The following is a 56577-nucleotide window of genomic DNA, read 5'->3' as shown; positions in this document are numbered from 1 at the left end:
TACCAGGGTTACGTCGACATCTTCGACGCCGGCCCGGCGGTGGAGTGCGAAACCGGCAAGATCCGCGCGATTCGTGACAGCCAGGCGCTGGTGCTGGCCATCGGTACGCCGGGTGATGACGCCACGCCGTTCATCATTCATAACCGTAAGCGCGAGGACTGCCGCATCACGGCGGCACCGGCGCGCCTGGCTGCGGGCACCCTGGTGGTCGATCCGCTGACTGCCAAACGTCTTCAACTCAATGCCGGCGATCAGGTGCGTGCCGTCGCGTTGTCTGCTGCTCGGGAGTCGAAATAATGAATTCGCTGTACATCGCAGGGAGTTGGCTGGAAGGCCAAGGTGACGTTTTTGAGTCGTTGAACCCGGTGACCCAGCAGGTGCTGTGGTCGGGCAAGGGCGCCACGGCTGCGCAGGTGGAGTCGGCGGTGCAGGCCGCGCGCCAGGCGTTTCCGGGCTGGGCTCGGCGTACGCTGGATGAGCGCATCCAGGTACTGGAAGCCTTTGCCGCGAGCCTGAAAAGCCATGCTGACGAACTGGCCCAGTGCATCGGTGAAGAAACCGGAAAACCGTTGTGGGAAGCGGCGACCGAAGTCACCACCATGGTCAATAAAATTGCCATTTCGGTGCAGAGCTACCGCGAGCGGACCGGTGAGAAGAGCGGCCCCCTGGGCGACGCCACCGCCGTGCTGCGCCACAAGCCCCATGGCGTGGTGGCGGTGTTCGGCCCCTACAACTTCCCCGGTCACTTGCCCAATGGCCACATCGTGCCAGCGCTGCTGGCCGGTAACAGCGTGCTGTTCAAACCGAGCGAGCTGACGCCGAAAGTCGCCGAGCTGACGGTCAAGTGCTGGGTCGAGGCTGGTCTGCCGGCGGGCGTACTGAACCTGCTGCAAGGCGCGCGGGAAACCGGTATCGCCCTGGCGGCCAACTCGGGCATCGACGGGTTGTTCTTCACCGGCTCCAGCCGTACCGGCAATCTGTTGCACCAACAATTTTCCGGGCGTCCGGACAAGATCCTCGCGCTGGAAATGGGCGGCAACAACCCGCTGGTGGTGGATGAGGTGGCCGACGTCGATGCTGCGGTCTACACCATTATTCAGTCCGCTTTCATTTCCGCCGGGCAGCGCTGCACCTGTGCGCGCCGCCTGCTGGTGCCGGAAGGAGCCTGGGGCGATGCCTTGCTGGCGCGCCTGGTGGCGGTCAGCTCGACCCTCGAGGTCGGAGCCTTCGACCAGCAACCGGCGCCGTTCATGGGCTCGGTGATTTCCCTGGCCGCGGCGAAGGCGCTGATGGACGCGCAGAACCATTTGTTGGGCCTGGGCGCCGTGCCGCTGTTGGCCATGACCCAACCCCAGGCCCAGGCCGCATTGCTGACGCCGGGTATCCTCGACGTGACGGCGGTGGCCGAGCGTCCTGACGAGGAGCTGTTCGGGCCGTTGCTGCAGGTGATTCGCTACACGGATTTCCCAGCGGCGATCGCCGAGGCCAACAATACTCAATATGGCCTGGCCGCCGGTTTGCTGTCGGACTCCGAAGCGCGTTACCAGCAGTTCTGGCTGGAGAGCCGTGCCGGTATCGTCAACTGGAACAAGCAACTGACGGGGGCTGCCAGCAGCGCACCGTTCGGCGGTGTCGGCGCTTCGGGCAACCATCGCGCCAGTGCTTATTACGCGGCTGATTATTGCGCGTACCCGGTGGCTTCCCTGGAAACCCCGAGCCTCGTCATGCCGGCTGCCCTGACCCCCGGCGTGAGAATGGTGTGAACCCCGATCGCGAGCAAGCTCGCTCCCACAGGGGGTTGTGCAGTCCTTTGTGGGAGCGAGCTTGCTCGCGATAGCCGCGACGCGGTTGTAATTGATGCCTATAAAAACAGATTCTCGTGGAGCCTCGCTGATGAAATCCTATGAAGTCAACTTTGACGGTCTAGTGGGGCCGACCCATAACTACGGCGGGCTCTCGTACGGCAACGTCGCCTCCCAGAGCAATAGCCAGCAGTCCTCCAACCCCAAGGAAGCGGCGTTGCAGGGCCTGGCGAAAATGAAAGCGCTGATGGACATGGGTTTCCAGCAAGGTGTGCTGGCGCCGCAGGAGCGCCCGGACGTGGCGGCCCTGCGTCGGTTGGGTTTTGCCGGCAGCGATGCCCAGGTCATCCAGCAGGCGGCGAAAGAAGCGATGCCGCTGCTGGTCGCCAGTTGCTCGGCCTCCAGCATGTGGGTGGCCAACGCCGCCACCGTCAGCCCGAGTGCCGACACCGCTGATGGTCGCGTGCATTTCACCGCCGCCAACCTGAATTGCAAATACCACCGCAGCATCGAACATCCGACCACCAGTCGTGTGCTGGGGGCGATGTTCGCCAACCAGCAACACTTCGCCCACCACGCCGCGTTGCCAGCGGTGGCGCAATTCGGCGATGAAGGCGCGGCCAACCACACCCGTTTCTGCCGCGCCTACGGTGAGGCCGGTGTCGAGTTCTTTGTGTTCGGTCGCAGCGCTTTTGACACCCGCTATCCCGCGCCGCAGAAATACCCGGCGCGCCAGACCCTGGAAGCTTCCCAGGCTGTTGCCCGCCTGCACGGGCTGAGGGAGGAGGGCGTGGTGTACGCTCAACAGAACCCATCGGTGATCGACCAGGGTGTGTTCCACAACGACGTGATCGCGGTGGGCAATGGCGAAGTGCTGTTCTATCACGAGGACGCGTTTCTCGAGACCGACAAGATGTTGGCCGAGCTGAGCGCCAAACTCGCCAAAGTCGGTGGGAAATTTCAGTCGGTATGCGTGCCGCGTTCGGCGGTGACGGTGGATGATGCGGTGCGTTCCTACCTGTTCAATAGCCAGTTGCTGTCGCGTCCCGACGGCTCGATGCTGTTGATCGTGCCGGAAGAGTGCCGTGGCAACGAGCGCGTCTGGCAATACCTGCAAGGCCTGACGGGCGCAGGCGGGGTGATTCGCGAAGTGAAGGTCTTCGACCTCAAGCAAAGCATGCAGAACGGTGGTGGCCCGGCTTGCCTGAGGTTACGCGTGGCCCTCAACGAAACCGAGCTGGCGGCCGTCAACCCAGGGGTTATCATGACCGCGCCGCTGTACGATTCGCTGACCCAATGGGTCGAGCGGCACTACCGCGACCGCATGACCGAAAACGATCTGGCAGACCCTCAGTTGCTGCTCGAATGCCGTGGGGCACTGGATGAACTGACACAAATCCTTAAACTTGGCTCGGTTTATCCTTTCCAGATCAATTGAAAGCGCGCGCGACCTGACTACAGTCAAAGCAGGGCGCGTTGCCTTATCCCCAGACGAGAATGTAAAGACATGAGCGATACCTTGCAGCTGATCCTTGAAGACACCGACGGCACCCAACTGGAAACCTCCTGCACCCGCGTAGCGGTGATGTGGCAAGGCAAGGAGTTGTGGATCCAGCAGGATGGCCGTGGTCAGTTGCTGATCGGCGTCGATGTCGAGGAAGGGGACGAGGAATACGCCAACCTGTTGTTGCGTCCATTGGCGACCAACCTGGTCAGCCTGCAACTGGAAATGGAACCGGCGGACGTCGGCGACGATGACCATGTCCATGGCCCGGATTGCGGCCACGACCATTAAGGAAACCGCGCTATGCTCGCCCTCGGCAAACTGCTTGAACTGACCCTCGCCGGCCGTGAACCGGCGGAGAAGACTCAACTGACTGTCGAAGGCGTACGGATGCGCTGGTTGAGCGAGGGCGCGCTGGAGGTCAAGCCGCCCGAAGCCCGGGATAACGGTCTGGACCTGCTGCTGTCGGCCGGTATCCACGGCAACGAAACCGCGCCGATCGAGCTGCTCGACCGCTTGCTGCACGACATCGCCCGTGGCCATTTGAAGCCGCGGGCGCGCATTCTGTTCCTGTTCGGCAACCCCGAGGCCATACGGCGCGGTGAGCGTTTCGTCGAACAGGACGTCAACCGCCTGTTCAATGGCCGCCATGAGCTGAGCGGCGGTCCTGAGGCGCTACGGGCCTGCGAGCTGGAGCGCTTGGCCGCCAGTTTCTTCAGCCGGCCAGAACGCAGTCGCTTGCATTACGACCTGCACACCGCCATCCGCGGCTCGAAGATCGAGCAGTTCGCCCTCTACCCGTGGAAAGAAGGTCGCCAGCATTCACGCCGTGAACTGGCACGCCTGCGTGCCGGGGGCATGGAGGCGGTGTTGCTGCAGAACAAGCCGTCCATTGTGTTCAGCGCCTACACCTACGACCAGCTCGGTGCCGAGTCCTTCACCCTGGAACTGGGCAAGGCTCGGCCATTCGGACAGAACGACGGGGTCAACGTCAGTCTGCTGGAAACCCGCCTGCAACAGATCATCGAGGGCAACGAGCCGGAGCTGGATGAAGGGCTCGATGGCCTGCAGCTGTTCAGCGTGGCCCGGGAAATCATCAAGCACAGCGACAGTTTCCGCCTGAACCTGCCGGCGGACATCGAGAACTTCTCGGAATTGGGGAAAGGCTACGTGCTGGCCGAAGACATCGCCCAGACCCGCTGGGTGATCGAAGAAGAGGGCGCCCGGATCATCTTTCCCAACCCCAAGGTCAAGAATGGCTTGCGGGCTGGCATCCTGATTGTGCCGGCGACCGACGAAAACCTGATCTAAAACCCACACCGAACCATTGTGGGAGCGAGCTTGCTCGCGATAGCGGTGTTCCAGTCAATGTTGCAGGTGACTGGTACCCGGTCATCGCGAGCAAGCTCGCTCCCACAGGTTTTTAGCGGCCTTTAGACCGCTACCGCCCGCTGCTCACTACGGCGCAACGCCCGGGTCTTGTGCAACGTATCGGCGCAGGTCTTCGCCGCTTCCTGGCCCTTGTGCACGAAATGCTCGAAGAAGAACTTCTGATGTTCTTCCCCGGCATGGAAGTGATGCGGCGTGAGCACGACCGAGAACACCGGCACTTCGGTTTCCAGCTGGACCTGCATCAGGCCGCTGATCACCGATTGGGCGACGAATTCGTGACGGTAGATGCCACCGTCCACCACCAGGCCGGCGGCGACAATGCCGGCGTAGCGGCCTGACTTGGCCAGCAGCTTGGCGTGCAGCGGAATCTCGAAGGCGCCACCGACTTCGAAGAAGTCGATATCACTTTCCTGGTAACCCTGGATGATCATTTCGGCGACGAAGCCTTTACGGCTCTGGTCGACGATTTCCTTGTGCCAGCAGGCCTGGATGAACGCGATGCGCTCGCCCGGATGACTTTTGCTTTTGCTGTCGATTGCAGTGGGTTGCATGTTCTGGTTCCTGTTTGTGTGAAAAACAGGGCGTCATGAATCGAAGGGGATTCGAGGGTACGCCGCGCACGGACAGTCGCAGTCGGCCCTTGGATATCAATCCCGTTCTCTCTTCATCCGGACTATGACCGTCGGCCCCGGAATCACACCGGGTCTGCTGACCTTGTCGCTACACCCCAAAAAGCGGTGCACCACCAAGCGCTCGCGGGCTATGCACGTTGCGTGCAATTACCGCCGGTGGGGAATTACACCCCGCCCTGAGAACGTTTTTGCCGCCATGGTTTGGGGCGGCTGGGGATTTTTAACACATATTTCAGCGCAACGCATGACCTGGATGTCCCGAGAACACTGTGGCGAGGGAGCTTGCTCCCGCTGGGCTGCGAAGCGGCCCCAAGATTTTGCGGCTGCTTCGCACCCGAGCGGGAGCAAGCTCCCTCGCCACGGAATATTCCTCCAGTCGGTCTTGATTAATCGTCGCCATACCCGCAGTAATTACCCTTCGAAAGGGAATTCCCCCACCAGAACCCGAGGCCAGATTCATGAGTGTTATCGATCTTCGCAGCGACACGGTCACCCAACCCAGCGCCGGCATGCTGGATGCCATGGCCAGCGCGCCTACCGGTGACGATGTGTACGGGGAAGACCCGACCGTCAATCGCCTTGAGGCCGAACTGGCCGCGCGCCTGGGATTTGCCGCAGCGTTGTTCGTGCCCACGGGGACCATGAGTAACCTGTTGGGGTTGATGGCCCACTGCGAGCGCGGCGACGAATACATCGTCGGCCAGCAGGCCCACACCTACAAATACGAAGGTGGCGGGGCGGCGGTGCTGGGTTCGATCCAGCCTCAGCCCCTCGAGGTGCAAGCGGACGGTTCCCTGGACTTGGCGCAAGTGGCCGCGGCGATCAAGCCCGATGACTTCCACTTTGCCCGCACCCGCCTGCTGGCCCTGGAAAACACCATGCAGGGCAAGGTGCTGCCACTGGAATACCTGGCCCGGGCCCGGCGTTTCACCCAGGAACATGGCCTGGCCCTGCATTTGGACGGGGCGCGGCTGTACAACGCCGCGGTCAAGCTGAATGTCGACGCCCGGCAGATCACGCAGCATTTCGATTCGGTGTCGGTGTGCTTGTCCAAGGGCCTCGGCGCGCCGGTGGGCTCGGTCCTGTGCGGCAGCGTCGAGCTGATCGGCAAGGCCCGTCGGCTGCGCAAGATGGTCGGCGGCGGCATGCGCCAGGCCGGGATTCTCGCGGCGGCGGGGCTGTACGCCCTGGAACATCAGGTCCAGCGCCTGGCCGATGACCACGCCAATGCCCAGCGGCTCGCCGAGGGCTTGCGAGCGGCGGGTTACGAGGTCGAGCCGGTGCAGACCAACATGGTCTACGTGCAAATGGGCGAGCGGGCCGAGGCGATCAAGGCATTTGCCGATGAACGGGGCGTCAAGCTCAGCGCTGCGCCACGCCTGCGAATGGTGACGCACATGGACGTGAGCGCGGCGCAAATCGACCAGGTGGTCGCCACTTTCGTCGAATTTTCCCGCCACTGACCCGTCAACCGGGCCAATTGACAGTTTCTATCGCATAAACACGCTGTACCCCACGCGCAGGGCCGATATAATGCGGCCCTTTGCCGTTGCTTCGTCTGTTGACGTTTTGCACAGGCCTTTGGCCGCAGCCTCCGTGGAAGAACCTAATGAAAAGCGCAGAAATCCGTGAAGCCTTCCTTCGCTTCTTCGAAGAGCAAGGCCACACCCGAGTAGCCTCCAGCTCTTTGATTCCGGGCAACGACCCGACCCTGCTGTTCACCAACGCGGGGATGAACCAGTTCAAGGACTGCTTCCTGGGCCAGGAAAAACGTGCCTACACCCGTGCGGTGAGCAGCCAGAAGTGCGTGCGTGCCGGCGGCAAGCACAACGACCTGGAAAACGTCGGTTATACCGCTCGTCACCACACCTTCTTCGAAATGCTGGGTAACTTCAGCTTCGGTGACTATTTCAAGCGCGACGCCATCACCTTCGCCTGGACCTTCCTGACCTCCGACAAGTGGCTGAACCTGCCCAAGGAGAAGCTCTGGGTCACGGTCTACGCCACCGATGACGAAGCCTATGACATCTGGACCAAACAGGTCGGTGTCCCGGCCGAGCGCATGGTGCGTATCGGCGACAACAAAGGTGCGCCTTACGCCTCCGATAACTTCTGGACCATGGGCGACACCGGCCCGTGCGGTCCGTGCACCGAGATTTTCTACGATCACGGCGCCGACATCTGGGGCGGCCCACCCGGCTCGCCGGAAGAAGACGGCGACCGCTACATCGAGATCTGGAACAACGTGTTCATGCAGTTCAACCGCACCGCCGATGGCGTGTTGCATCCGCTGCCAGCGCCGTCGGTCGACACCGGCATGGGCCTGGAGCGGATCAGTGCGGTGCTGCAGCACGTTCACTCCAACTACGAAATCGACCTGTTCCAGAGCTTGCTGAGCGCGTCGGCCCAGGCTATCGGTTGCACCAATGACAACCAGGCCTCGCTCAAAGTGGTCGCCGACCACATCCGTTCCTGCGGCTTCCTGATTGCCGACGGTGTGCTGCCTTCCAACGAAGGTCGTGGCTATGTGCTGCGCCGGATCATCCGCCGCGCCTGCCGTCACGGCAACAAGCTGGGCGCCAAGGGCAGCTTCTTCTATCAGATCGTTGCGGCATTGGCGGCCGAGATGGGCGACGCTTTCCCGGAACTCAAGTCCCAGCAAGCGCATATCGAGCGCGTGCTCAAGGCTGAAGAAGAGCAATTCGCCAAGACCCTGGAGCAAGGCCTGAAGATCCTCGAGCAGGACCTGGCCGAGCTCAAGGGCAACGTGGTCCCGGGCGACGTGGTGTTCAAGCTGTACGACACCTATGGCTTCCCGATGGACCTGACCGGCGACATCGCCCGCGAACGCAACCTGACCCTCGACGAGGAAGGGTTCGAGCGCGAGATGGAAGCCCAGCGGGTGCGCGCGCGTTCCGCCAGCTCCTTTGGCATGGACTACAACAGCCTGGTCAAGGTAGACGTGGCCACCGAGTTCACCGGTTATGCGGGCACCACCGGCTCGGCCAAGATCGTCGCCATCTATAAGGATGGGCAATCGGTCGACATCCTGAGCGAAGGCCAGGAAGGCGTGATCGTGCTGGACAAGACTCCGTTCTACGCCGAATCCGGCGGCCAGATCGGCGACAGCGGTTACCTGCAGGCCGGCAGCTCGCGTTTCGACGTGCGTGACACCACCAAGACCGGCGGCGCCTTCCTGCACCACGGCGTGCTGGCGTCGGGCAGCCTGATGATCGCCGCCCCGGTGGCCGCCCATGTCGACGCCGACGTTCGGCATGCCACGTCGCTGAATCACTCCGCTACGCACTTGCTGCACGCGGCGTTGCGCCAGGTGCTGGGCGAGCATGTCCAGCAGAAGGGTTCGTTGGTGGACAGTCAGCGCCTGCGCTTTGACTTCAGCCATTTCGAGGCCATCAAGCCTGAGCAGCTCAAGGCGCTGGAAGAAATCGTCAACGCCGAGATTCGCAAGAACTCCCCGGTGGAAACCGAAGAAACCGACATCGAGACCGCCAAGCGCAAGGGCGCGATGGCGTTGTTCGGCGAGAAGTACGGCGACAGCGTGCGCGTACTGAGCATGGGCGATTTCTCCGTTGAACTGTGCGGCGGTATCCACGCCAACCGCACCGGCGACATCGGCCTGATGAAAATCATCAGCGAAGGTGGCGTGGCATCCGGTGTGCGCCGGATCGAAGCGGTCACCGGCGCCGCAGCCCTGGCGTACCTCAACGCGGCTGAAGAACAACTCAAGGAAGCGGCAACCCTGATCAAGGGCAGCCGCGACAACCTGATCGACAAGCTGTCGGCTGTGCTGGAGCGCAACCGCCTGCTGGAAAAGCAACTCGAGCAGTTGCAGGCCAAGGCCGCCAGCGCCGCGGGCGACGATCTGTCGGCCCAGGCCGTGGACGTCAAGGGCGTGAAGGTGCTGGCCGTGCGTCTGGACGGCCAGGATGGCAAGGCACTGCTGGCGCTGGTCGATCAACTGAAAAACAAACTCGGCCGCGCAGTGATCCTGCTCGGCAGTGTCCATGAGGAAAAGGTCGTTCTCGTCGCAGGCGTGACCAAAGACCTGACTGGCCAACTCAAAGCCGGTGATTTGATGAAGCAAGCCGCTGCAGCAGTGGGCGGCAAGGGCGGTGGTCGTCCGGACATGGCGCAAGGCGGTGGTACCGACGTCGGCGCCCTGGACGCGGCACTGGCCCAGACCGTTGCATTCGTAGAGCAGGGTATTTAAGGCAGCGTCGCGGGCTCGTGGTCTAGTGACGAGCCCGGCCGCTGTTTGAGTGATTTATTGGGCGCCCTTCATGGGCAGAGGCGGCTTTGAAATGGCTTTGATCGTACAGAAATTTGGAGGCACCTCGGTCGGCACTGTCGAGAGAATCGAACAAGTCGCCGACAAGGTTAAGAAATTCCGTGAAGCGGGCGATGACCTGGTGGTTGTGCTGTCGGCAATGAGCGGCGAGACCAACCGTCTGATCGATCTGGCCAAGCAAATCAGCGGCGACCAGCAACCGGTTCCCCGTGAGCTGGACGTGATCGTTTCCACTGGCGAGCAGGTGACCATCGCCTTGCTGGCCATGGCGCTGATCAAGCGTGGCGTGCCAGCGGTGTCCTACACCGGCAACCAGGTGCGTATCCTGACGGACAGCGCGCACAACAAAGCGCGTATCCTGCAGATCGACGACCAGAAGATTCGCGGCGACCTGAAGGCTGGCCGTGTCGTGGTCGTCGCTGGTTTCCAGGGCGTGGACGAGCAGGGCAATATCACCACCCTCGGCCGTGGCGGTTCCGACACCACCGGGGTTGCCCTGGCGGCGGCCCTCAAGGCTGACGAATGCCAGATCTACACCGATGTGGACGGTGTCTACACCACTGACCCACGGGTGGTGCCTGTGGCCCAGCGGCTGGACAAGATCACGTTCGAAGAAATGCTGGAAATGGCCAGTCTCGGTTCGAAGGTGTTGCAGATCCGGGCGGTCGAATTCGCCGGCAAGTACAACGTTCCGCTGCGCGTTCTGCACAGCTTCAAAGAGGGTCCGGGCACCCTCATTACTATTGATGAAGAGGAATCCATGGAACAGCCGATCATTTCCGGCATCGCTTTCAACCGCGATGAGGCCAAGCTGACCATCCGTGGCGTGCCAGACACCCCCGGCGTGGCGTTCAAGATTCTCGGCCCGATCAGTGCCGCGAACATCGAAGTCGACATGATCGTGCAGAACGTCTCGCACGATAACACCACTGACTTCACCTTCACCGTGCACCGCAACGACTACCAGTCTGCCGAAGCGATCCTGAAAAAGACCGCTGGCGAGATCGGTGCCCGGGAAGTGGTGGGTGATACCAAGATCGCCAAGGTCTCGATCGTCGGTGTCGGCATGCGTTCCCACGCAGGCGTGGCCAGCCGCATGTTCGAATCCCTGGCCAAGGAAAGCATCAACATCCAGATGATCTCTACCTCGGAAATCAAGGTTTCCGTGGTGATCGAAGAGAAGTACCTGGAACTGGCCGTGCGCGCCCTGCACACGGCTTTCGAACTCGACGCTGCTGCCCAGCCGGGCGAGTAAAAAGCGTTGTCTGGAGGGCGCGGCTGGACCGCGCCCTCTGTTTTTCTGAATGGCGCGTCCCAAAACTGTTCTTTTGCCCGCGCTGGTCAATACTAGGCCTGTAGGCTTCGACCGTTTCGGTTGTAGGTCCAATGCCTTTTTTTTGCAGACTGTTGTCCCTTAAGTGAATTGCGTGAGGAGAAAGGTATGCTGATTCTGACCCGTCGGTGTGCAGAAAGCCTGATTATTGGCGATGGCGAAATCACCGTGACCGTGCTCGGCGTCAAAGGAAACCAAGTGCGTATCGGCGTCAATGCCCCGAAAGAGGTTGCTGTACACCGCGAGGAAATTTACCTGCGTATCAAGAAAGAGAAGGACGACGAACCAAGCCATTAATTTTTATCGATTTTTATGTTTGCAAACGGGGATGAAGGTGGTTAATATACGCCCCGTGTTGCGGAGAGCTGGCCGAGTGGCCGAAGGCGCTCCCCTGCTAAGGGAGTACACCTCAAAAGGGTGTCGGGGGTTCGAATCCCCCGTTCTCCGCCATTATTCGTTTAGTGCGTCAAAACCTGGCTTGCTCAGTAAGTGATTGAAATTACTGAAAAAAGCGCTTTACAAAAGGAATTGACGACCTATAATGCGCGGCAACAAATGCACTCGTAGCTCAGCTGGATAGAGTACTCGGCTACGAACCGAGCGGTCACAGGTTCGAATCCTGTCGAGTGCACCAAACACCAAAAAGCCCGCGTTAAACGCGGGTTTTTTGCTGTCTACGATTTGCCTTTCACGCATCCCCTCTCATCGAACACGACCTCTGCGCTGCGGCCTTTCTTCGCCTTGTAGGTATAGCGCGTGCTCGAATTCCGAACTTTGATCGAGTCTGGCTTGCCCAGGGCGCTCTCTACGTCCCGCTGGCTCATGCCGGCGATGATGCGTCGGCCCAGGATGGCGTCGCGGCGTCGCCTGGCGTCGATGAGGTTCCCGCAGCGGTCCTGGAACTGGCCAATCACGGTCGGTTCCTTGCGCGTGGTTTTGTTGCTGGATGTTTGTCCGCGCTCCGCTTCAGGCAACATCGCCTCGGTCGTCGGTTTGATTGTCGGTTCGATCGAACCTGGGCGATACGGATGGATCTGTTGTAGTGACAGAGCTTCTCCCGGGCCGCAGCTCAGGGTGGTGAATGTCACGTGCCCTGCGATGTTTTCGCAGCGATGCACGGTCTGCCCGGCAGCCCATAAAGGCAAGCAGGCGAGCAGGAACAGGCAGTGGTTGAGGTGCATCCGGTCGTCCTCCTTGACGGTGCAGAAGAGAAGAGTAGTCGCCGCATTTCTGCCGCGGCGTGTGTTTTCTTTTCCGGATAAGTCGTCGTAAAGGAACAGGTTCAGCCTGTGTTCAGGTTTGTCTCGCAAGCGCTTGTTCTTGCCATGATTTTTTAGCGTTTTAAAGCGTCAAGCGGTGTATGATTGCGCCCGTCAGCCCCGCCGGGGCTTTGGAATATATCCATGGACTTACCCAGTAGTTACTCAATATTAAGTTTTGCCAATCATGAATTAACTGATTGATGCTTCCGGCGTGCTCCACTGCTGGGAGTGGAGTTCGCCTATGACCCAAGTAGAAGTAAAAAAAACGCAGGAAAGCCTTCAGGATCGTCTCGCTCAAGTCGTTGAGCTGCTGCAGCGCCAGCGGGTCGTCGAAGACCTGACGCATCGCCAGGAAGGCCCGCATCATGACCGGGTCGAGAACCTGGTCCACCGGCAGAATCTCGTCGAGCTGCAACGCAAGCTCGATGACCTGCACTCCGCCGACGTTGCCTACATTCTTGAAGCCTTGCCACTGGAAGAGCGTCTGACGGTCTGGCAGTTGGTCAAGGCTGATCGCGACGGTGACATCCTGCTCGAAGTGTCGGACTCGGTTCGGGAAACCCTGATCGCCGACATGGATGATCACGAGTTGCTGGCGGCGGCCAAGGAAATGGACGCCGACGAACTCGCCGACCTTGCGCCCGAACTGCCGCGGGACGTTGTCCACGAACTGATGGAAGCCCTCGACGGCCAGCAGCGCGAGCGTGTGCGCTCGGCGTTGTCCTATGACGAGGAGCAGGTCGGTGCGCTGATGGACTTCGAGATGGTGACGATCCGCGAGGATGTCAGCCTTGAAGTGGTCTTGCGCTACCTGCGTCGCCTCAAGGAACTGCCGGGGCATACTGACAAACTGTTTGTGGTCGACTACGACGGCGTGCTCAAGGGCGTGCTGCCCATCAAGCGTTTGCTCGTCAACGACCCGGAAAAGCAGGTGGCCGAGGTCATGGCCAGCGATCCGGTGAGTTTCCATCCGGACGAAGACGCCTACGATGCGGCCCAGGCGTTCGAACGTTATGACTTGATTTCTGCACCGGTGGTCGACAAGAACGGCAAGCTGATCGGCCGTCTGACCATCGATGAAATGGTCGACTTGATTCGTGAGGAAAGCGAAAGCGAAGTCCTCAACATGGCCGGTCTGCGCGAAGAAGAAGACATCTTCGCCTCGGTCTGGAAGTCCCTGCGTAACCGCTGGGCCTGGCTGGCGATCAACCTGATCACGGCGTTTGTCGCTTCCCGGGTCATCGGCCTGTTCGAAGGCTCCATCGAGAAGCTGGTGGCGCTCGCGGCGCTGATGCCTATTGTCGCCGGTATCGGTGGCAACTCCGGTAACCAGACCATCACCATGATCGTCCGTGCCATGGCACTGGACCAGGTCAGCACCGGCAATACCTCGCGATTGATGCGCAAGGAACTCGCGGTTTCCTTGATCAACGGCGTGATTTGGGGGGGAGTGATTGGTGTGGTGGCTTACCTGCTTTATGGCAGTTGGTCGCTGGGGGTGGTCATGACGGCCGCAATGACGCTCAACCTGCTGCTGGCGGCATTGATGGGGGTCTTGATCCCCATGACCCTGGCCCGCATGGGGCGCGATCCTGCCATGGGTGCCAGTGTCATGATTACCGCGGTGACCGACAGCGGCGGGTTCTTCATTTTCCTGGGGTTGGCGACGATTTTCCTGCTCTGAGTCGCTCATCGAAAAAACCGCCTGTTTGGCGTAATACTGTCCACATAGAAAAAACGGCGCTTCCTTCAGAAATGGGAGGCGCCGTTTTTTTTGCGTTTCTTTTGGTTTGCGGGGCGTCAAGAACCAAAGACACGAGCAGCAGGCAGGTCCAGCCCCTATGCAACTGCAGCACCGCTATCGCGAGCACATTGACACATCGCCTTCGCGAGTCTGTTTGGCGGTTTTTTCATCACGCAAAATCCCCTGCGCATCACTGCATCAACGCCAGTCGTGCAGCCAGTAGCACAAAGGCTGCCGAGAATAGCCGGCGTATCCACTGCAACACGGATGGACGCTCCAGAACATGGCGGCGCATCGATGCGCAGAGCACGCCATAGATGACGAAGACGACAAAGGTGATCGCCATGAAGATGAAGCTCAGTTGCAACATGCGCCACATGGCATCCGTTTCTCCTGGCGCGAGAAATTGCGGTAGAAAGGCCAGGAAAAAAATCGACAGTTTTGGATTCAGCAGATTGACCAAGATGCCCGAAAAAATCACCGCGCCGTTCGAACGTGGGGTCTTGTGCGGATCAATATGCAATGCCCCATGGCTCTGGAGCGTGCTCCATGCCATCCACAGCAGGTAAGCGACGCCAAGGTACTTGATGATCTCGAAGGCCAGTGGGCTTGTGTGCAGCAGTGCAGCGAGGCCCGTGATGGCTGCCAGCATGTGCGGCACGATCCCCAGGGTACAACTCAATGCCGCTATCACGCTTGCGCGCCAGCCCCGGGCCAGGCCGGCTGCCACTGTATAGACCACGCCAGTGCCAGGCGAGGCCGCCACGATCAGGGAAGTGATAAAAAATTCGAGGTTCATGCGACGCCGACCTTGGCAGTTGTGAAGTCTCCAGCCTGCCTGCTGTGAGGAGGGGCGTCTTGAACGAAATTGCAGGTTGCTACGGGTGTCCTTGGCGGGCGTACATGCCCGGTGAGAATCCAAAGCTGCGCACGAAGCATCGAGTCATATGGCTCTGATCGGCGAAACCGCTGGCCAGGGACGCATCGGCCAGCGGCATGCCTGCAGCGATCAGTTGTCGTGCTCGGTGGATGCGTCGTTGCAGCAGATAGGCGTGGGGTGTCAAACCGGTCAGGCGGGTGAAGGCGCGTACCAATTGAAAGCGGCTTAAATCGGCCTCCCTGGCGAGCAGGGCAAGCGACATGGACGACTGCGGATCGTCGTCGATCAAGGCTTTTGCACGGTTTGCCGCGACCTTCGGCAAACACGATATCGGCATGGAGCGATCCAGCAAATGTTCGAGCAAAAGCACGAGCGTTTCTTCGATCTTCAGGTGAGCGCCAAATTCCTCGGCTTGAGCGAGGGCTTGATACAACGTGCGGAACAACTCTGCCGCACGGGGGCTTTGCAGCACCGGATAAGCGAATTCCTGGGCACAGATGCCTCCATCGTTCTGCATATCCTTGAATGCCTGCGCAATCAGCAGCGGGTCGAAATACAGCATCTGCCAACGACGCGTTCCGTTTCCGATGGGCGCGCCGTCATGCACTTCGGCGGGGTTGACCGATATAAGGTCGCCAGCCGTCGCTTCTACCTGGCCTCGGCCGCTGGCTGAACGTTGCGCCCCGCGCACAAGCAAGCCAATGCCAAAATGTTCGTGCATGTGCCGGGCGAACGTTCGATCTGAATCGGCCTCGACGATTTCCACGCCCAGTCCTGGAATTCTTTGGATCTTGAATGCGTGACCTGTCATGCAGGCCTCCATGCCCGTACTTTTTAGAGGATCAATTTAGCATCACTGCCATGGATCAGCAGTGGCGTTGGTTCGATGGCTCTATGAGTGCTTGAAAAGCAGGCTGAGGCCAAACGCCAGGCAAAAAAAAGCCAGCACGAGGCTGGCTTGAGTATTTTTGGGCTATCAGGTCGCGTCTGCGGCCATTTCTGCGTCATGGGCAATCAGCGAAACGAGGGCGTTCTGCTGGCGATGGGAGAGTTGTCGGAAGCGTTGAAGCAGTTCGCGCTCATGCAATGATAGCTCTGGACTGTCCAGGCGCATGCTCAACTCTTCACCCAACGCGCCTTCCTGAATAAGGCTTTGCTCAAGACGCGCGATGATTTCAGAGTTCATGCTGCGGTGATGATTGCGAGCCACTTCGGCAATGCGTTCCCGCATTCCGTCTGGCAGACGTACGACGAACTTGTCAGCCGTACGGCTGGAATAAATTGCCTGTTTCAATGGGCGCATATATTTAACCGGTTAGTTCAGGGGAGCGGTTCTCGGGATTGGCCGCAGGATGTCGATAGGACAAGCTCCATTGCCAAATGTTCAACCTGAATTGTTAAGAGGCCCGCATCATGCCTCAAAATTGCCAGATCATTGGCGCCAATTCTGTGACAAATTCTGATCGGGGTAAAGGCGTTCTGCCAGTATCCTTCATCAAAAAATGCGGACTGGTTGGTAAAAAACAACAGGTTCGCATTTGTGACCGTCGAATTGTGTCTATGTGCCATACCGTCTGGCGGATAACGGAAATGGACAAAAACCTGTGCCATCCCTGTCTTGTACAGGATAGTGGCAAATGGCCGATTTACTAGGATGAGCGAGCCAGGACAGATGAATGGCGGCCCGCGCTCGGCGTCCAGAATCTGCCAGCCTTACAGGGGAGTACTATTTGCCTACACTTAAAAAGCCATGGGCGACATGACAAACGCAGGGCAGGTCGTTAACATGCACGCCGTCCTGCGCACCGCATCTCTTGTGGTCGACTCGTGTCTCAGTAGCTCAATTGGATAGAGCATCCCCCTCCTAAGGGGAAGGTTGGCAGTTCGAACCTGCCCTGGGACACCATATTAATCAAAGATTTAGCGAATTTTTTGCCCGGCTCTCGTTTTTTTTTCCTGGTCCCCACTTCTTAATGCATTCTTTGTGGCGAGGGAGCTTGCTCCCGCTCGGTTGCGCAGCAGCCGTCAAAAAACGGGTCCGCTGCGCGGCCCAGCGGGAGCAAGCTTTCTCGCCACGGTCTGATTTTCTGCACTCGGTTTTCCCTACAGCTTCCCCTTAACGGAACGCCATTTCCTGCCGATAACCCGATGAGCCCGGTTGTCTCCTGCGTTTTGGCTCGCAATGTGCGTCACGACACAGCCAGGCCAAGCGATTGCTGAAATCCCTTGAACGTTGCTGGCTGGTGGCTATCATCTGCGCGCCTCGGGCTTGTGACACGGCGTTTCGTTGTTATGCCATTGGGTTATTTTTTTACTTGCCTGGACATCCTCGATGCTGGCGTACCACCAAAAAAGTTTTCTGATCGTCGATGATTTCTCGGATTTCCGCAGTTCGATCCGGTCCATGCTGCGTGAGCTGGGCGTCAAGGACGTGGACACCGCCGACACCGGTGAAGTGGCGCTGCGCATGTGCTCGCAGAAGCGTTATGACTTCATCTTGCAGGACTATCACCTGGGCGACGGGCGCAAGAATGGCCAGCAGGTGCTGGAAGACCTGATGGTCGAGAAGCTGATCAGCCATGAAAGTGTGTTTCTCATGGTGACCGCCGAGACCAGCCAGGCGATGGTGCTCAGTGCCCTGGAGCATGAGCCCGATGCGTACCTGACCAAACCGTTCAACCGCTCCGGCCTGGCCCAGCGGCTGGAGCGGTTGGAGCAGCGCAAGACCCTGCTCAAGCCGATCCTGCAGGCCCTCGATCGTGGCAAGCCGATGGACGTGCTCAATGCCTGCATCGCCTTGTGCAAGCAGGACCCGCGCTACGGGCCGTTGTGCCTGCGTTATCGGGCCGATGCGTTGCGCGACCTGAATCAGAACGAGGCCCTGGAGCGTCTGTACAACTCCATCCTCGCGGATCGCCCGTTGCCGTGGGCTTACGCGGGGCTGGGCAAGTTGATGTTCAAGCGCGGCCAGGTGGGGCAGGCCAAGGCCGTTTATGAAAAGGCCCTGAAAGTCTTTCCAATGATGCCGGCGTTGTACGATGGCATGGCCGAAGTGTTGATGGCCGAAGGTGACACCAAGCAGGCGCAGCACGTGCTGGAAGAGGCGGTGCGCCTGTCGCCGCTGGCGGTGCGCCGTCAGTCGTTGCTGGGCAAGTTGGCGATGACCAACGAAGACTACGACACGGCTTCCCGGGCTTATCGCCAGGCGGTCGGGCAGGGCGCGCAGTCGCGCTTCAAGGATCCGGAAAGCAACCTCGGCCTGGCCCATGCGCTGATCAGCAAGGGCAGCGAAAAAGGCCTCGATACCCGCACCCGGCTGGAGATCAACACCACGCTCAGTGCCGTGGCGAAGGAGAACCTCAACGACCCGGGGTTGCAGGTCCGGGCGCGGCTGATGAAGGCCACCAGCCTGTTGCTCAACGATGCCGAAACCGCCGAGAAGCTCACCGAACAGGCTTTGCAGCGCCTCGATGGCATGGAGCAATTCATGAGCGCCGAGGCCGCGTTGCTGGTGGCCAAGCAGTTACAAATGCTTGGCCAGGCCAGCGCCGGCGAGTCGATGCTCAAGAACTGCGCGGAAATCTACGGTGATGACCCGACGGTGATGCAAGGCATCGCCAAGCTGACCGACGACCCGAACATTCTCAATCAAGGCAATGCCGCCGCCGAGCTGAACCGCGAAGGCGTGCGGGTCTACAAGACCGGCGCGTTGCCGGAGGCGCGGGAGCTGTTCCGCCGCGCCCTGAAGATGCAACCGAAGAACATCAGTATTGCCCTGAACATGGCGCAATCGCTGCTGCATGGCACCGACACCAGCGTGGAGTCGGAACTGCTGCAGGAGTGTCGCGCCTGCCTGAAACTGGTGGGCATGATGCCCGACACCGATGCGCGTTTTGCGCGCTATCAAAAACTGCGAAGCAAGGCATTTGGCGATGAATGACAGCGAACAGGTCCTCGATTTTTCCACGGTGATCGCATCGACCGTGCACGACATGAAGAACTCCCTGACCTTGCTCATGCAGACGCATACGCAATGGCTCGAGCGCTTGCCCGACGCCGAGCGCCAGACCTCGGAGCAAGGCGTCATCGAGTTCGAATTCGCCCATCTCAATGGTTTGCTGGTGCAACTGCTGGGGCTGTACAAGCTCGGTGTCAACCAGTTGCCGCTGCACCCGGCCTACCATGAGCTGGATGACTTCATCGAGGCGCAACTGGCCGGCCATCAGGACGTGTTCCGCAGTCGCGGGATCATGGTCACCTATGAAGTCGATCCGCTCAGCCCCTTGGGTTTTTTCGACCGTGAACTGATTGCTTCGGTGCTCGACAATTGCATCAATAATGCCATTCGCCATGCGCGCCAGGCGCTGCTGATCAGTGTGAGCGACGAGGCTGGGCAACTGGTGCTGACCCTCAATGACGACGGCGAAGGTTACCCGCCTGAGATGATCGAGCGTCAGGCCGAGTACGTGCAAGGCATCAACCACAGCAGCGGCAGCACCGGGCTGGGTCTGTACTTCGCCGCGCGGATCGCCAGGCTGCACCAGCGCGGCGGCGTGAGCGGGCGTACCGAGATTGCCAATGGCGGTGTGTTGGGTGGTGGGGTGTTCCGGCTTTACTTGCCTTGAACGTGCGCTCATAAATACGCAGCCCCCACAAATCCCCACACTGAATCTCACATTCCCGCGCTCGGTGTTTATTGTCTGTGGGTGCTTGATATTCCGAACAGCCGAAGCCTATTTTGTACGGGTTGCCGTTCGCGGCTCGCACATAACAAGGATTGCGTCATGACGACCGATGGCCAGCGTTCACTCGCGCAGCGACTGACGGGCATTGATGAGATTGAATGTGTCACGCCGGATTTGAATGGCGTGCCGCGGGGCAAGGTAATGACCGCTGAGGGTTTCCTCGAAGGCCGGCGGTTGCAGTTGGCGCGGGGCGTGCTGCTGCAATGCATCATGGGCGGTTATCCGCCGTCGCGTTTCTACGGCAGCGACGACGGCGACCTGGCGCTGGTGGCCGATCCGAAACAGATTCATCGCCTGCCTTGGAGCCAGCAGCCCCGTGCCCTGGCGATCTGCGATGCCGACGAGTTGACCGGTGAAAGCTCCCGGCTCTCGACGCGCGGCCAGCTCAAGGCCGTTGTCGCGCGCTATGCCGCCCTTGGCCTGGCGCCGGTGGTAGCGACCGAGCTGGAATTTTTCGTATTCGCCCCCAACCCGGACCCGACCCAGCCGTTCCAGCCGCCAATGGGCCTGGATGGGCGTCGCGAAGACGGCCATTCGGCGTTCAGCGTCAGCTCCAACAATGGCCTGCGCCCGTTCTTCAGTGAAGTCTATGCCTGCATGGCGGCGCTGGGCCTGCCTCGCGACACCTTCATGCATGAAATGGGCGTAAGCCAGTTCGAGATCAATCTGCTGCACGGCGATCCGCTGTTGCTGGCCGACCAGACGTTCCTGTTCAAGCACCTGCTCAAGGAAGTGGCCCTCAAGCACGGCCTGACGGTGGTCTGCATGGCCAAGCCCCTGGCCCACACACCGGGCAGTTCGATGCACATCCATCAGAGCGTCGTCGAGGCGGACAGCGGTCGCAACGTCTTCAGCGACGAAGCGGGCGAACCGACGGCGACTTTCCGGCATTTCATCGGTGGGCAACAGGCGTGCCTGGCGGATTTCACCGCGCTGTTCGCGCCGAACGTGAATTCCTACCAGCGCCTGTGCCACCCGTTCGCCTCGCCGAACAATGCCTGCTGGTCCCATGACAACCGTTCGGCCGGGTTGCGGATTCCTGCCAGCTCGCCGGTGGCCCGGCGGGTCGAGAACCGCTTGCCGGGCGCCGATGCCAACCCCTACCTGGCGATTGCCGCCAGCCTGGCCGCCGGGCTGTATGGGATTGAACATCGGCTGGAGCCGAGCGCGGCGATCCAGGGTGAATTCGAAGTGCCGGATAAACTGTCGTTGCCATGTACCTTGCATGCCGCCTTGGAGCGTCTGAAGCGTAGTCATCTGGCGAAGGAACTGTTTGGTACGGAGTTCATCGAAGGCTACATCGCCTCCAAGACCCTGGAGCTGACCAGCTTCTTCGATGAAATCACGCCTTGGGAGCGACGTGTCCTCGCGGCCCAGGCATAACGAACCGTCGCATTCGGGCTATCTTCAACAGGTAGCCCTTACTCACCTCAAGGAGCCGCTCGGAACGCCGATGCGCCAAATCTGGAAACCTTTTCGAGCGCTTTATTTCGCTTCGCTGATGATGTTGATCGGCTCGGGCCTCTTGAGTACTTACTTGGCCTTGCGCCTGGCCGCCGACCATGTGGACAGTCTCTGGGTCGGTGCGCTGATGGCCGCCAACTATTTCGGCCTGGTGCTGGGGGGCAAGATCGGCCATCGGCTGATCGCCCGCGTCGGGCACATCCGCGCCTATTCGGCCTGCGCCGGGATTGTCGGGGCGGCCGTGCTGGGCCATGGCTTGGTGGACTGGCTGCCGGCCTGGGTCGTGCTGCGGATGATTGTCGGCCTCGGAATGATGTGCCAGTACATGGTCATCGAGAGCTGGCTCAACGAGCAAGCCGATGCCAAGCAGCGTGGGGTGGTGTTCAGCGGCTATATGATCGCCTCGTACCTGGGGTTGGTGCTGGGTCAGTTGATCCTGGTCATGCACCCGGCCCTGGGGCCTGAGCTGTTGATGCTGGTGGCGTTGTGCTTCGCCTTGTGCCTGGTGCCGGTGACACTGACCCGGCGGATTCACCCGGCGGCGCTGCATCCGGCGCCCATGGAGCCGCGCTTCTTCATCAAGCGTGTGCCACAGTCATTGAGTACGGTGCTGGGCTCCGGATTGATCGTCGGCTCGTTCTATGGTCTGGCGCCGCTGTATGCCTCTCAGCAGGGTCTGTCGACCGAGCAGGTCGGTCTGTTCATGGGTAGCTGCATCTTCGCCGGACTGCTGGTGCAGTGGCCCCTGGGCTGGCTGTCCGATCGATATGACCGGGCGCTGCTGATCCGCTGCTTTGCGCTGGTCCTGACGATCTGTGCGCTGCCATTGGCGATTCTTCCGACGGTGCCGCTGGAGGTGCTGTTCGTCGCGGGGTTCTTCTGTTCGCTGGTGCAGTTCTGCCTGTATCCGCTGGCGGTAGCGTTCTCCAACGACCACGTCGAAGCTGATCGAAGGGTGTCCCTGACCGCGATGCTGCTGGTGACCTACGGCGTGGGAGCCAGCATCGGGCCGCTGGTGGCCGGCGTGCTGATGAAAATGTTCGGCAGCCAGATGCTCTACGGCTTTTTCGCTTTCTTCGCCTTGGTACTGGTGTGGCGGATCCGACCGAAAGCGGTGACCAACCTGCATCAGGTCGATGACGCACCGCTGCATCACGTGGCGATGCCGGACAGCATGTCGAGTTCGCCTTTGGTGGCGTGTCTTGATCCGCGGGTGGATGAGCAGGTGGTGCAGGAGCAGATGCAGGCGCCGGCCAATCCGGACGTGGAGCCCGAGCCGGCCACTGAGGCTGCGGCCGAGGCTGAAACTGAAACCGAGGCGCCCGAGACACCGAGTTTTACCCAGGCCAGGCCTTGAAGCAGGCATAAAAAAACGGGCAGTCGCCGTAAGGGACTGCCCGTTTTTCATGCCTCGAAAAATCAGAGGTCGTCTTTATCGAAGCGCCGGGCTTCTCGTTGGAGCTGGTAGACGAACCGCTCGACCTGCCGTTGCACCAAGCCACTGATGTTATGGAAGCGTACACCGGCGAACGTGGTGTTGATCCTTTCTTCGAAATGCAGGTAACGCAGCTCGACTGGCGCGGTCATGTTGCCAAAAGGCAGGGCCGCGATGAAACGCTCATACACCTGGCCCAATTGCAGACGCTCCGTGATGTCGCCGTCAAAGCGCAATTTGCAACCGGTGGCGGAGATGTCCAGCAACTTGCCATCTACGGGGGACTTGAGCTTGTCGCCGCCCAGTTCAACGCTTACCAGTTGTGCCAGTTTCAGGGCGGCGCGGAAGGCGTTGCGACGTTGGTGGTAGACCACTTCGTCGGGCAGGGCGCCGCGATAGCAGCGACCGTCGCTGGATTCATCGATGGTCAGTGGACCCTTGCCATCCCAGGCGATACGCACGCCGTCATGAAAACCCTCGACACGAAACGGCTCGCCAGCCAGCAGGAAACGCTCGCCGTCCCGGGGGATCATTTCATCCAGGGCGATGGAGTTGGTCTCGCGATCGACGTTGACCAGATAGCTCTGGAAGCGCTGGCTACGTTCGTGGAAGGTGATGATCAGTGGGTCGTGGCTCTCTTGCAGCATCCGCAGGTTGCCGGAGATTTCCAGGGGCGTGGTGAGGACCTTGGGGGGCTGCGGAGCATCATCCGCGTTTGATGCATTGAACACGGTGAGTCAATCTCCAGGCAAAATACGACTACGAATGGCCGGCATTTTGCCAGCATGTATCGCGCGTTGATAGAGCGAAGGCATTGTTCGTTTCATGCCTGGCTGAGCGGGCGGTGCTTGACCATTCTGGCCGTTGAACCGCTAGCGTCATACAGCGTCGGGATCTCGCCACCGTTGAGAATGCGCAACTGGTTGGCGGTGGCGGCCTGCTGCATCAGGATCGACTGGCCGTTGCGGGCGTTGGTTGCCTGGCATTGGGCGAGCAGGTCGTTGAGTACTTTGCTCTGGGAGCGCAGCTGATCGCCGATCGTCGACTGGCTGGCCAGTTGCTCGAGGCCGTCATGGCTGGCAGGCAGGTTGAGGCTGGCGAGGATCTCGCTGCGTTTGCGGCCATGCTGGTCAAGCAAGATGATCAATGCCTGTTTCTGCGCCAGGATATTCTCCAGCAGAGGCATGTCACGACCGTGCAGTGCCACGGATTCGGCCTGCAACAATTCCAGTAGCTGTTGCGCTGGAACGAAGTCGTCGATGATCAATTGCAATAAATGAGTGTCGTGCATGGCTGGCCTTGGGTCTTAGCGTCCAAAAGCCTGGCGCAGGCGGCGGCCTAGCGCTGGGCTTCGAAGTTGAGCAGTTTGCTGGCTACGCGGTTGCTGTCGACTTTGTAGCTGCCATCGGCGATTGCTGCTTTCAACTCGGCCACGCGGGCGTTGTCGACGACAGGTTGATCGCGCAGCTTGTCAGTGACCTTCTGCAACTGCTGAGCCTCATTGCTGAGGTGTACCGACTCCCCATTGCTGACTTGGTCGGCTGGTGTAGACAGCGGCGCGGATTTGCCGGCTTCGGCGGTTTCCTTGGTAGCGCTGGTACGCGTAGTGCCTGTCAGCGGTGAAGAGCTGTTTAAACGATTGAAATCGATGACCATGGTAAAAAACCTCTGGGTATTTGGACGCTTGCCATGTTTTCGGCCATTCCCAAAAAAACTTTAGGCTCATTTATTCAATGAACGTGCGCACGTCTGCGCTTGCCTTTGCGTAAGGCACAGTCTAGGGAACACCGGGATCAAGCGCCAGCTTTCTACCTCCTCTACCGGGTCATTACATCGCCACTTCCACTTGGCCTGGAGCCATCACTTGCGCCTTGATGACGCGCTGGGAATTGAGGTTTTTTACCCGTATCTGTTCACGCATGCCGCCGTTGGACAGGGCTTCGCCGGGCATCCGCACGGCCAGGGAGCCGCTGCGGGCGGTGATGACCACCTGGTCGCCCTTGCGGACCACTTCGGCCTGCTCCAGGTGCACCAGCGTCACGACCTGATCGGCGACCATTGGTCGGACAAGTTTCTGCCCGATGGCCTGATCGACGGAGGTCAGGAAGCCCTGGGTGATCTGGCTGATGTCCCGTTCACGCAGCATCACGTCCTGGGGCTCGACGATCCCGGCCCGCTTGAGCGGACGCGTGGTGGTGACAATTTCCCGAAACAGGCGCACTTGAGCGGGCACGAACACCGTCCAGGGCGCGGCGCTGTCGCAACGAACCTTCACCGTGACGCGGCCCAGAGGGCGAGCGGGACTTTCCAGCGAAGCAGTCAATTCCTTGTCGCACATTGGCATGCGCAGGCGCGGGTCGAGTTGGTTGACTTCGATTTCGTAGCGACCTTCGGTTTGACTGGTAGCCAGATAGTCTTCTACGGTGAATTCAAGAAAGCCCTGAGTGACGCCGATAAGGAGATCAGGCAAGGTAACCGGAACAGCAGCAAGGGCAGGACCGCCCGAAGTGAACAGGCAGACAGCCAGCAGTGCACCGAGCCAGTGGCGGCAGTGAGTGGTCAGGCGTCGAGAAAATGTCGTTTGTGCGTTCATGCCGGTTCAATAGCAAGCCCCGTGCCGTTTAGTGATGAATGCGCGTCGGACACATTAGCGTTAGGTAGGAGTCAGGGCATGGCGGGAGTAATGGATTCGGTGAACCAGCGCACTCAGCTGGTCGGTCAGAATCGCCTGGAGCTGTTGTTGTTCCGTCTCGACGGCCAACAAATGTATGGGATCAACGTATTCAAGGTCCGCGAGGTGCTGCAATGCCCCAAGCTGACCCTGATGCCCAAGTCCAGCCCCGTCGTGTGCGGTGTGGCCAATATTCGGGGAGCGACCATCCCGATTCTCGACCTGGCGATGGCGACCGGTTCCGGTCGGCTGCTGGACCAGAGCAATCCGTTTGTGATCATCACCGAGTACAACACCAAGACCCAGGGGTTCCTGGTCCGCTCGGTGGAGCGCATCGTCAACATGAACTGGGAAGAGATCCATCCACCGCCCAAGGGGACCGGCCGCGATCACTACCTCACGGCAGTGACCCGGGTCGATAACCAGTTGGTGGAAATCATCGACGTGGAAAAAATCCTCGCCGAGGTAGCACCCACGCCGGAAGCGATCTCCGTGGGGGTGGTGGATGCCGAAACCCAGCACAAGGCGATTTCGCTGCGGGTGTTGACCGTCGATGACTCTTCGGTGGCCCGCAAGCAGGTGACCCGTTGCCTGCAAACGGTTGGCGTCGAGGTGGTGGCGTTGAACGACGGGCGACAGGCGCTGGATTACCTGCGCAAACTGGTCGACGAGGGCAAGAAGCCTGAGGAAGAGTTCCTGATGATGATCTCCGACATTGAAATGCCGGAGATGGACGGGTACACCCTGACTTCGGAAATCCGCAGCGATCCGCGCATGCAAAAGCTGCACATCATCTTGCATACTTCGTTGTCCGGGGTTTTCAACCAGGCGATGGTCAAGAAGGTCGGTGCCGACGATTTCCTGGCGAAATTCCGTCCCGATGACCTGGCGTCCCGGGTCGTCGAGCGGATCAAGGCAGCAGAATAAAGTAAAGGTCGGGCGCGTTGTGCGCCCGGCAAGTCAACACGATGAAAGAGGCGGTATCTTGTCTACGGGTAATTTGGATTTCGAACAGTTCCGGGTCTTCCTGGAAAAAGCCTGTGGCATCTTGCTTGGTGAAAACAAGCAATACCTGGTGTCGAGCCGTCTCAATAAATTGATGGAGCAACAGGGCCTCAAGTCATTGGGCGAGCTTGTGCAGCGTATCCAGACCCAACCGCGCAGTGGTTTGCGCGAGATGGTGGTGGACGCCATGACCACCAACGAAACCCTGTGGTTTCGCGACACCTATCCGTTCGAAGTGCTGAAGAACAAAGTGCTGCCGGCCGCCATCAAGGCCAGCCCGGGCCAGCGCCTGCGGATCTGGTCGGCGGCCTGTTCGTCGGGGCAGGAACCCTATTCGCTGTCGATGTCCATCGATGAGTTCGAACGCTCCAACCTCGGCCAGTTGAAAGGCGGCGTGCAGATCGTCGCCACCGACCTGTCCGGGACCATGCTCAATAACTGCAAGACTGGCGAGTACGACAGCCTGGCCATCGGCCGTGGTTTGTCGCCGGACCGCCTGCAACGCTACTTCGACCCGAAAGGGCCGGGCAAGTGGGTGGTCAAGGCGCCGATCAAGAGCCGGGTGGAGTTCCGCTCGTTCAACCTGCTGGACAGCTATGCCAGCCTGGGCAAGTTCGACATCGTGTTCTGCCGCAACGTACTGATCTACTTCTCCGCCGAAGTGAAGAAAGACATCCTGCTGCGCATCCACGGCACGCTCAAGCCGGGCGGCTACCTGTTCCTCGGCGCCTCCGAGGCGTTGAACGGTTTGCCGGATCATTACCAGATGGTCCAGTGCAGCCCGGGGATCATTTACCAGGCGAAGTGATTGGCTTGGGTTGACAAAAAACGGGAGTCCCCACGGGCTCCCGTTTTTTTATGCCCGCTCATTCCTCCCTATCACCATTATCCCTGTGGGAGCGGGCTTGCTCGCGAATGCGGCGGTCAGTCGAGATAAATGTCGCTGTCACACCGCTTTCGCGAGCAAGCCCGCTCCCACAGTTTGAATGCCATTGCCCTTGAGAAGCGGCAGAAAAGCGGCAGCTTGCGGAAGCCAGTTGCCGCTTTTCTGGCATTGCCGCCTTGCCGATGCCCGCAAAGCCCCGGTTTACGGGGCTTTGGAAAGTGGCACGCCGCTTGCTATAGCCAACGTACGTACATTCTGGTCACCCAAAGGTTTCCGACATGAGCATCAGCTTCGATAAAGCGCTCGGTATCCACGAACAGGCCCTGAGCTTCCGCGCCCAGCGTGCCGAAGTCCTGGCCAACAACATCGCCAACGCCGATACCCCGAACTACAAGGCTCGGGACCTGGACTTCTCCAAAGTGCTCGCCGAGCAGAACGAGAAGGCCAAGAACGGCCACTTCGCCTTGAACATGACCAACAGCCGTCATATCGAAGCCGAAGGCCTGGGTAATGGCGACGAGTCGTTGATGTATCGCACGCCGATGCAGCCGTCGATCGACCAGAACACCGTGGACGCTCAACTGGAACAGTCCAACTACGCGGAAAACTCCGTGAACTTCCAGGCCAGCTTCACCCTGCTCAACAGCAAATTCAAAGGGCTGGTATCGGCCCTGCGTGGAGAGTAAGCCATGTCGATTGCTAGCGTATTCAACATTGCCGGCAGTGCCATGAGTGCCCAGACCACTCGCCTGAACACCGTCGCCAGTAACATCGCCAACGCCGAGACCGTTTCGTCGAGCATCGACCAGACCTACCGCGCCCGCCACCCGGTATTCGCCACCATGTTCCAGGGCGGCCAGTCCGGCGGCAGCGACTCGCTGTTCCAGGAGCAGGACGCGGCCGGGCAGGGCGTACAGGTGCTTGGCGTGGTCGAAGACCAGAGCAACCTCGAAGCCCGTTATGAGCCGAACCATCCGGCCGCTGATGCCAAGGGTTATGTCTACTACCCGAACGTCAACGTTGTCGAAGAAATGGCCGACATGATTTCCGCCAGTCGTTCGTTCCAGACCAACGCCGAAATGATGAACACCGCCAAAACCATGATGCAGAAGGTCCTGACCCTCGGTCAGTGATAAGGGGCGAGTCACATGAGCGTTACCAACACTACCAGCGGTTTGAGCCTGAACGAGATTCTGGCCAATTCCTCGGTCAAGACCAACAACACCTCCGATACCCTCGGGGCAATGACAGGTGCGGCGACCGGCAAGAAGGAACTGGGCAAGGATGCGTTCCTGCAACTGCTCGTTACCCAGCTGAAGAACCAGAACCCGCTGGAGCCCCAGGACAACGGTGAGTTCGTGGCCCAATTGGCGCAGTTCAGCAGCCTGGAAGGCATCACCACCCTCAACGAGACCGTCAGCGGTATCGCCGGCAACTACAACTCGTCCCAGGCTTTGCAGGCCTCGTCGCTGGTCGGTCGCTCGGTCATCGCCCCAGGCGACAAAGCCGTGGTCGATACCTCCAAGAGCCTCAACGGCACGGTGGTGGTACCGACATCGGTGTCCTCCGTCGCGGTCAAGATCGTGGACAAGGACGGCAAGACCGTCCGCACCATCGACCTGGGCAGCCAGAACGCCGGCAATTCCGCTTTCATCTGGGACGGCAAGAACGATGCGGGCACGGTCGTCGAATCGGGCACTTACACCTTCGCCGCCTCGACCACCATCGACGGCAAGGCGACGTCGCTGATCACCAACCTGCCGGCCACGGTCAGCAGCGTGACGATCAGCCAGACGGGCGGTGAGCTGATGCTCAACCTGGCCGGGCTGGGCAGCATTGCCCTGTCCAAAGTACAAACTATTGGTATGTAGAGCCGACTAACCGGCAAAAGGAGTCAACATGTCTTTTAACATCGGCCTTAGCGGTCTCTATGCAGCCAACAAACAGCTGGACGTGACCGGCAACAACATCGCCAACGTGGCGACCACCGGTTTCAAATCGTCCCGCGCGGAATTCGAAGACGTCTACTCGGCCACCAAGCTGGGTTCGGGCAGCAAGACCGTCGGCAACGGCGTGCGCCTGGCCAACGTTTCCCAGCAGTTCGGCCAGGGGGATGTCAACAACACCGGCAACGTGCTGGACATGGGTATCCAGGGCCAGGGCTTCTTTGTCCTGAGCAACGACGGCTCCCTGAGCTACACCCGTGCCGGTACCTTCAAGACCGACAAGGAAGGCTACATCACCAACAGTGACGGCACTTCGCGCCTGCAAGGCTATGGCGTGGATGCCAACGGCAAGATCCAGAACGGGATCCTGACCGACCTGCGCATCGACACTTCGAACCTGCCGCCGCAAGCCACCAGCCTGGTTTCTTCGACGATCAACCTGAACTCCACGGCGACGCCGATCACCGTTGCGTTCAACCCGACCGACACGGCCACATTCACCAAGCAATTCACTACCCCGGTCTATGATACCCAGGGCAACCAGCACTCCATGGACCAGTACATGGTCAAGACTGCCGGTAATACCTGGAACGTCTATACCTTGATCGATGGTCGTAACCTCAATGGCAGCGCGCCGGTTGCTCCGAACGCTCCGGTTCCTTCCACAATGACGTTCGACTCGAACGGCAGACTAACCCAGGTCAGCACTCCGGTTCCGCCGACCGTTCCGCCGACTGTTCCGACACCTGCGCCAACCATCAGCAATGATCTGAATCTGGTTGGCTGGGTCCCAGGCACTGTGACTAATGGTACATGGACTGCTAATGGCGCGGGCTCGTCGACTATTACGATCTCCATGGCCAACACCACCCAATTCAACGCCGACACCGCCCGCTCGATTCCAGCCCAGAACGGCTACGCCACGGGCCAGATCACCAACCTGACCATCGACGGCAGCGGTGTACTGTTGGCCAACTTCAGCAACAACCAGACCAAGCCGATCGGCCAGCTCGCACTCGCCAGCTTCACCAACGAGCAAGGTCTGCAGCCGGTAGGCGGCACCAGTTGGAAAGAAACCTTCGCCTCGGGCATCCCGGGCTACGATGCCCCGGAAACCGGCACTTTGGGCTCGATCGTCTCCAACTCCCTGGAAGAGTCCAACGTCAACTTGACCAACGAACTGGTCGAGCTGATCAAGGCCCAGAGCAACTACCAGGCGAACGCCAAGACCATCTCTACCCAGAGCACCATCATGCAGACCATCATCCAGATGGCTTGATGTCGATGGTTGCTTGAAGGCTGCACAAGGAGCCCCTCGCAAGAGGGGCTTTTTCATGCGTGCTAGAGCCCGTCCTCATGCCAGGTTTCCCTTTGTGGCGAGGGGATTTATCCCCGCTGGGCTGCGCAGCAGCCCCCTCCACAAGCAGTCAATACGACCTGCCTGATCCACCGGGTCGCTGGCATTCAGGGCCGCTCCGCGCCCCAGGGGGGATAATCCCCTCGCCACAATGAATGTCACCCTGAATATGGATGAGGGCAGCCCAGGCGACGTCGTTTCCAAGGCAAAAGAAAACCCCCGATAAACCAGCGGTCTATCGGAGGCTTCTTCAGTCGGCGCCTTTACACGCCCACCCACTCAGCTTATTGGCAAGCTTCGCAATCCGGCTCGTCGATCGCGCAGGCCTTTGGCACTGGCGCAGGGCCTGCTGGAGCCGCCAGGACCGAATCGTCACCGTGGTTGCCGCCGCTGGAAACAGCGTTCAGCTTGCCGGTGTTGATGGTCGACTTCTCGGTGCTGGTCGCGGCCAGGGCACGGAGGTAGTAAGTGGTTTTCAGACCACGGTACCAAGCCATGCGGTAGGTCACGTCCAGCTTCTTGCCCGAAGCACCGGCGATGTACAGGTTCAGCGATTGAGCCTGGTCGATCCACTTCTGGCGACGGCTGGCGGCGTCGACGATCCACTTGGTGTCCACTTCGAACGCGGTGGCGTAGAGGGCTTTGAGCTCTTGCGGGATGCGTTCGATCTGCTGCACCGAACCGTCGTAGTACTTCAGGTCGTTGATCATGACCGAGTCCCAGAGGCCGCGGGCCTTGAGGTCGCGAACCAGGTACGGGTTGATCACGGTGAACTCGCCCGACAGGTTCGATTTCACATACAGGTTCTGGTAGGTCGGTTCGATCGACTGCGACACGCCGGTGATGTTGGCGATGGTGGCGGTCGGTGCGATGGCCATGATGTTGGAGTTACGGATGCCTTTCTGCACACGGGCGCGAACCGGTGCCCAGTCCAGGGATTCGTTCAGGTCAACGTCGATGTATTTCTGGCCGCGCTGGGCGATCAGGATCTGTTGCGAGTCCAGCGGCAGAATGCCCTGGGACCACAGCGACCCCTGGAACGTCTCGTAGGCGCCACGCTCGTCGGCCAGGTCGCAGGAAGCCTGGATCGCGTAGTAGCTGACCGCTTCCATGGACTTGTCGGCGAATTCGACCGCGGCATCGGAACCGTACGGGATGTGCTGCAGGTACAGTGCGTCCTGGAAGCCCATGATGCCCAGGCCGACCGGACGGTGCTTGAAGTTGGAGTTCTTCGCCTGTGGCACCGAGTAGTAGTTGATGTCGATCACGTTGTCGAGCATGCGCACGGCAGTGTTCACGGTGCGTTGCAGCTTGGCGGTGTCCAGCTTGCCGTCGACGATGTGGTTCGGCAGGTTGATCGAGCCCAGGTTGCAGACCGCAATCTCATCCTTGTTGGTGTTCAGGGTGATCTCGGTGCACAGGTTCGAGCTGTGGACCACGCCCACGTGCTGCTGCGGGCTACGCAGGTTGCACGGGTCCTTGAAGGTCAGCCATGGGTGGCCGGTTTCGAACAGCATCGAGAGCATCTTGCGCCACAGGTCTTTGGCCTGGACGACTTTGAACAGCTTGATCTTGTTGTACTCGGTCAGGGCTTCGTAGTACTCGTAGCGCTCTTCGAAAGCCTTGCCGGTCAGGTCGTGCAGGTCCGGCACTTCGGATGGCGAGAACAGGGTCCACTTGCCGTCGTCGAAGACACGCTTCATGAACAGGTCAGGGATCCAGTTGGCGGTGTTCATGTCGTGGGTACGACGACGGTCATCACCGGTGTTCTTGCGCAGCTCGATGAACTCTTCGATGTCCATGTGCCAGGTTTCCAGGTAGGCACAGACCGCGCCCTTGCGCTTGCCGCCCTGGTTGACCGCGACGGCGGTGTCGTTGACCACTTTGAGGAACGGCACCACGCCCTGGGATTTGCCGTTGGTGCCCTTGATGTACGAGCCCAATGCGCGAACCGGGGTCCAGTCGTTGCCCAGGCCACCGGCGAATTTCGACAGCATGGCGTTGTCGTGGATCGCGCCGTAGATGCCCGACAGGTCATCCGGAACGGTGGTCAGGTAGCAGCTCGACAGCTGTGGACGCAGGGTACCGGCGTTGAACAGGGTCGGGGTCGAGGCCATGTAGTCGAAGGACGACAACAGGTTGTAGAACTCGATCGCACGGTCTTCGCGCTGCTTCTCTTCGATCGCCAGGCCCATGGCCACGCGCATGAAGAAGATCTGTGGCAGTTCGAAACGCACGCCATCCTTGTGGATGAAGTAACGGTCATACAGGGTTTGCAGGCCCAGGTAGGTGAACTGCTGGTCGCGCTCGTGGTTGATCGCCTTGCCGAGTTTTTCCAGATCGAATTCGGCCAGGACCGGGTTCAGCAATTCGAACTCGATACCCTTGGCAACATAAGCTGGCAGCGCCTTGGCGTACAGGTCGACCATTTCGTGGTGGGTCGCGCTCTCGGCGACTTCCAGGAAGCTCAGGCCTTCGGCACGCAGGGTGTCCATCAGCAGGCGGGCGGTCACGAAGGAGTAGTTCGGCTCGCGTTCCACCAGGGTCCGCGCGGTCATCACCAGGGCCGTGTTGACGTCCTTGAGTGCAACGCCGTCATAGAGGTTCTTCAGGGTTTCGCGCTGGATCAGGTCGCCATCGACTTCTTCCAGGCCTTCGCAGGCCTCGGTGACGATGGTGTTCAGGCGGCCCATGTCCAGCGGCGCCAGGCTGCCGTCGGCGCGAGCGATGCGGATCGAAGGGTGGGCCTGGACCGGTGCGTCGGCCGGGGAGCGGGTCGCACGTTCCTTGGCGCGGGAGTCACGGTAGATCACGTAGTCGCGCGCCACTTTCTGCTCGCCGGCACGCATCAGGGCCAGTTCGACCTGGTCCTGGATTTCTTCGATGTGGATGGTGCCGCCCGAGGGCATGCGACGCTTGAAGGTCGCGGTGACCTGTTCGGTCAGGCGGGCCACGGTGTCGTGGATTCGCGACGAAGCGGCAGCTGTGCCACCTTCAACTGCGAGGAACGCTTTGGTGATGGCGACGGTGATCTTGTCATCGGTGTAAGGAACGACAGTGCCGTTACGCTTGATCACACGCAGTTGGCCCGGCGCGGTGGCGGACAGATCCGGGTTCGAATCGGCGGCCAGCGGCGCGGTGCCCTGCGGGTTCTCGCGAGTTGTGTCGGTGTGCATGGGTGTCTCCACGTTCTCTATGTTTGTTTGGGCACCATCACGGTGCCCACCGTTCCGTCCTGAAGCACTACAACCGACTGGCGCCGGGCATAACAACTTCGGGACAGTAGGAAGCAGGCGTTTAATGCCGCTTCCATCCGAAGTTCTCAGGTTGCGAGCGGGGCTCGAAACCGGGTTGCCGGGGTGGCAGCAATTGACTGCAACACCCGTACCGTTTCGGTCGTTTTCGACCTTGAAACAGTTGCCATCCGCAGGGGCGGTCTGGGCTTGGGGAAATACGGTGTTTCAGCTGGACAGAAGCAAGAAAAGCGCTTGAATTCTCTGCCCGACTTGTGTTTGGTTTTTGGCCTGAAACCCTACATGTAGGGTTTTTTGCGCGGCGGGCTACAAGATAATGCGTTTTTGGGGGGTATGCAACGTGCTACCTGTGGATAAGCCTGTGCGTAATTTGTGTGCGAAACGTGGAACTGCTCTGTAGGCCGCGACCTAGCTGGAGTGGACCTTTTTTCATCGGTTTCAACGGTCTGAAAACTGCCCGATGGTTTTTTGCGGGCGCGGACGTTACCACATAAAACCTGCTTCGACCGAACGCATTTGTCCGCTTGTTTTCTAGGGGTGCGACGTTTATACAATCGACCGGTGTGCTGGCATGTTTATCCTCCTTTGATATGACAAAAAGAGGAGGCTGTATTCGAATCTCTGGAATGAACACTGTTGTGGCCAGAGATTGCTCCCGCTCGATTGCGCAGCAATCGCAAAAAACAGGGGCCGCTTCACAGCCCAGCGGGAGCAAGCTCCTTCGCCACGGGGTAGTGATCCTTCTGCAAGGGTTGTGGCCATCCGGTCCTTTATTTTCATAACAAAACGAGGCCCCCATGGAACAAGAAGCCTGGCAGGTATTGATCGTCGAGGATGACCAGCGTCTGGCCGAGCTGACCCGGGAGTACCTCGAAAGCAACGGGTTGCGTGTCGCCATCGAAGGCGACGGCGCGGTGGCGGCGGCGCGGATCATTGCTGAGCAGCCGGACCTGGTGGTCCTCGACCTGATGCTGCCCGGCGAAGACGGCCTGAGCATCTGTCGCAAGGTGCGCGGGCATTATGACGGGCCGATCCTCATGCTCACCGCCCGCACCGACGACACCGATCAGATCCAGGGCCTGGACCTGGGCGCCGATGATTATGTCTGCAAGCCGGTTCGCCCGCGTTTGCTCTTGGCGCGTATCCAGGCCCTGCTGCGGCGCAGCGAACCGGAGCCGAGCGTCGCGCAGAAGCAGCGACGCCTGCAATTCGGCCCGCTGGTGGTCGACGACGCCCTGCGCGAAGCCTGGTTGCAGGGCAACGGTATCGAGCTGACCAGCGCCGAATTCGACCTGCTGTGGCTGCTGGTGTCCAATGCCGGGCGCATCCTGTCCCGGGAAGAAATCTTCACCGCTTTGCGCGGCATCGGTTATGACGGCCAGGACCGTTCCATCGACGTGCGCATTTCGCGTATCCGCCCCAAGATCGGCGATGACCCGGACCATCCACGGCTGATCAAGACCATTCGCAGCAAAGGCTACCTGTTCGTTCCTGAAGCCTGCGTAGACCCGACACCGTGAACTCGATCTTCCTGCGTATTTATGGCGGCATGTGTGCCGCACTGGTGCTGGTGGCGGTCCTCGGCGTACTGGCCCTGCACCTGCTCAACCAGACCCGCAGCGAGCAATACCGCGAGCGCCTGGCCCACGGTACGTTTTCGTTGATGGCCGACAACCTGCGGCCGATGAACGACACCGAACGGCGGCGGGCGTTGCTGGTATGGGAGCGCCTGCTGGGCATTCCCCTGGCGTTGCAGACCTTTGCCCAGACCGACCTCGACCTCGGCCAGCGCACCCGCGTACTGCGTGGCCAGGCATTGGTGGAGCAGACCGGACCCCATGCGGCGAAGGTCTACCGGCTGGTCAGCGATGGCGAACAGTTGATGCTGGTGGGTGAAGTCCAGCAGATCAGTGAGCAACTGGCCCGCGCGACCATCTATCTGTTGGCCGACGAGCTGGTGCGTTCCCCGGTGGCCGAACAACCCAAGCGGCTGGCGCAACTGGCGCAGGAAAAAGGTTTTGGTTTCGATCTGCGACTCATGACCGCCGAGCAGGCGGACATGGATGAAGACCAGCGCCGTCGTGTGTCCGAGGGCGATACGGTGATGGCGTTGGGCAAGGGCGGCGACTCCATCCGGGTCTTCGCCGGCATGGTCGGCACGCCGTGGGTGCTGGAGATTGGTCCGCTGTACCAGATGAACCCTTATCCGCCGCAATGGCTGGTGCTGATCGCGGCGCTGGGCTTGAGCCTGATCGGCTTGATCGTCTACCTGTTGGTGCGCCAGTTGGAGCGGCGCTTGCGCGGCCTGGAGTCGGCCGCCACCCAGATCGCCCAGGGCAGCCTGGAAACCCGGGTACCGGCCCGAGGTGCCGACTCGGTTGGGCGGCTGGCCGCTGCGTTCAACGGCATGGCCGAGCACTTGCAGCAATTGTTGGCCATCCAGCGCGAGCTGGTGCGGGCGGTGTCCCACGAATTGCGTACCCCGGTGGCGCGCCTGCGCTTCGGCCTGGAAATGCTCGGGAGCGCCACCACGCCCCAGGCCCGGGACAAATACCTGGCGGGCATGGACCACGACATCGAAGACCTGGATCGGCTGGTGGACGAAATGCTCACCTATGCGCGGCTGGAACAGGGTTCACCGGCCCTGAACTTCCAGCGGGTGGACCTGGATGCGCTGGTCAATCAAGTGATCGATGAATTGGGGCCGTTGCGGGCCGGGATCACGGTCGAGCGCGGTCTATGCCTGTCGGCCGTCGATTGCGACGGCGCCTGGGTCGAGGCCGAGCCACGCTTTCTGCATCGGGCCCTGCAGAACCTGGTGGGCAACGCCATGCGTCACGCCAGTTCCCGGGTCACCGTCAGCTATCAGGTGGGCCAGTTGCGCTGTCGGGTGGATGTGGAGGACGACGGGCCTGGTGTGCCGGAGGCGGCATGGGAGCGGATCTTCAAGCCCTTCCTGCGCCTGGATGACAGCCGCGCCCGGGCGTCGGGCGGCCATGGGCTGGGGCTGTCGATCGTGCGGCGGATTATCCACTGGCATGACGGTCGGGCGTTGATCGGCAAGAGCAAGAGCCTGGGTGGCGCCTGTTTCAGCCTGAGTTGGCCGAGGCATCAGGACAGGTCTTGATAGGTGGGCTCCCAAACCCACAACTCTCAGGCTTTGATCCCCACCAGGCTCAATAGCTGCCCATCCTTCACCTCGAACTGCGCCTGCAGTTCGCTGCCATGACGCCACTCGGCCGACAGGTCCGTCAGCAACCGCAGTCGCACCTGTCCGTCGTGTGTCCATTCCAGCACTTCGGCATGCTCGAAATAAAAGCGCTGCCTGACGATGGGATACAGCGCCTTGAACAAGCTTTCCTTCACTGAAAAGGTCAGGGTGACCAGCAAGGCGCGGTCGTCATGCGCAAGCGTTGCCATGCGCAGCAGCTCCGGCGAGGTGAGGATTTCACCGGCCAGGCGCTCGGCGCGCTCGGGGTCGAGCAGGTTTTCCACGTCCATGCCCAAGCCTTGCCAGTGGTCTTTTTTCGCGACGATGGCCGCGGCCCGGCCCGTGCTGTGGGTGATCGAGCCGCTGACATGGGCCGGCCACACGGGGGCGCGGTCTTCACCGATGGCCGGCACGCAGGCCAGGCCGTCGAGTCGCTGCAATGCCGCCCGGGCGCAGATCCGCCCGGCCAGGAATTCAGCCTGACGCTTGGCCACTGATCGCTGGATGCTCGCCGGTGGTTCGATGGCGCTGTCGGGGAAGTCGGTGCCTACCAGCAGCAACGGGTCGAAGCGGGTGCTCAGCAGCACCGTATCGGGCAGCGCATCGGGCAAAAGCCAGTGTTCATCCAGAGGCGAGCAACAGGCGGGCAGGGTGGGGAGTGTCTTCATGCCCGGCATTTTGCCGGGTTGACGGGAGGCTGGGTAGTGGGGCAAGCCTGAGTGGCGCAAGTGAGTGGAAAAGAAGCTTCTGTGGCGAGGGAGCTTGCTCCCGCTGGGCTGCGAAGCAGTCCTGAATCTGACAGCTCGGAGTATCAGATTGAACGCATCGCTGCTGTTGGGGCTGCTGCGCAGCCCAGCGGGAGCAAGCTCCCTCGCCACAGGGTTATGCGTCAGTCAAAAACTTTCTTGAAGAACTTCTGCATATCCGCCCACGATTTCTCATCGGCTTCCTTGTTGTAGCCAATGTCCGGCCCGCCATGTTCGCCGTGGCTCAAACGGTCGGCATCGGGGTTGCTGAAGCCGTGTTTGGCGCCTTCGAGGCTGACGAATTTATAGTCGGCGCCGGCCTTGTCCATCTCGCTCTTGAACGCGGTGACGTTGTCCTGGGTGACCATGCTGTCCAGGGCGCCATGCTCGACCAGCACCTTGGCCTTGACGCTGCCAGGTGTTGCCGGGGTGTTGGTCACCAGCGCACCGTGGAAGCTCACCACGCCGGCCAGCGGCACACCCTGGCGCGCCGCATCGAGTACCACCTTGCCGCCGAAGCAGTAGCCGATGGCAGCGAGTTTATCCGGATCGGTCTGGGGTTGTTTTTTCAGCAGGTCCAACCCCGCCTGGAAGCGTGCGCTGGCGGCCTTGCCGTCCTTGAGCGCCGCCTGCATGAAGGCCATGGCGTCCTTGGGGTGCTCGGTGTTCTTGCCGTCGCCGTACATGTCGATGGCCAGGGCGCTATAGCCCAGGCCGGCGAGGTCACGGGCACGGCGCTTGGCGTAGTCGTTCAACCCCCACCATTCATGCACCACCACCACGCCCGGGCGCGGGCCCTTGACGGTGTCGTCATACGCGTAATAGCCGATCAGCTTGGTGCCGTCGGCACTGGTGTAGGGGAGCTCCTGGGTCTGGATGGCGGCTTGGCTCACGCCGCTAATAGCCAGAAGTACAACAGCAAGCAGCCTGCGCATGATGGATCTCCTTAAAAAGTGCTGAGACAGGACACTCTAGCCGATTCATTCAGCGAAGGTTCAGAGAACGTTCAAGGGGGGTTCAGGTATCGCTGGTTAAGGTGACGGCGACTTCACAATTCACCCACGCTGCAAAGGAACTTGATCATGACTGCTATGAAAAAACTGCTGTTGGCTTTCACCGTGCTGGGCGCCAGCGCCCTGGCCCACGCCGATGACAACTTCGCCAGCCTGACCCTCGGCCAGACCAGCGACAAGGTGAAGAAATCCAGCGCCTTGGACAGCGCCCTGAACAACCCGAACGCCGACGGCGTCATCGGCAAGGACACCACGTATGGCCTGCGACTGGGCAAGCAAAACGACCAGGGCCGCTACTACGCCACCTACGACAACGTCTCGGGCACCCACAACGGCATCAAGCTGCGCCAGGAAAACCTGCTGGGCAGCTACGATGTGTTCTATCCGGTCACCAGCAGCACCAAGCTGTTCGGTGGCGGCACGGCGGGCCTGACCAAGCTGACCCAGGATTCTCCCGGCTTCAGCCGCGACAGCGACATTGGCTACGCAGTGGGCTTGCAAGGGGGCGTGCTGCAACAAATTTCGCAGAACACCTCGGTTGAACTGGGTTACCGTTACCTGCGCAGCAACGCCAGCACCGAGATGAGCCCGCACGGTGGCGATAAGGTTGGCTCGTTGGACCTGACCAGCAGCGCCCAGACCTACCTGTCCGCCAACTACACGTTCTAAGCGGTTGATGGTGAGCGTATCCAGCCGGATCGGTCGAAGACGATCCGGCGCCTTTCGTTGAAGTGCGCCGCACTGGATTGTTTGATTTGCCTGGGAGAGGCTCCATGAAATTACTGGTCGTCGAAGACGAAGCGCTGTTGCGTCACCACCTGCAAACCCGTCTCACCGACAGCGGCCATGTGGTGCAGGCCGTGGCCAATGCCGACGAGGCCTTGTACCAGGTTCGGGAATTCAACCATGACCTGGCGGTGATCGACCTGGGCTTGCCGGGCATCAGCGGGCTGGAGCTGATCCGCCGGCTGCGCTCGCAGGACAAGACGTTTCCGATCCTGATCCTGACCGCCCGCGGCAACTGGCAGGACAAGGTCGAAGGCCTGGCCGCCGGCGCCGACGACTACGTGGTCAAGCCGTTTCAGTTCGAAGAGCTGGAGGCCCGGCTGAACGCCCTGTTGCGCCGCTCCAGCGGTTTTACCCAATCGACCATCGTCGCCGGTCCGTTGCTGCTCGACCTCAACCGCAAGCAGGCGTCCCTCGATGAGGAGCCGCTGGCGTTGACTGCCTACGAGTACCGCATCCTCGAATACCTCATGCGCCATCACCAGCAGGTGGTGGCCAAGGACCGCTTGATGGAGCAGCTTTACCCCGATGACGACGAGCGTGATCCCAATGTCATCGAAGTGCTGGTCGGGCGCCTGCGCCGTAAGCTGGAAGCGCCGGCGGGCTTCAAGCCGATCGATACCGTGCGCGGCCTGGGCTACCTGTTCAACGAGCGCTGCCAGTGATTCGTTCGCTTCGCCTGCGGTTGATGCTGGCCGCCATGACCCTGGCGGTGCTGTTCATGCTGGCCTTGTTGCCGGCCATGCAAGGCGCGTTCAGCCTGGCGCTGCAGGAATCCATCGAGCAACGCCTGGCTTCGGACGTGACCACGCTGATTTCCGCCGCCCGAGTGGAAAACAACCGCTTGAGGATGCCGGCGCAGTTGCCCGATGAGCGCTTCAACCTCGCCGATGCCCGCCTGCTGGGTTACATCTACGATCGCGAGGGGCGGTTGGTCTGGCGCTCGAAGGCGACCCAGGAAGAAAACATCAATTACACGCCACGCTATGACGGCCAGGGCAACCAGTTCGCGCGCATTCGCGAGAACGACGGCCAGGAGTTTTTTGTCTATGACGTCGAGATCAAGCTGCTCGGCGGCCAGAGCGCGGCGTTCAGCATCGTTACCTTGCAACCGGTGCGCGACTATGAGGTGACCCTGCAGGGCCTGCGGGACAATCTGTACCTGGGCTTTGGCGCGGCCCTGTTGGTGTTGCTGGCGCTGTTGTGGATCGGCTTGACCTGGGGCCTTCGGGCGCTGCGGCGCCTGAGCCAGGAACTGGACGAAATCGAAAGCGGGGCCCGGGAAAGCCTCAGTACCGAGCATCCCCGGGAACTGTTGCGCCTGACCGGCTCCCTCAACCGCCTGCTGTACAGCGAGCGGGAGCAACGCAGCCGTTATCGCGATTCCCTCGATGACCTGGCCCACAGCTTGAAGACCCCGTTGGCGGTGTTGCAGGGCGTCAGCGAGGACATGGCCCGACGCCCGGAGGACCGTGGACAGGCTTGGGTGCTGCAAACCCAGATCGAGCGCATGAGCCAGCAGATCGGCTACCAGTTGCAGCGCGCCAGCCTGCGCAAAAGCGGGCTGGTGCGCCATCAGGTACGCTTGCGCCCGGTGTTGCAAAGCCTGTGTGACACCCTGGACAAGGTCTATCGCGACAAACGAGTCAATGTCAGTTTCGATCTGCCGGAGCACTGCCAGGTGCCGATCGAACAGGGCGCCTTGCTGGAGATGCTCGGCAACCTGCTGGAAAACGCCTATCGGCTGTGCCTGGGCGAGGTGCGCGTCAGCGTGCACCAGACCCTTGGCGGTACGGAGTTGAGTGTCGAGGACGACGGGCCGGGCGTGCCACCGGATCAACGTGCGCGGATTCTCCAGCGGGGCGAGCGACTGGATCGCCAGCATCCGGGGCAGGGGATCGGACTGGCGGTGGTGAAAGACATCATCGAGAGCTACGGCGCCAAGTTGACCCTGGGGGATTCAGAGCTGGGCGGGGCGGCGTTCCGGATTCATTTTCCGGTGGTTTGACTGGAATACTTCGGTGGGGTTGCCGGCCTTTGTGGCGAGGGAGCTTGCTCCCGCTCGAGTGCGCAGCGCTCGCAAGTTCTTGGGGCCGCTTCGCAGCCCAGCGGGAGCAAGCTCCCTCGCCACAGGGGCCGGCGGGCTCCCCACAGGATTTGGATGTCACCACTCAATTCTCCTGCTCCCGATAAGCCCCTGGCGTCAGCCCCGTCCACTTCTTGAACGCCCGGTGAAACGCCGATGGTTCGGAGAAACCCAACTGCTCGGCAATCTGCTGCAACGACAGGTCCGCACGCCCCAAGTGGTAGATGGCGATATCCCGCCGCAGCTGATCCTTGAGTTCCTGGAAGCTGGTGCCTTCTTCACGCAAATGCCGGCGCAAGGTCTGCGGGCTGATGTGCAGATGGCCGGCGACGGTGTCCAGGTCGGGCCAGCGGGCGGTGTCGCGGCTGAGCAGGCGGCGCAGTTGGCTGCTCAGGCTATGGCCATCGTCCGGGCGCGACAGCAGGTCGGCGGGGGAGCGTTCGAGGAAATGCTTGAGGGTGCGTTCGTCCTGCAGCAGTGGCATGTCCAGGTAACGGCTGTGGAACAACAGGCTGCTGCTGCGCGCTTCGAACACCAGTGGACAGGAAAAAAGTAAGTCGTATTCGGCACCGTGGGCGGGTTTGGTGTAGCCGAAAGTCGCCTGTTCCAGGCCGATACGCTGGCCGATCAGCCAACTGGCCAGGCGATGCCAGACTACCAGCAAGCTTTCAGTCAGAAAATGATCCGGGTCCCACAGCGTCGAATCGTCCAGCACCAGCCGCACTCGCTCGCCTTCGGCTTCCAGGGTCAGGCTCGGCGCGTCGGGGAACAGGCTGTAGAACAGCAAGCCGCGTTGAAGGGCCTTGCCCAGGGTCCGACAGTGGATCAACGCGTGACACATCATGGCAAACGTCCCGGGTTTACTCGCAGCCCTACCGAATCCCAGGTATTCGTCCCCCAATGCCAGCCACAGCGCCTGCAACAGGCGCGCGAACTGCTCGGGCGCAATCCGCGCGCGCGGCTCATCCAACAGCTCTGGGCTGATGCCCAGCTGTTGCAGCACAGGAACATAGTCGAAGCCTTGCCGGCGCGCGCCGCCCAAGGCTGCGCGGGCGAAGTGGCTGGCGATCGTGCGTTGGCGCATGGCTGGAATCCGTCCGTTAAGCGGGCGATGGTAGCAGGGCACTGCGGCCCGACAAGGCGGATATCCGCCAAATCCCGGAGTGATAAACACCCCGTGGGCGGAAATCCGCCACATTCCACGGCCGTGTTTAACTCGTGAATAATTCCAGAACCCTTCTGCGACAGCGCTTGTAGGGGTTTTCCGAAAAATGGCACGAGCCTTGCGATACAGCACACAGGTCTGCCGCGTGCAGCCGACAAAAAACAAATCCCTCCAGTGCAGGAGGGTTCGCAATTGAGGTGCCGTGGACGACAGGTGGAAGTCGTCAAACGGGACTCTTGAGGAAGGTTTGCCATGACGACTCGTCAGCCACTGTACAAATCCTTGTATTTCCAAGTGATCGTAGCCATTGCCATCGGCATTTTGCTCGGCCACTTCTACCCGCAGACTGGTGTTGCCCTCAAGCCGTTCGGTGACGGGTTCATCAAACTGATCAAAATGGTCATCGCCCCCATCATTTTCTGTACCGTCGTCAGCGGCATCGGCGGTATGCAGAACATGAAATCGGTCGGCAAGACCGGCGGCTATGCGCTGCTGTACTTTGAAATTGTCTCCACCATCGCCCTGCTGATCGGTCTGGTGGTGGTCAACGTCGTGCAGCCGGGCGCCGGCATGCACATTGACGTATCGACTCTGGACACCAGCAAGATCGCCGGTTTCATCAGCGCCAGTAAAGACCAGAGCATCATTGCCTTCATTCTCAACGTGATCCCGAACACCATCGTCGGCGCGTTCGCCAACGGCGACATCCTGCAAGTACTGATGTTCTCGGTGCTCTTCGGCTTCGCCCTGCATCGCCTGGGTGCCTACGGCAAGCCGGTACTGGACTTCATCGATCGCTTCGCCCATGTGATGTTCATCATCATCAACATGATCATGAAGCTGGCGCCGATCGGTGCGTTCGGTGCCATGGCCTTCACCATCGGCGCCTACGGTGTCGGTTCGCTGGTGCAACTGGGCCAGCTGATGATCTGCTTCTATATCACCTGCGTGGTGTTCGTGCTGGTAGTACTGGGCGCCATCTGCCGCGCCCACGGCTTCAGCGTCGTCAAGCTGATCCGCTACATCCGTGAAGAACTGCTGATCGTGCTGGGCACTTCCTCGTCGGAATCGGCCCTGCCACGCATGCTGATCAAGATGGAGCGCCTGGGTGCCAAGAAGTCGGTCGTAGGCCTGGTCATCCCGACTGGCTACTCGTTCAACCTCGACGGTACCTCGATCTACCTGACCATGGCCGCGGTGTTCATCGCCCAGGCCACCGATACCCCGATGGACCTGACTCACCAGATCACCCTGCTGTTGGTGCTGCTGCTGTCGTCCAAAGGTGCGGCTGGCGTAACCGGTAGCGGCTTCATCGTGCTGGCGGCCACCCTGTCGGCCGTGGGCACCTTGCCGGTGGCCGGTCTGGCACTGATTCTGGGTATCGACCGCTTCATGTCCGAAGCTCGCGCCCTGACCAACCTGGTGGGCAACGCCGTTGCCACGATCGTGGTTGCCAAGTGGGTCAAGGAACTGGACGAAGACCAGTTGCAGACCGAGCTGGCTTCCGGTGGTCGTGGTATCGCCGATGTCCGTGAAGATGACGAGCAGATCGCGGCGGCGCAGATTGCAGCGGCTGAGTCCTCTGCTCCAGTCACTGTGAAGTAAACTTCAGGCTGTAATGAAAAACCCGCTTCGGCGGGTTTTTTATTGGAAGAACTCTTCCGTCGAGGAGGCTTCTGTGGCGAGGGAGCTTGCTCCCGCTGGGTTGCGAAGCGACCCTAAGATGTATCTGCCACCGCGGTGCCTCAGACAAATGGCGGGGGGGCTGCTGCGCAGCCCAGCGGGAGAAAGCTCCCTCGCCACAAGAGCTCTCACGCTGAGCGCAATGGTCATCCAGACTGGCACCTGCGGTGATTGCCCTACCACCAACCCCTGCCTAGTCTTTAGCCATCACCTACCGGAGATCGCTATGCAAGGCCCACTGGCATCGCTCAAGGTTCTGGATTTCTCGACCCTGCTGCCCGGCCCGTTTGCCTCGCTGTTGCTGGCAGACATGGGGGCCGAGGTGTTGCGCATCGAGTCGCCGACCCGCCAGGACCTGCTGCGGGTGCTGCCGCCCCATGATCAGGGCTCCTCGGCCAGCCACGCCTACCTCAACCGTAACAAACGCAGCCTGGCCCTGGACCTCAAACAACCGGAAGCGTTGGCGGTGGTCACGCAATTGCTGGAGGACTACGACATCCTGCTGGAACAGTTCCGCCCCGGCGTGATGGAGCGGTTGGGCCTGGGATACGAAGCCTTGAAAGCCATCAATCCGCGGCTGATCTATGTGTCGATCACCGGCTACGGCCAGACCGGGCCCTACAAGGACCGCGCCGGTCACGACATCAATTACCTGGCCCTGGCGGGGCTGGCCAGCCACACCGGCCGCGCCGACAGCGGTCCGTTGCCGCTGGGGATCCAGGCGGCGGACATCGCCGGAGGTTCGTTGCATGGGGTGATCGGGCTGTTGGCGGCGGTCATCGCCCGCCAGCAAACCGGTCAGGGGCAGCATCTTGACGTGAGCATGACTGACTGTGTGTTCAGCCTCAACGCCATGGCCGGTGCCGGTTACCTGGCCTGCGGTGTCGAGCCGGGGCGGGAAAAACAGATGCTCAACGGCGGCAGCTTCTATGACTATTACCGCACCCGCGATGGTCGCTGGATGTCGGTGGGTAGCCTGGAACCGGTGTTCATGCAGGCGTTGTGCGAGGCTTTGGGACGGCCGGAACTGGCGGCCCTCGGGTTGTCGCCCAAGCCTGAACAACAGCACGCTCTTAAGCAGGCGCTGCAAGCCGAGTTTGAAAAACGCGATTTTGCCGAGCTGTGCAGCCTGTTTGCCGGGATCGATGCCTGCGTCGAGCCGGTCCTGAGCCTGGAGGAAGCTGTTCGGCATCCGCAGTTACAGGCTCGGGCGCTGGTGACACAGGTGCCCCGGGGCGATGGTTCAAGCCAGGCGCAGATGGCTTGTCCGTTGAGATTTTCCGGAGGGTTGCCTGAGCCTCGGCATATTGGCGCGGGATTGGGGGTGCATACGGATCAGGTGTTGGGGGAGTTGGGGTTCAGTGCGCAGCGGATCGCTCAATTGCGGGATGCCAAGGTGATTTTGTAGTGCCCTTTAGGGCCTCTTCGCGGGCCAGCCCAGACATCACAAAAGCCTGCTATTCCACCCGGGTTTCTCCACTGAACACCAAGGTATTGCGACAGCTTCGGCACAAATACCGCCGCCCCTGGCGCACCAGGCTGTGGCGCTGGGCCGAGAACGGGAAGTCGCTGCCGTCGCAGGGGCATTTGTAGATGTAGCGGGTCACGCTGCGGCGTTTGATTTCGTAGGTGTGGCAGCGGTTGGGCGGCAGTTCGTACACCCCACGCATGATCAGTTGCCATTCTTCGCCATGGGGCTGGATGCGTTCGCCAAACAGTTGATGGGCGATCAGGTGCGCGACTTCATGGGCGACGGTCTGCTTGAGGAAGTCTTCGGCGTTTTCCCGGTACAACTGTGGATTGAAGCGCAGCAGATTCTCATGCAGGTGCGCAACGCCGGCCTTTTGGCCACGCAATTTGAAGCTGACCACTGGGCGTTTGAAAGGACGTTTGAAAAAGGATTCGGCTTGTTGGTAACACTCTTCGACGCGGGTATTGAGTTGCTCGAGCATGCTTTACGGGTCTCCAGAAGCCCGAGTATGCCGCAAGCGTCGGCCGTTGCGAATCGTCCAGGCGCCCAGCGGTCGTGTCGAGCGGCTCAAACACAGGAAGGCCGCCTTGCGGCGGCCTGTGTCGGCAGATCCTGTTTTTATTGGAGGGTACTGTTGGGACCGTTTCAATCCTTCAATTGGTATAGACCGGGCCGACGCCGAGCCCCCAGACAATCACCGTGAACGCCATGATGGCTACCAGCACCACCAGGCCTACGGCGAGCACCGAACTGGAAAACAGAAAACCTTCGTCCTGGGGAATGTTCATGAACGTCGGCAAGCCCACATACAGCAGGTAGACCGTGTAGCAGATCGCCGCCGTGCCGACGATCATCCCCAGCCACATGTGCGGGTAGAGCGCCGCCAGGCCGCCGATGAACAACGGTGTCGCGGTGTAGGTGGCGAACGCGACGCAACGGGCCAGGCTCGGGTTGGCGTCATAGGTTCGGGCCATCCAGTGGATGAAGGCGCCCATCACTGCCACACCGCCCAACATGGCCAGGTACGACATGACGGTCATCCACAGTGCACTTTCCTGGGTGAGCATGACCGGTGCACGATTGCCGATGACCCATCCCACCTGCGTGGTGCCGATGAACGCCGATACCGCGGGAATGGCCGCCAGGATCAGCGTATGGGTGAGGTACATGTGGCTGATGCTTTCCTCCTGATCGCCACGGATTTCTTTCCATTCTTGATCAGGGTGGGTAAAGAGCCCCACGACATGATGGATCATAGTCAGTCACTCCTTTGTTATTGCCATCGCCCCCCAACGGAGCGCCTACGGGCCAAATGGCCGGGTAAGTAAAGGTCTGTAAGTGTGTGCGACCTTATGTCGCAGTATAGAAAGGAGTCACCCCAAGGGGGATGGGGGGCTTAGAGCAAATCGCGCTGTAAAGGAGCAGGTTAATCGCGGCTTGATCTGTATGCGTAATTCTCAGGCGAAGAGATTCATGTGGCGAGGGAGCTTGCTCCCGCTGGACTGCGCGGCAGGCCCCTGCGTTCTGTCCGGCACCGCGGTGATACATACATTTTCGGGGCTGCTTCGCACCCCAGCGGGAGCAAGCTCCCTCGCCACAGGGGGGCGGTGCCATACGGGAGGTTTTTTGCGTAAAATGCCGCCCTTTCGTCACACCTCACGGATTTCGCGTCATGGGCACTCTTACGGTCAACCAGAACAAACTGCAAAAGCGCCTGCGCCGCCTGGCCGGTGAGGCGGTCGCCGATTTCAACATGATCGAGGACGGCGACAAGGTCATGGTCTGCCTGTCCGGCGGCAAGGACAGCTACACCTTGCTCGATGTGCTGATGCATCTGCAGAAGGTTGCGCCGATCAAGTTCGACATCGTTGCGGTAAACATGGACCAGAAGCAGCCCGGGTTCCCCGAGCATGTGCTGCCGGCCTACCTTGAATCGCTGGGTGTGGAATATCACATCGTCGAGAAAGACACCTATTCGGTGGTCAAGGAACTGATTCCCGAAGGCAAGACCACCTGTTCGCTGTGCTCACGCCTGCGGCGCGGAACGCTCTACACCTTCGCCGACGAGATCGGCGCAACCAAGATGGCCCTGGGGCACCATCGCGACGACATCGTCGAGACCTTTTTCCTGAACATGTTCTACAACGGCTCGCTCAAGGCCATGCCGCCCAAGCTGCGAGCCGATGACGGGCGCAACGTGGTGATCCGGCCATTGGCCTATTGCAGCGAGAAAGACATCCAGGCCTATTCGGATTTCAAGCAATTCCCGATCATCCCCTGCAACCTGTGCGGCTCCCAGGAAAACCTGCAACGTCAGGTGGTCAAGGAAATGCTCCAGGAGTGGGAGCGCAAGACGCCGGGCCGTACCGAGAGCATTTTCCGCGGCTTGCAGAACGTCATTCCGTCGCAACTGGCGGACCGCAACCTGTTCGACTTCACCAACCTGCGCATCGACGAAAACGCCACGCCGCGGTTCGTCAACGTGGTGAACCTCTGACGGCGCCAACCGCTCTATTCACGGCGCCAATGGCTATAAGGGCCACTGGCGCCGTTTTCATTTCCGACCCCAGGAGAGGGCATGCGCGATTACAAGTGGCTGCACGAGTATTGTCTGAACCGCTTCGGTTCGGCGGCTGAACTGGAAGCCCACCTGCCGGTTCCCAAGACCCCGGCGCAACTGCGCAAGATCGGCGACGACCGCTACCTTTCGACCATGGCGCTGCGGGTGTTCCGCGCCGGGCTCAAGCACAGCCTGGTGGACGCCAAGTGGCCGGCGTTCGAAGAGGTGTTCTTCAAGTTCGATCCGGAGAAAGTCGTGCTGATGAGCGCCGAGCACCTGGAGCGGTTGATGCAGGACGCGCGGATCATCCGCCATCTGGGCAAGCTCAAGAGCGTACCGCGCAACGCGCAACTGATATTGGACGTGGCCCACGAAAAGGGCAGCTTCGCCGCACTGGTCGCCGACTGGCCAGTGACCGACATCGTCGGCCTGTGGACGTACCTGAAAAAACGCGGCCATCAACTGGGCGGCCTGTCGGCGCCGCGCTTTTTGCGGATGATGGGCAAGGACACCTTCGTGCCCAGTTATGACGTGGTGGCCGCGCTCAATGCCCAGGACATCATCGACAAAGTCCCCACCAGCCAGCGGGACCTGGCGACGGTGCAGAATGCCTTCAACCAGTGGCATGAAGAGAGCGGGGGAAGGCCCATGAGCCAGATATCGATGATGCTGGCGTATACCGTGAATCATTGAGACCGCGTTGCGGCCATCGCGAGCAAGCTCGCTCCCACAGGGACTCGATGGCACCCTGTGTGCGAGCTTGCTCGCGATAGCGGTGTATCAGGCGACGGAGACATCTCCCTCGCCCGCCAACCGTCGATTCAACTGAAACCGCCACCGCACATACAACAACGCCGAGCAGAACACCGCCACGCTCGCCGCCATTTCCAGCACGCCGAACAGTTGCCGGTTCGGGTCATAGGCTGCCAGTGCGCCCTTGATGAAATACAGGTTCACCACGAAGCACATCCACGAGTGTCCGCGGGCGCTGCCGCTGAGCATGCCGGGCGCGAGTATCAGCAGCGGCACCAGTTCGATCAGCAGAATCACCCAGGGCCGCGCGCCGTGCAGGTCGGCGATCAGCAGGTAATAGGCGCTGAGCAGCCCCACCAGGACGAAAAAACACAGCAGGCTGAGGGCGCGGGCGATGCGTACGCGCGGTTCCAGCCATTGGATCGAAGGCAGGATCTTCGGCTTCTTAGCCACGGCCGTTCTCCAGCAACAGGGCGGTTTTCGCCAGGCGCAAACCCAAGGCGCGGCACAGGGCAACCTCATGTTCGTTCAAGCCGCTTTTACCGTCGGCCCCGGCGTGATGGCTCGGGCCGTAAGGCGTGCCACCGCCCAGGGTGTCGATCAGGGCCGATTCGCTGTAGGGCAGGCCGGTGATCAGCATGCCGTGGTGCAGCAGTGGCAGCATCATCGACAGCAGGGTGGTTTCCTGACCACCGTGCAGGCTCGCGGTGGAGGTGAACACCCCGGCCGGTTTGCCCACCAGCGCGCCGGTCAGCCACAGGTTGCTGGTGCCGTCGAGAAAGTACTTGAGCGGCGCGGCCATGTTGCCGAAACGGGTCGGGCTGCCCAAGGCCAGGCCAGCGCAGTTCTTCAGGTCATCGAGGCTGGCGTAGAGCGGGCCTTGTTCTGGGATGTCTGGCGAAACCGCTTCGCACTCGGCGGAAATGGCCGGCACCGTACGCAACCTGGCTTCCAGCCCGGCCTGCTCGACACCACGGGCGATCTGCCGGGCCATTTCGTTGGTGGCGCCACTGCGGCTGTAATACAACACCAGGATGTACGGTGTGGTCACGGCAGGATCTCCAGGATCTTCTCCGGCGGACGGCCGATCACGGCCTTTTCCCCGGCTTCCAGAATCGGCCGTTCCATGAGTTTCGGGTGGGCGGCGATGGCTGCGATCAACTGGGCCTGGCTCAGGCTTTCGTCGGCCAGGTTCAAGTCTTTGTACTCGTCCTCGCCGGTGCGCAGCAATTGCCGGGCGGTGATGCCGAGCTTGCCCAGCAGACGCTCCAGGTGCGCGGCGTCGAGCGGGATTTCCAGGTAGCGGACCACGGTGGGCGTCAGGCCACGGGCCTCCAACAGTTCCAGCGCACCGCGGGATTTCGAGCAGCGCGGGTTGTGATAAAGCGTCAGATCGGTCATGAGTGGGTCGCATCTTGCGTAAGGTGGCGGCTATTCTACTGTGCCGCGAAGCCCCTAGCACCTGAGAGAGGCGACGGGTCGCAGCAGCGTTCACATTCAGACAAGGATTGGCACATGGCAAGGCGATTGACGGCGGCACTGACATTTATCGGCATTTTGTTGCTCGCCGGCTGCGGGAACGACTACGGCGTGGACCAGAACGGCCAAGCCATTGCCTCGCAGCGGCTGGACAAGCAATGGGTGGTGCTCAACTACTGGGCCGAATGGTGCGCGCCATGCCGTACCGAAATCCCGGAATTCAATGCCTTGGCCGAACAGCTCAAGGGGCGCAACGTCGGTGTATTCGGGGTCAACTTCGACCAGGTGCAGGGCGAAGAACTCAAGAGCGCCAGCGACAAGATGGGGATTCGCTTCACGGTGCTGGCCCGGGATCCGGCCGAGATCTTCGACCTTCCTCGCAGCGAAGGGCTACCGGTGACGTACATCATCGACAACAAGGGCAAGGTGCGCGAGCAGTTGCTGGGGGAGCAGACGGCGGCGGGGGTGATGGCCAAGCTTGAAGCGTTGCAGGCGTTCAAATAACCCCTGTCATGGCTGAGGGCTTGTGTGGCGAGGGAGCTTGCTCCCGCTGGACTGCGCAGCAGGCCCCTGCATTCCGCCTGAAACATCAAAGTGACAGGTGCATCCGGGGGCCGCTTCGCAGCCCAGCGGGAGCAAGCTCCCTCGCCACAGGGTTAACCATGTCCCTGGTCCAACCGGGTGTGTCTGGAGGCCTCAGCCCTCTTCCAACCACCACCGCAGCGGCTTGCCCTGGGCCGGCCAGAAGCGTATTTGCTCGATGGGCGAGATGTCCCAGCGCTCGACCTTTTCCAAGGCCTGCAAGAAGCGCGTTTCTTGCTCCATCACCGCCGGGGCGCAGAGTTTGCGCGTGCTGCCGATCTTGCCGAAGCTCAAACGGTGGCCTTCCAGGGTATAGGGCGCGAACCAGTGGTTGCAGCCGCCATTGCCATAGGCGCGACCGTCATCCCCAAGGGTGATGGTCAGGTGGCTGTAGTCCATCAATGGCCGTTCACCGATCCACTCCAGGATGTAGCTGCGGTTATGTTGCAGCTGTACAGGTTCAGCGGCACAGCCCATCAGGCTCATGCCGATCAACGCGGACAGGGCCAAACGTTTCATCAGGCGGTTTCCTGGCATTTCGGGCACAGGTGTTTTTCACCGACAGTGGTCCAGCCCAACTCGGCGATGCGCGCGCTGGCCGCCGGTTTCTGGGCCTTGACGCCGAGCTTGGCGTCGACGGCGAATTCGAAGCTCAGTTCCTTGGCGCAACCGTCGCAGTTGACCTGCCAGGTATGGATCGCCAGCTCGCCGAACACCGGGCCGGTGGTCATGGCGGTCCACTGGCCCATGGGCTTGAGCAGGTGCCGCACGGTGTCCACGGTCAGGCGCATGGACAAATCCTTGCTGCCCTTGAGTGTGACGAGCAGCACATCGTTGGCCTGGATCGAACCGCCATTGCCGGTGACCTGATAGCGGCCTGGCGCCAGGGCGCGGACTTCGGTCAGGGTGTGCTGGGGATTCATCAGGGTGTAGCGGAAATCGTGTTCGGCCATGGGTCCTCCAAATAGGCGCGACATGCTAGCACGGGGCATGGCTTTGGATGCTCCATAAGGGATCTGACCGACGAAACTCCATCCCTGTGCGAGCTCGCGATGGCGTCAGCCCAGACAACCCACAACCCGTGGCGAGGGAGCTTGCTCCCGCTCGGCTGCGCAGCAGTCGCCAACCGGATCATGCGGTCCGGCTGAAAAAATGCAGAGGCCTGCTTCGCAGGCCAGCGGGAGCAAGCTCCCTCGCCACATTGGGTTTGTGTGAAGCCGAAATTGGAGCTCGACCAAAGTCCCTGTGTGAGCGAGCTCCTACAGGGGGGGCTGGCTAGAGCGGATCAGCCATCCACCAGGTTTTGCGGCGTGCCGGCTGCCCAGGCGGCGATGTTGTCCAGGGTGGTCATGGCAATCGCCGCCAAGGCTTCATGGGTCAGGAACGCCTGGTGAGCGGTGACGATCACGTTGGGGAAGGTCAACAGCCGGGCCAGCACGTCGTCCTGCAAGGGCAGGTCGGAGCGGTCCTTGAAAAACAGCTGGGCTTCTTCCTCGTAGACATCCAGGCCCAGATAGCCCAGCTGGCCGCTTTTCAACGCCTCGATCAAGGCCGGTGTGTCCACCAGGCCGCCACGCCCGGTATTGATCAGCATGGCGCCGCGTTGCATCGCAGCAAGCGATTGGGCATTGATCAGGTGTCGGCTTTGTTCATTGAGCGGGCAATGCAGGCTGATGATCTGCGCCTGCGCGAGCAGCTCGGCCAAGGGCAGGTAGCGGGCGCCCAAGGCTTCGACCTGCGGGTTGGGGTAGGGGTCATAGGCCAGCAACTGGCAGCCGAAGCCTGCCATGATCCGTGCGAACGTCGCGCCGATCTGCCCGGTGCCGATCACGCCAACGGTCTTGCCCACCAGATCGAACCCGGTCAGCCCATGAAGGCTGAAATTGCCGTCCCGGGTGCGGTTGTAAGCGCGGTGCAGGCAGCGATTGAGGGCCATGATCAATGCCACGGCATGTTCGGCCACGGCATGGGGCGAGTAGGCCGGCACCCGGACGATGCTCAAGCCCAGGCGCTGGGCGGCGAGCAGGTCGACGTGGTTGTAGCCGGCCGAGCGCAGGGCAATCAGCCGCGTGCCGCCTTCGGCCAGTTGCTCCAGCACCGGGGCGCTGAGGTCATCGTTGATGAAGGCACACACCACTTCATGCCGTTCGGCCAGGGCCACGGTGTCGAGGTTCAGGCGGGCGGGCTGGAATTGCAATTGAAGGCCTGCGGGCGTCGGGGCCTTGGTGAAACTGTCGCGGTCGTAGGTCTGGCTGCTGAAAAAAATCACGCGCATGGCGGCCTCCTGGCATTGGAATAGACCCAGCTTAACCGCCATCGCTCCGGTCGCCATTGCCCTGGATCAGGCGCTGATACGCGCCTCGCTGGCCAGGCGGTTGATGGCCCGCTCCAATTCTTCCAGGGCGTCGGCGGCCTTGGGATCCTGTTGCTTGAGCAGGGTTTCGCTGCGCTGGCAGGCCGCCCGCAATTGCGGTACGCCGCAGTAGCGGGTGGCGCCGTGCAGGCGGTGGACGCGTTCGATCAGTGCGTTGTGATCGTTGGCCTCGATGGCCTGGCGGATCGCTTCGCGGTCGGCTTCCAGGGAGGCCAGCAGCATCGCCAGCATGTCCGCCGCCAGGTCAGCCTTGCCGGCGGCCAGGCGAAGGCCTTCTTCGTGATCGAGCACCAACAGTTCGCTGCCGCCCGGGGCATCGCCGCTGCGCTCCGGTGACTGGTTGCGCAGGGCCAGGCCAGTCCATTTGAGCACCACCTGGGCCAGTTGCCGCTCGCTGATGGGTTTGGTCAGGTAATCATCCATGCCACTTTGCAGCAGGGCGCGCTTTTCGTTGGCCATGGCGTGGGCGGTGAGGGCGACGATCGGCAGCGGTGTGCAGTGCCGCTCGCTTTCCCACTGGCGGACCGCCTCGGTGCTCTGGCGACCGTCCATGCCGGGCATCTGCACGTCCATCAAGACCAGGTCGAAGGTTTCCTTCTGCACGGCCTTGACCGCCGCATAACCGCTTTCCACGGCCAGCACCTTGGCGCCCATGTCTTCGAGCAAGGTCTGCACCAGCAGCAGGTTGGCCGGGTTGTCGTCCACGCACAGCACTTTCGGGGCGCGGCTGGAAACCGGTTCGTGGGGGTCGCTGCGGGTCGGGCGCGGGTTGACCAGGTCGGAAAGCGCGCGGCGCAACTTGCGGGTGCAGGCCGGCTTGGCCTGGAGCTGGCTGTGAGGGTTGGGCACCGAGAGGTGATACAGGGTCTGTTCGGTGGTGGGGCACAGCACGAGTACTTTGCAGCCCAGGTGCTCAAGGTCCCAGATGTGTTGGTTGAGGCGCTCCGGTGGCATGTCGTTGCTGGTGATGCCCAGCACGGCCAGGTCGATCGCCTGATCGGTCTGATGGGCGATGGTGATACCGTTGGTCAAGCTTTCCAGGGTGTTGAACGGCGTCACTTGCAGGCCACAGTCTTCGAGCTGGTGCTGCAAGGCCTGGCGGGCCAGTTCGTGATTCTCCAGCACCGCTACACGCCGGCCCAGCAACGGTGGGCCGGGCAGGTCCTCGGCATCGTCACGGGTCTTGGGCAGGCGCAGGCTGATCCAGAATTCCGAGCCTTCGCCCGGTGTGCTGTCGACGCCGATCTCCCCGCCCATCTGTTCCACCAGGCGCTTGGAAATCACCAGGCCCAAGCCGGTGCCCCCCGGTTGCCGCGACAGCGAATTGTCAGCCTGGCTGAACGCCTGGAACAGCGCCCGCACATCCTGGTTGGACAGGCCGATGCCGGTGTCCTGGATGCTGATGCGCAACTGCACGCTGTCTTCGTGCTCGTCTTCGAGCATGGCCCGGGCGACGATGGTGCCCTCGCGGGTGAACTTGATGGCGTTGCTCACCAGGTTGGTGAGGATCTGCTTGAGGCGCAGTGGATCGCCCACCAGCGACAGTGGCGTGTCCCGGTAGACCAGGCTCACCAGTTCCAACTGCTTGGCATGGGCGGCGGGGGCGAGGATGGTCAGGGTGTCCTGCAGCAGGTCGCGCAAGTTGAACGGAATGCTGTCGAGCACCAGCTTGCCGGCCTCGATCTTCGAAAAGTCGAGGATCTCGTTGATGATCCCCAGCAGGCTGTCGGCGGATTTTTCAATGGTGCCCAGGTAGTCGAGCTGGCGCGGGGTCAGTTCGCTTTTCTGCAACAGGTGGGTAAAGCCGAGGATACCGTTGAGCGGCGTGCGGATTTCATGGCTCATGTTCGCCAGGAACTCGGACTTGATCCGGCTCGCTTCCAGGGCTTCCTTGCGAGCCAGGTCCAGCTCGATGTTCTGGATCTCGATGGTTTCCAGGTTCTGGCGCACGTCCTCGGTGGCCTGGTCGATGCTGTGCTGCAATTCTTCCTGGGCGTTCTGCAAGGTACTGGCCATGCGGTTGATGCCCGAGGCCAATTCGTCCAGCTCCTGGCTGCCCAGCGGCGGCAGGCGGGTTTCCAGGTGGCCGTCCTTGAGTTGTGCCACGGCCTGCTTGATCTGGCTCAGCGGGCGGTTGATCGTGCGGCCCATGCGCAGGGCCAGCAAGCCGGTCAGACACAGGCCAGCGGCGATCAGCAGCAGGCTGGCGAACAGGCTGCGATAGCCGCGCAGCAACATACCGCTGTGGGACAACTCCAACTCGACCCAGCCCAACAGGCGGTCGGCTTCTTCGGGAATCAGTTCGCCCGCCAGGTTGCGGTGCTTGCCGAATACCGGCAGCAAGTAGCGCGTGGCGTCGTTGCCAGTGCGTTGCAGTAGCTGCGTGCTGTTGCCCTCCGGCGCCCGGTTGAGCATGGTCGGGCCGGCGTGGGCCAGTGGTACGCGGTCGGGGGCGAGGAAGGTGACGGCGCGCACGTCCGCCTGTTCGAGGGACTGGGTGGCGATGCGCTCCAGTAGATCGATGTCCTGGCGGCTCATGGCTGGGGCGACCAGCGGAGCAAGTTGTTCGGCGATCATTTCACCGCGTTGCAACAACTGGGCATGCAGCTCCGATTGCTGCATCCAGGTGAAATAGCCGCCCAGGACCAGCGCCATCAGGCTGGTTGGCAACAGGGTCAGCAACAGCACGCGGCCTTTGATTCCCAGTTTCTTGAGCACACTTGTCTCCTGCATCCAGCGGGTTTGATTGAACTTGCACGCATCCGGCATGCAATACCTGCGCAGTGTAGCGATTTGCGGGCGGGCAATCTTCGTAAAAATCATGCCTGCCCGCGCATCCGTACTGCCAGTCCTGTAATGACCTGGCAAGCAACCTCCGGGCCTGTGTCCGCTCAGACTCGCCCATCGGACCTTCGGTCGGGCCTGTCAACGTTGACAGGTGTTGTTTTTGTTCTTCTGTTTAAGCTCGGTCTCGTTGAACTGCATAGAAACAACGGGAGAACAACATGAATACCAAGCATGCAGAAGAAAGATTGAAAGCTGTAAAG

Annotated in this window: 53 protein-coding genes, 3 tRNA genes and 1 riboswitch (2 of these 57 running past the window's edge); of the genes, 34 read left to right on the top strand and 22 right to left on the bottom strand. The window is 60.9% G+C overall.

The features are described from left to right. The 5 genes from astA to astE form a co-directional block, all read left to right on the top strand. Nucleotides 1-297, top strand: the 3' portion of a protein-coding gene (gene astA / locus BM300_RS06050) for an arginine N-succinyltransferase (protein ID WP_063324712.1). Its footprint begins 729 nt before the window's first position; only the last 297 of its 1026 coding nucleotides appear in the window; the start codon falls outside the window, past its left edge; its stop codon occupies nucleotides 295-297. After that, on the top strand, nucleotides 294-1763 hold the full coding sequence (gene astD, locus BM300_RS06045) for a succinylglutamate-semialdehyde dehydrogenase (protein WP_170862025.1): 1470 nt from the start codon (nucleotides 294-296) through the stop codon (nucleotides 1761-1763). The genes astA and astD overlap by 4 nt, the downstream gene beginning before the upstream one ends. A gap of 130 nt (nucleotides 1764-1893) precedes the next feature. Beyond that, the gene (gene astB / locus BM300_RS06040) at nucleotides 1894-3240 is read left to right on the top strand and encodes an N-succinylarginine dihydrolase (RefSeq protein WP_092223563.1); all 1347 of its coding nucleotides are present in this window, start codon (nucleotides 1894-1896) and stop codon (nucleotides 3238-3240) included. Between the two features lie 69 nt (nucleotides 3241-3309). After that, the gene (locus tag BM300_RS06035; RefSeq protein WP_003178862.1) at nucleotides 3310-3597 is read left to right on the top strand and encodes a hypothetical protein; all 288 of its coding nucleotides are present in this window, start codon (nucleotides 3310-3312) and stop codon (nucleotides 3595-3597) included. A gap of 12 nt (nucleotides 3598-3609) precedes the next feature. After that, on the top strand, nucleotides 3610-4617 hold the full coding sequence (gene astE, locus BM300_RS06030) for a succinylglutamate desuccinylase (protein WP_003204782.1): 1008 nt from the start codon (nucleotides 3610-3612) through the stop codon (nucleotides 4615-4617). Between the two features lie 122 nt (nucleotides 4618-4739). On the opposite strand, the gene BM300_RS06025 is transcribed toward astE, so the two are convergent. Then, a complete protein-coding gene (locus tag BM300_RS06025) occupies nucleotides 4740-5249 on the bottom strand; it encodes a 6,7-dimethyl-8-ribityllumazine synthase (RefSeq protein WP_092462314.1) in 510 nt (169 codons plus the stop codon). A gap of 100 nt (nucleotides 5250-5349) precedes the next feature. Next, nucleotides 5350-5518, bottom strand: a riboswitch (FMN riboswitch). 270 nt (nucleotides 5519-5788) lie between these two features. Between BM300_RS06025 and ltaE the strand changes: the two genes are divergently transcribed. From ltaE to BM300_RS05995, 6 genes are all read left to right on the top strand, one after another. Then, nucleotides 5789-6793, top strand: a complete 1005-nt coding sequence (gene ltaE, locus BM300_RS06020; RefSeq protein ID WP_092145245.1) for a low-specificity L-threonine aldolase — start codon at nucleotides 5789-5791, stop codon at nucleotides 6791-6793. A gap of 146 nt (nucleotides 6794-6939) precedes the next feature. Next, nucleotides 6940-9561 carry an alanine--tRNA ligase gene (gene alaS / locus BM300_RS06015; protein WP_092145247.1) on the top strand — a complete coding sequence of 874 codons (2622 nt, stop codon included), beginning with the start codon at nucleotides 6940-6942 and terminating at the stop codon, nucleotides 9559-9561. 91 nt (nucleotides 9562-9652) lie between these two features. Then, on the top strand, nucleotides 9653-10894 hold the full coding sequence (locus BM300_RS06010; protein ID WP_014339802.1) for an aspartate kinase: 1242 nt from the start codon (nucleotides 9653-9655) through the stop codon (nucleotides 10892-10894). A 186-nt stretch (nucleotides 10895-11080) separates the two neighbouring features. Further along, nucleotides 11081-11269, top strand: a complete 189-nt coding sequence (gene csrA / locus BM300_RS06005) for a carbon storage regulator CsrA (protein ID WP_003178872.1) — start codon at nucleotides 11081-11083, stop codon at nucleotides 11267-11269. A gap of 62 nt (nucleotides 11270-11331) precedes the next feature. Further along, a tRNA-Ser gene (locus BM300_RS06000) sits at nucleotides 11332-11422 on the top strand. A gap of 107 nt (nucleotides 11423-11529) precedes the next feature. After that, nucleotides 11530-11606: transfer RNA gene (locus tag BM300_RS05995), tRNA-Arg, on the top strand. Between the two features lie 40 nt (nucleotides 11607-11646). Here BM300_RS05995 and BM300_RS05990 read toward each other — a convergent pair. Beyond that, nucleotides 11647-12153: a cell envelope protein SmpA gene (locus tag BM300_RS05990; RefSeq protein ID WP_092462312.1), complete on the bottom strand. Its 507-nt coding sequence runs from the start codon at nucleotides 12151-12153 to the stop codon at nucleotides 11647-11649. 322 nt (nucleotides 12154-12475) lie between these two features. On the opposite strand from BM300_RS05990, the gene mgtE reads away from it, so the two are divergent. Then, a complete protein-coding gene (mgtE, locus tag BM300_RS05985; RefSeq protein ID WP_072346428.1) occupies nucleotides 12476-13918 on the top strand; it encodes a magnesium transporter in 1443 nt (480 codons plus the stop codon). 250 nt (nucleotides 13919-14168) lie between these two features. On the opposite strand, the gene BM300_RS05980 is transcribed toward mgtE, so the two are convergent. The 3 genes from BM300_RS05980 to BM300_RS05970 all read right to left on the bottom strand — a co-directional run bounded on the left by BM300_RS05980 (nucleotide 14169) and on the right by BM300_RS05970 (nucleotide 16161). After that, nucleotides 14169-14777, bottom strand: a complete 609-nt coding sequence (locus BM300_RS05980; RefSeq protein ID WP_092145252.1) for a LysE family translocator — start codon at nucleotides 14775-14777, stop codon at nucleotides 14169-14171. 79 nt (nucleotides 14778-14856) lie between these two features. Continuing rightward, on the bottom strand, nucleotides 14857-15624 hold the full coding sequence (locus BM300_RS05975; protein WP_256575804.1) for an AraC family transcriptional regulator: 768 nt from the start codon (nucleotides 15622-15624) through the stop codon (nucleotides 14857-14859). A 210-nt stretch (nucleotides 15625-15834) separates the two neighbouring features. Beyond that, complete coding sequence (locus BM300_RS05970) at nucleotides 15835-16161, bottom strand: Arc family DNA-binding protein (RefSeq protein ID WP_003204761.1); 327 nt, start codon at nucleotides 16159-16161, stop codon at nucleotides 15835-15837. A 526-nt stretch (nucleotides 16162-16687) separates the two neighbouring features. Between BM300_RS05970 and BM300_RS05960 the strand changes: the two genes are divergently transcribed. From BM300_RS05960 to BM300_RS05940, 5 genes are all read left to right on the top strand, one after another. Further along, nucleotides 16688-16764 (top strand) — tRNA-Arg (locus BM300_RS05960). Between the two features lie 426 nt (nucleotides 16765-17190). Beyond that, complete coding sequence (locus BM300_RS05955) at nucleotides 17191-18798, top strand: tetratricopeptide repeat-containing response regulator (RefSeq protein WP_063324722.1); 1608 nt, start codon at nucleotides 17191-17193, stop codon at nucleotides 18796-18798. After that, on the top strand, nucleotides 18791-19483 hold the full coding sequence (locus BM300_RS05950; protein ID WP_063324723.1) for a sensor histidine kinase: 693 nt from the start codon (nucleotides 18791-18793) through the stop codon (nucleotides 19481-19483). The genes BM300_RS05955 and BM300_RS05950 overlap by 8 nt, the downstream gene beginning before the upstream one ends. Before the next feature lie 261 nt (nucleotides 19484-19744). Next, entirely contained in the window at nucleotides 19745-20986 is a 1242-nt protein-coding gene (locus BM300_RS05945; RefSeq protein ID WP_170862024.1) for a glutamine synthetase family protein, read from the top strand. 70 nt (nucleotides 20987-21056) lie between these two features. Continuing rightward, nucleotides 21057-22424 (top strand): MFS transporter, encoded by a 1368-nt coding sequence (locus BM300_RS05940; protein WP_063324725.1) that lies wholly within the window; start codon nucleotides 21057-21059, stop codon nucleotides 22422-22424. A 62-nt stretch (nucleotides 22425-22486) separates the two neighbouring features. On the opposite strand, the gene BM300_RS05935 is transcribed toward BM300_RS05940, so the two are convergent. From BM300_RS05935 to flgA, 4 genes are all read right to left on the bottom strand, one after another. Continuing rightward, nucleotides 22487-23233, bottom strand: a complete 747-nt coding sequence (locus BM300_RS05935) for a flagellar brake protein (protein ID WP_003204744.1) — start codon at nucleotides 23231-23233, stop codon at nucleotides 22487-22489. A 92-nt stretch (nucleotides 23234-23325) separates the two neighbouring features. Next, on the bottom strand, nucleotides 23326-23793 hold the full coding sequence (locus BM300_RS05930) for a flagella synthesis protein FlgN (RefSeq protein ID WP_072346436.1): 468 nt from the start codon (nucleotides 23791-23793) through the stop codon (nucleotides 23326-23328). Between the two features lie 47 nt (nucleotides 23794-23840). Continuing rightward, entirely contained in the window at nucleotides 23841-24158 is a 318-nt protein-coding gene (gene flgM / locus BM300_RS05925) for a flagellar biosynthesis anti-sigma factor FlgM (protein WP_063324728.1), read from the bottom strand. A gap of 172 nt (nucleotides 24159-24330) precedes the next feature. Continuing rightward, nucleotides 24331-25095 (bottom strand): flagellar basal body P-ring formation chaperone FlgA, encoded by a 765-nt coding sequence (flgA, locus tag BM300_RS05920; RefSeq protein WP_063324729.1) that lies wholly within the window; start codon nucleotides 25093-25095, stop codon nucleotides 24331-24333. A 78-nt stretch (nucleotides 25096-25173) separates the two neighbouring features. Between flgA and BM300_RS05915 the strand changes: the two genes are divergently transcribed. From BM300_RS05915 to flgE, 6 genes are all read left to right on the top strand, one after another. Then, nucleotides 25174-26100, top strand: coding sequence for a chemotaxis protein CheV (locus BM300_RS05915; protein WP_003204737.1), 927 nt, complete (start codon nucleotides 25174-25176; stop codon nucleotides 26098-26100). A gap of 58 nt (nucleotides 26101-26158) precedes the next feature. Further along, nucleotides 26159-26986 carry a protein-glutamate O-methyltransferase CheR gene (gene cheR / locus BM300_RS05910; protein ID WP_063324730.1) on the top strand — a complete coding sequence of 276 codons (828 nt, stop codon included), beginning with the start codon at nucleotides 26159-26161 and terminating at the stop codon, nucleotides 26984-26986. Between the two features lie 356 nt (nucleotides 26987-27342). Next, a complete protein-coding gene (flgB, locus tag BM300_RS05905; RefSeq protein ID WP_072346448.1) occupies nucleotides 27343-27750 on the top strand; it encodes a flagellar basal body rod protein FlgB in 408 nt (135 codons plus the stop codon). A 3-nt stretch (nucleotides 27751-27753) separates the two neighbouring features. Continuing rightward, a complete protein-coding gene (gene flgC / locus BM300_RS05900; protein ID WP_003204730.1) occupies nucleotides 27754-28197 on the top strand; it encodes a flagellar basal body rod protein FlgC in 444 nt (147 codons plus the stop codon). Nucleotides 28198-28212: 15 nt separating this feature from the next. Further along, nucleotides 28213-28935, top strand: a complete 723-nt coding sequence (gene flgD, locus BM300_RS05895; RefSeq protein WP_072346450.1) for a flagellar hook assembly protein FlgD — start codon at nucleotides 28213-28215, stop codon at nucleotides 28933-28935. 28 nt (nucleotides 28936-28963) lie between these two features. Next, nucleotides 28964-30289, top strand: coding sequence for a flagellar hook protein FlgE (gene flgE, locus BM300_RS05890; protein WP_092145258.1), 1326 nt, complete (start codon nucleotides 28964-28966; stop codon nucleotides 30287-30289). Between the two features lie 362 nt (nucleotides 30290-30651). On the opposite strand, the gene BM300_RS05885 is transcribed toward flgE, so the two are convergent. Beyond that, a complete protein-coding gene (locus BM300_RS05885) occupies nucleotides 30652-33543 on the bottom strand; it encodes a ribonucleoside-diphosphate reductase subunit alpha (RefSeq protein ID WP_063324733.1) in 2892 nt (963 codons plus the stop codon). Between the two features lie 875 nt (nucleotides 33544-34418). On the opposite strand from BM300_RS05885, the gene BM300_RS05880 reads away from it, so the two are divergent. After that, nucleotides 34419-35141, top strand: a complete 723-nt coding sequence (locus BM300_RS05880) for a response regulator (protein ID WP_092145260.1) — start codon at nucleotides 34419-34421, stop codon at nucleotides 35139-35141. Next, the gene (locus tag BM300_RS05875; RefSeq protein ID WP_063324735.1) at nucleotides 35138-36748 is read left to right on the top strand and encodes an ATP-binding protein; all 1611 of its coding nucleotides are present in this window, start codon (nucleotides 35138-35140) and stop codon (nucleotides 36746-36748) included. The genes BM300_RS05880 and BM300_RS05875 overlap by 4 nt, the downstream gene beginning before the upstream one ends. A gap of 26 nt (nucleotides 36749-36774) precedes the next feature. Here BM300_RS05875 and BM300_RS05870 read toward each other — a convergent pair whose 3' ends face one another. Together BM300_RS05870 and BM300_RS05865 are read right to left on the bottom strand one after the other, a co-directional pair. Then, on the bottom strand, nucleotides 36775-37500 hold the full coding sequence (locus BM300_RS05870) for a 4'-phosphopantetheinyl transferase family protein (RefSeq protein ID WP_218190626.1): 726 nt from the start codon (nucleotides 37498-37500) through the stop codon (nucleotides 36775-36777). 221 nt (nucleotides 37501-37721) lie between these two features. After that, the gene (locus BM300_RS05865) at nucleotides 37722-38513 is read right to left on the bottom strand and encodes a dienelactone hydrolase family protein (protein ID WP_092145264.1); all 792 of its coding nucleotides are present in this window, start codon (nucleotides 38511-38513) and stop codon (nucleotides 37722-37724) included. A 147-nt stretch (nucleotides 38514-38660) separates the two neighbouring features. Here BM300_RS05865 and BM300_RS05860 point away from each other — a divergent pair, with 147 nt between their 5' ends. From BM300_RS05860 to BM300_RS05850, 3 genes are all read left to right on the top strand, one after another. Next, nucleotides 38661-39260 (top strand): hypothetical protein, encoded by a 600-nt coding sequence (locus tag BM300_RS05860; protein WP_092145266.1) that lies wholly within the window; start codon nucleotides 38661-38663, stop codon nucleotides 39258-39260. A 104-nt stretch (nucleotides 39261-39364) separates the two neighbouring features. Further along, nucleotides 39365-40042, top strand: coding sequence for a response regulator (locus BM300_RS05855; RefSeq protein ID WP_092345589.1), 678 nt, complete (start codon nucleotides 39365-39367; stop codon nucleotides 40040-40042). Beyond that, nucleotides 40039-41385: an ATP-binding protein gene (locus BM300_RS05850; protein WP_092345587.1), complete on the top strand. Its 1347-nt coding sequence runs from the start codon at nucleotides 40039-40041 to the stop codon at nucleotides 41383-41385. Before BM300_RS05855 ends, BM300_RS05850 begins: the two co-directional genes overlap by 4 nt. Before the next feature lie 163 nt (nucleotides 41386-41548). On the opposite strand, the gene BM300_RS05845 is transcribed toward BM300_RS05850, so the two are convergent. After that, nucleotides 41549-42547, bottom strand: coding sequence for an AraC family transcriptional regulator (locus BM300_RS05845; protein ID WP_092145270.1), 999 nt, complete (start codon nucleotides 42545-42547; stop codon nucleotides 41549-41551). A 333-nt stretch (nucleotides 42548-42880) separates the two neighbouring features. Between BM300_RS05845 and BM300_RS05840 the strand changes: the two genes are divergently transcribed. Continuing rightward, entirely contained in the window at nucleotides 42881-44233 is a 1353-nt protein-coding gene (locus BM300_RS05840) for a dicarboxylate/amino acid:cation symporter (protein WP_092223575.1), read from the top strand. Between the two features lie 304 nt (nucleotides 44234-44537). Continuing rightward, nucleotides 44538-45719 (top strand): CaiB/BaiF CoA transferase family protein, encoded by a 1182-nt coding sequence (locus BM300_RS05835; RefSeq protein ID WP_092462304.1) that lies wholly within the window; start codon nucleotides 44538-44540, stop codon nucleotides 45717-45719. A 49-nt stretch (nucleotides 45720-45768) separates the two neighbouring features. On the opposite strand, the gene BM300_RS05830 is transcribed toward BM300_RS05835, so the two are convergent. Continuing rightward, nucleotides 45769-46263 (bottom strand): SprT family zinc-dependent metalloprotease, encoded by a 495-nt coding sequence (locus BM300_RS05830; RefSeq protein ID WP_003204703.1) that lies wholly within the window; start codon nucleotides 46261-46263, stop codon nucleotides 45769-45771. 172 nt (nucleotides 46264-46435) lie between these two features. Continuing rightward, nucleotides 46436-47038, bottom strand: coding sequence for a Yip1 family protein (locus tag BM300_RS05825; RefSeq protein ID WP_058542562.1), 603 nt, complete (start codon nucleotides 47036-47038; stop codon nucleotides 46436-46438). A gap of 416 nt (nucleotides 47039-47454) precedes the next feature. Between BM300_RS05825 and ttcA the strand changes: the two genes are divergently transcribed. Both ttcA and BM300_RS05815 read left to right on the top strand, forming a co-directional pair. Then, entirely contained in the window at nucleotides 47455-48279 is an 825-nt protein-coding gene (gene ttcA, locus BM300_RS05820) for a tRNA 2-thiocytidine(32) synthetase TtcA (protein ID WP_063324743.1), read from the top strand. Between the two features lie 81 nt (nucleotides 48280-48360). After that, complete coding sequence (locus tag BM300_RS05815; protein ID WP_063324744.1) at nucleotides 48361-49035, top strand: DNA-3-methyladenine glycosylase I; 675 nt, start codon at nucleotides 48361-48363, stop codon at nucleotides 49033-49035. An 87-nt stretch (nucleotides 49036-49122) separates the two neighbouring features. On the opposite strand, the gene BM300_RS05810 is transcribed toward BM300_RS05815, so the two are convergent. Genes BM300_RS05810 through arsC form a run of 3 tightly spaced genes read right to left on the bottom strand, consistent with a single transcriptional unit; the run spans nucleotide 49123 to nucleotide 50496 of the window. Then, nucleotides 49123-49548 carry a DUF2069 domain-containing protein gene (locus tag BM300_RS05810; RefSeq protein WP_092145276.1) on the bottom strand — a complete coding sequence of 142 codons (426 nt, stop codon included), beginning with the start codon at nucleotides 49546-49548 and terminating at the stop codon, nucleotides 49123-49125. Continuing rightward, complete coding sequence (wrbA, locus tag BM300_RS05805; RefSeq protein ID WP_092145278.1) at nucleotides 49541-50146, bottom strand: NAD(P)H:quinone oxidoreductase; 606 nt, start codon at nucleotides 50144-50146, stop codon at nucleotides 49541-49543. Before wrbA ends, BM300_RS05810 begins: the two co-directional genes overlap by 8 nt. Beyond that, nucleotides 50143-50496: an arsenate reductase (glutaredoxin) gene (arsC, locus tag BM300_RS05800; protein ID WP_092462302.1), complete on the bottom strand. Its 354-nt coding sequence runs from the start codon at nucleotides 50494-50496 to the stop codon at nucleotides 50143-50145. Before arsC ends, wrbA begins: the two co-directional genes overlap by 4 nt. Nucleotides 50497-50610: 114 nt before the next feature. On the opposite strand from arsC, the gene BM300_RS05795 reads away from it, so the two are divergent. Further along, on the top strand, nucleotides 50611-51078 hold the full coding sequence (locus tag BM300_RS05795; protein WP_063324746.1) for a TlpA disulfide reductase family protein: 468 nt from the start codon (nucleotides 50611-50613) through the stop codon (nucleotides 51076-51078). Between the two features lie 192 nt (nucleotides 51079-51270). Here the strand turns inward: BM300_RS05795 and BM300_RS05790 are convergent, their stop codons facing one another. The 4 genes from BM300_RS05790 to BM300_RS05775 form a co-directional block, all read right to left on the bottom strand. Further along, nucleotides 51271-51675 (bottom strand): META domain-containing protein, encoded by a 405-nt coding sequence (locus tag BM300_RS05790; RefSeq protein ID WP_003204689.1) that lies wholly within the window; start codon nucleotides 51673-51675, stop codon nucleotides 51271-51273. Continuing rightward, on the bottom strand, nucleotides 51675-52109 hold the full coding sequence (locus BM300_RS05785; protein WP_092462300.1) for a hypothetical protein: 435 nt from the start codon (nucleotides 52107-52109) through the stop codon (nucleotides 51675-51677). Before BM300_RS05785 ends, BM300_RS05790 begins: the two co-directional genes overlap by 1 nt. A gap of 332 nt (nucleotides 52110-52441) precedes the next feature. After that, entirely contained in the window at nucleotides 52442-53431 is a 990-nt protein-coding gene (locus BM300_RS05780; RefSeq protein WP_063324748.1) for a 2-hydroxyacid dehydrogenase, read from the bottom strand. A gap of 66 nt (nucleotides 53432-53497) precedes the next feature. Then, nucleotides 53498-56248 carry a response regulator gene (locus BM300_RS05775; RefSeq protein ID WP_063325240.1) on the bottom strand — a complete coding sequence of 917 codons (2751 nt, stop codon included), beginning with the start codon at nucleotides 56246-56248 and terminating at the stop codon, nucleotides 53498-53500. A gap of 287 nt (nucleotides 56249-56535) precedes the next feature. Between BM300_RS05775 and BM300_RS05770 the strand changes: the two genes are divergently transcribed. Beyond that, nucleotides 56536-56577 carry the beginning of a hypothetical protein gene (locus tag BM300_RS05770; protein WP_072346484.1) on the top strand. It continues 351 nt past the right edge of the window, so only the first 42 of its 393 coding nucleotides appear in the window; its start codon is at nucleotides 56536-56538; the stop codon falls past the right edge of the window.

This window comes from Pseudomonas sp. NFACC46-3, assembly GCF_900114515.1.
GTDB lineage: Bacteria > Pseudomonadota > Gammaproteobacteria > Pseudomonadales > Pseudomonadaceae > Aquipseudomonas > Aquipseudomonas fluorescens_Q.
The sequence above is the reverse complement of the archived record's forward strand: the minus strand, read 5'-3'. Positions and strand labels throughout refer to the sequence as shown.

Excerpts from the sequence above, each read along its gene's own strand:
- astB (WP_092223563.1), top strand. The coding sequence starts at position 1,894 with ATGAAATCCTATGAAGTCAACTTTGACGGTCTAGTGGGGCCGACCCAT.
- BM300_RS06035 (WP_003178862.1), top strand. The coding sequence starts at position 3,310 with ATGAGCGATACCTTGCAGCTGATCCTTGAAGACACCGACGGCACCCAA.
- astE (WP_003204782.1), top strand. The coding sequence starts at position 3,610 with ATGCTCGCCCTCGGCAAACTGCTTGAACTGACCCTCGCCGGCCGTGAA.
- BM300_RS06025 (WP_092462314.1), bottom strand. The coding sequence starts at position 5,249 with ATGCAACCCACTGCAATCGACAGCAAAAGCAAAAGTCATCCGGGCGAG.
- ltaE (WP_092145245.1), top strand. The coding sequence starts at position 5,789 with ATGAGTGTTATCGATCTTCGCAGCGACACGGTCACCCAACCCAGCGCC.
- alaS (WP_092145247.1), top strand. The coding sequence starts at position 6,940 with ATGAAAAGCGCAGAAATCCGTGAAGCCTTCCTTCGCTTCTTCGAAGAG.
- BM300_RS06010 (WP_014339802.1), top strand. The coding sequence starts at position 9,653 with ATGGCTTTGATCGTACAGAAATTTGGAGGCACCTCGGTCGGCACTGTC.
- csrA (WP_003178872.1), top strand. The coding sequence starts at position 11,081 with ATGCTGATTCTGACCCGTCGGTGTGCAGAAAGCCTGATTATTGGCGAT.
- BM300_RS05990 (WP_092462312.1), bottom strand. The coding sequence starts at position 12,153 with ATGCACCTCAACCACTGCCTGTTCCTGCTCGCCTGCTTGCCTTTATGG.
- mgtE (WP_072346428.1), top strand. The coding sequence starts at position 12,476 with ATGACCCAAGTAGAAGTAAAAAAAACGCAGGAAAGCCTTCAGGATCGT.
- BM300_RS05980 (WP_092145252.1), bottom strand. The coding sequence starts at position 14,777 with ATGAACCTCGAATTTTTTATCACTTCCCTGATCGTGGCGGCCTCGCCT.
- BM300_RS05970 (WP_003204761.1), bottom strand. The coding sequence starts at position 16,161 with ATGCGCCCATTGAAACAGGCAATTTATTCCAGCCGTACGGCTGACAAG.
- BM300_RS05955 (WP_063324722.1), top strand. The coding sequence starts at position 17,191 with ATGCTGGCGTACCACCAAAAAAGTTTTCTGATCGTCGATGATTTCTCG.
- BM300_RS05950 (WP_063324723.1), top strand. The coding sequence starts at position 18,791 with ATGAATGACAGCGAACAGGTCCTCGATTTTTCCACGGTGATCGCATCG.
- BM300_RS05945 (WP_170862024.1), top strand. The coding sequence starts at position 19,745 with ATGACCGCTGAGGGTTTCCTCGAAGGCCGGCGGTTGCAGTTGGCGCGG.
- BM300_RS05940 (WP_063324725.1), top strand. The coding sequence starts at position 21,057 with ATGCGCCAAATCTGGAAACCTTTTCGAGCGCTTTATTTCGCTTCGCTG.
- BM300_RS05930 (WP_072346436.1), bottom strand. The coding sequence starts at position 23,793 with ATGCACGACACTCATTTATTGCAATTGATCATCGACGACTTCGTTCCA.
- flgM (WP_063324728.1), bottom strand. The coding sequence starts at position 24,158 with ATGGTCATCGATTTCAATCGTTTAAACAGCTCTTCACCGCTGACAGGC.
- flgA (WP_063324729.1), bottom strand. The coding sequence starts at position 25,095 with ATGAACGCACAAACGACATTTTCTCGACGCCTGACCACTCACTGCCGC.
- BM300_RS05915 (WP_003204737.1), top strand. The coding sequence starts at position 25,174 with ATGGCGGGAGTAATGGATTCGGTGAACCAGCGCACTCAGCTGGTCGGT.
- flgB (WP_072346448.1), top strand. The coding sequence starts at position 27,343 with ATGAGCATCAGCTTCGATAAAGCGCTCGGTATCCACGAACAGGCCCTG.
- flgC (WP_003204730.1), top strand. The coding sequence starts at position 27,754 with ATGTCGATTGCTAGCGTATTCAACATTGCCGGCAGTGCCATGAGTGCC.
- flgD (WP_072346450.1), top strand. The coding sequence starts at position 28,213 with ATGAGCGTTACCAACACTACCAGCGGTTTGAGCCTGAACGAGATTCTG.
- flgE (WP_092145258.1), top strand. The coding sequence starts at position 28,964 with ATGTCTTTTAACATCGGCCTTAGCGGTCTCTATGCAGCCAACAAACAG.
- BM300_RS05885 (WP_063324733.1), bottom strand. The coding sequence starts at position 33,543 with ATGCACACCGACACAACTCGCGAGAACCCGCAGGGCACCGCGCCGCTG.
- BM300_RS05880 (WP_092145260.1), top strand. The coding sequence starts at position 34,419 with ATGGAACAAGAAGCCTGGCAGGTATTGATCGTCGAGGATGACCAGCGT.
- BM300_RS05870 (WP_218190626.1), bottom strand. The coding sequence starts at position 37,500 with ATGAAGACACTCCCCACCCTGCCCGCCTGTTGCTCGCCTCTGGATGAA.
- BM300_RS05865 (WP_092145264.1), bottom strand. The coding sequence starts at position 38,513 with ATGCGCAGGCTGCTTGCTGTTGTACTTCTGGCTATTAGCGGCGTGAGC.
- BM300_RS05860 (WP_092145266.1), top strand. The coding sequence starts at position 38,661 with ATGACTGCTATGAAAAAACTGCTGTTGGCTTTCACCGTGCTGGGCGCC.
- BM300_RS05855 (WP_092345589.1), top strand. The coding sequence starts at position 39,365 with ATGAAATTACTGGTCGTCGAAGACGAAGCGCTGTTGCGTCACCACCTG.
- BM300_RS05845 (WP_092145270.1), bottom strand. The coding sequence starts at position 42,547 with ATGCGCCAACGCACGATCGCCAGCCACTTCGCCCGCGCAGCCTTGGGC.
- BM300_RS05840 (WP_092223575.1), top strand. The coding sequence starts at position 42,881 with ATGACGACTCGTCAGCCACTGTACAAATCCTTGTATTTCCAAGTGATC.
- BM300_RS05835 (WP_092462304.1), top strand. The coding sequence starts at position 44,538 with ATGCAAGGCCCACTGGCATCGCTCAAGGTTCTGGATTTCTCGACCCTG.
- BM300_RS05830 (WP_003204703.1), bottom strand. The coding sequence starts at position 46,263 with ATGCTCGAGCAACTCAATACCCGCGTCGAAGAGTGTTACCAACAAGCC.
- BM300_RS05825 (WP_058542562.1), bottom strand. The coding sequence starts at position 47,038 with ATGATCCATCATGTCGTGGGGCTCTTTACCCACCCTGATCAAGAATGG.
- ttcA (WP_063324743.1), top strand. The coding sequence starts at position 47,455 with ATGGGCACTCTTACGGTCAACCAGAACAAACTGCAAAAGCGCCTGCGC.
- BM300_RS05815 (WP_063324744.1), top strand. The coding sequence starts at position 48,361 with ATGCGCGATTACAAGTGGCTGCACGAGTATTGTCTGAACCGCTTCGGT.
- arsC (WP_092462302.1), bottom strand. The coding sequence starts at position 50,496 with ATGACCGATCTGACGCTTTATCACAACCCGCGCTGCTCGAAATCCCGC.
- BM300_RS05795 (WP_063324746.1), top strand. The coding sequence starts at position 50,611 with ATGGCAAGGCGATTGACGGCGGCACTGACATTTATCGGCATTTTGTTG.
- BM300_RS05790 (WP_003204689.1), bottom strand. The coding sequence starts at position 51,675 with ATGAAACGTTTGGCCCTGTCCGCGTTGATCGGCATGAGCCTGATGGGC.
- BM300_RS05785 (WP_092462300.1), bottom strand. The coding sequence starts at position 52,109 with ATGGCCGAACACGATTTCCGCTACACCCTGATGAATCCCCAGCACACC.
- BM300_RS05780 (WP_063324748.1), bottom strand. The coding sequence starts at position 53,431 with ATGCGCGTGATTTTTTTCAGCAGCCAGACCTACGACCGCGACAGTTTC.